The organism is Bacillus sp. RIT 809, from assembly GCF_016892495.1.
Classification (GTDB): domain Bacteria; phylum Bacillota; class Bacilli; order Bacillales; family Bacillaceae_G; genus Bacillus_A; species Bacillus_A cereus_U.
The window spans coordinates 1-57,287 of sequence record NZ_JAFEMR010000017.1 but is presented as its reverse complement, the minus strand read 5'-3'; the positions used below and the strand labels follow the sequence as shown (position 1 = coordinate 57,287).

Here is a 57,287-nt window from a genome sequence, read left to right as displayed (position 1 = left end):
GCCATCAATGTTTCCTTTTCCCATGCCCCCTCGTGTTCCCAAAAGACAACAATTGGATTTGCTTTATGATTTTTATAATCAAAGCAAATTAAATTTCCTGCTGGGTCAAATGCAAAAGGAAATAATTCTTTAGGCAATGTATCAATAAAGTCACTATATACATCAACTATATATTCATCACTATTTTCATTAAAAGATAATAAAGTACCGAAAACTCTTTCGTGATTATTCACATTAAATAATTCTGGCTCTACATTGGCACCATTATTTACAGCTACACATTTTATATAATCAATTGGAAATTTAAAACCTATTTTATTACTAATCTCTCTCACAAGATCTTCATTTACAGCTTCATCAGCAAATTGCCATTCTACTTTTCTCACCAAGTTCCATCACTCCACTGTTATTTACTCTTAAGTAATTTTACAAACTGTTCTATATGTTACTAATAATATATTGTAATTTTTTACATTAATGGACTTCCTTCTCATTTAGAGCATCAGGTAATTAGTTCTATCTCCTCTTTTGTCGGTGCAACTTTTTTTCTAATTATATTCCCTTGTTTATCCCATTCGGTATACTTTAAGCAAATGCCAAACTTAAATTCTCCTTCATATTTGAGTACTTCGCATTCATACCAAATTTTCCGTATTCCTCTTGTCTGTCCTTTTATCATGTAATCCGCAGCTTTCACTTTTCCGCTCTGATGAAACTTAACATAATTACCTTCTTTAAAACCATCCTTATAGTAACAATAATACGCTAGGTTTCCATTTTCATATAACTCATAAGCTAAACCAGTAAAAGGTTTCCCATTCTTATCTTCTGGCTTATCTAACACTTCATCACTGGATGAGGTAAACCATAGTTCCTCATCAAAATTTATTCCATGCTCTAATACATATTTTTTACTGAGTACATCCATCTTATTTTCCAACTTTATTCACCTCGAAGCAACAATCAAAGCTTTCCGTTATAGTCAAAATCACTCCTTAACAGGGTGCCATAGAATGTTTTATATTCGTCACATATATCGTTTTCTTATACAACTACATGTCCATAAAAATACTTTTTACCAATCTTCCATTCTTTCTTTGTTAGAACATCAATATATGACATCAGCTCTCTATTTTTTTCATTTGTTATTATCGTATCGTATTGAATAGGACATTTGATTCCACTCCAAATTGATAAAACGGAAGGTATAATAACAACATTATAAGTAGTTCTATCTCTTAAAGAACTCATAACTTCCGAAACTAACTCCTTTGCCAAATCTCCAGGAAAAGATAGTCTATTACGATAATAGTATTCTTGCGTATCGTTATTTTCGATAAAACTAGAATAAGCTTCATTAAATTCTTCTAACGATACTTCATAATACTCGTCCTCAATTCCAAGCATCCATGAAAGTTCATTTCTAATAGCTTTTTCAACAAAGGTATCTTCCCACTCTTCTAGTAATGCTAGAAGATATGGTACTACATGATATGAAAGAGTTTCACTAGCACTTACTACAAAATTATGAACTCCATCCTCTGAAGCACTTGAAAGGAATTTCAAATTATTCGTTTCTAATAAATCATCGTGAGTAGCTACTGAACAAAATAGTCTAGTGCATAAATGTAAAACAAGCTCATTTCGAGTACTATTCATAAGTTCAATTAGTAACCCCTTTACGGAGAAATCACCTAACTTTAACAATTCGTTAATTAAAATAAAGTATTCTTTCTCTGTTGCACTATCTCTTAGGTTAGACTTAAGATTTTCAATTGTATGATTAGAAATTTCTCCATACCAAATATCTTTTTTCAAATGCTCTAAGTCCATAATTTTCTCTCCTTTTATTGCTTCTTACATTTATACGAACCATGTTATATGGATAATATTATTAATCATGTAACTTATTTAAAAACTCCGTAAAATTATTAGCAATATAGAATACATTTTCTCTTGCTCTTTCCTCTGCTTCTTCTTCCGTAATCCCTTCACTTTCCATCAATGTTTCCTTTTCCCATGCCCCCTCATATTCCCAAAAGACAACAATTGGATCTTCTTTATGATTTTTATAATCAAAGCAAATTAAATTTCCTGCTGGGTCAAATGCGAATGGAAGTAATCCTAACGGTAATGTGTCATTGTAATCATGAAATACCTCCATAATATTTTCATCATCATCCATATCATAAGTTAGTAATGTCCCAAAAACCTTTCTCTTCCCCTCAACTTCAAATACTTCTGGGCTAACATGTGCTCCATTATTCTTCATTACACATTCTATATAATCTAAAGGGAAATGAATGCCCAACTCCTTTTCCACATTCTTTACATTTTCTCGCAATATAGGCTTATCTGGTAATCTCCATTCTACTTTACTCATCTCGCACCATCCCTCTGAATTTCCTCAATTAATTACTACACATCTAAAACAGTTATAAACAACCTTAATAATTTTCTATCAAGGTTTCTACACAATTTATAATCTCCTCAAAGTTTTTTTCTCATTATATGTGTCTCCAAATCTGCTAACCTTACAGGTATAGGTAATCGGCTTTCTTTATTAATAAACCTCATAACAATTTCCGTACATGTTTCTAAGTCAATCCAGTTACCACATGAAATAAAAATTGGCTTTACACTTTGGGTTGTTCTTAAAGCTCGACCATATATTTCATTATTAATGATAATATCTGTATACGATCCCTTTTGATCTTCAGGCATCGTAAAATCTACATTATTTATTTTTAAATAACTTTTTGCTACCCCAATTGTTGGTCTATTTAAATAGAAAGAAGCATGTGTTGCAATACCCATATGACGATAATGTAAATAACCATTTCCATCAAACATATAAATATCTGGCTGTTCACTTAATTTTTTTGCTGCTGCTTTAATTAAGGGCAACTCGCGAAAAGCAAGAAATCCTGAAATATAAGGGATTGTTATTTCCCCATAACTGTACACCTTTTCAATAACCTCATGTGTATGAAAGTCAATGACTACAATACAACATGTACCATAAGTTTCCCCACTTACTTCCCAATACGCTAAATCTACTCCTGCAACAAATCGTATTTCTTCTAACTGAAATGTATTTTTAAGTTTTACTTTTGGTAAGAGTACATTTTGCTCCTCTTTAAATTCTTCTATTAAAACGTTTAATTTGGCATTATCCATTGAAATCACATTGTGAATTTTTCACAATAAAATATACACTTCTTTTTAATTGATCTAATTTTATTATATTTGTTTGTTGGCTCCATAAACATACTGCCATATTTAGACACCTCTTCATATTTCCTATATATCTTTCCACGACTATCTCTCTTTTAAATTACAATTCATTATTTTCTTGCAATTCAACGTTTCATCTTATCTGTTTAAATCGCTACTGAATTTTCCCGCATATAATACATCAAATTCAGTTGGTTCTGCTTTTTGTTCTATAGTATTTCCTTGTTCATCATACTTTTTAAAAGTCATCTCACGTCCAGCAATAAATTCAGACTCACGCTTCTTCATTCCATTTTTAAAGAATTCAACATGGTAGCCTTCAGCCGCGCTTCTATTCATGTTGCCGATTCTTCTTATATTTCCATCCAGATAAAACTCCACATACCTTCCTTGTTTAACACCATTTTCTACATAGAAATAACATTCTATATTTCCATTCTCATAAACATCGTAAGCTAAGCCAGTAAACAATTTTTCTTTACCATCATCAGCACACTCTACTATTCCTAATCCAAAAGGTCCCCCATATTCTAAGCACTCTTCAAACTCTAGGCCATTCTGTATTATATATTCCTTCGTTAATATATCATTTAACATTTTTAATCCTCCTTGACCATTTCAGCTTAATCAGTAAGATGTGTTCTATGAGGAATCTTTGAAAACATCATTCTATTTAGTATTTTCCTTCACTTCGAAATTACATTTAAAATCTTATTTATATCTGTCATACAGTCTTTCACTAAATCATAAAAACCAACATGTACATTATCTTCATATACCCAAAAAAGGTCTGTACCATATGGTGCTTCAAATATTTCTAACATTTGAGGTGCAATTGAAACATTGATTCTGCATTAATTATGCAAAAGTTTTTTGGATTGTTTACATATTCATCATCATCCACTTCTGAAAAGATGTTCCAACCATTTAATTGAGAAATAGAACTTTCTTCTCGAAAACTATATCGAATAGGTACCCCATTAAAAACATTTCTAGATACAATAAACCCTCCATATGCATCATTTCTATTTGTCATGTTCATACTCCTTTACAATATCAATATGTCTATGAATAAAGAGCGACAGGCAATACGAATTGTATGTGAACGTAATATCATTCTCCCTCGTGCTAAACCCAGCCTTCATTCGTATACATTGACCGGATACTCCTAATAAGTAAAGTCCATTTCCATCATCGTGGAGCTTATACATAAATTTTTGAATATGTAATACGAAAAAAGATGTAGATTATTCTACATCTTTTCTTATTTATAAGACTCTTAGTTTAATATCTCTTATACCAAATGCATTGCATACTTCACATAGAAAAGGTGATAAGGAAAGAGAAGTGTACTTCAAGTCACATCGTTATCCATAAGTCTACTCCTAAATACTTTTAATTAGTTTTATTCCCTCAATAAAGAATAATACTAAGTGCATAGCGTTTATTAAAAACCATAACATGAAATTTGAGTTCTTTACAGTCTTCAACTGATTTGACTTTGTATCAGACAATTCTATCTTTAAAGACGTTAATATAATAGTGTTAGACATAAAACCTAGCAATATAAATCCAAATAAAGGTAAGTTTGTTATAGCACCTATTACCATAATTCCTATGTATACTATAGTTAACTTCTTAATATACTGTTTATCTTCTTTTAACTTCTCTATATCCTTACTCTTAAACCAGTCTCTTGCTATTCTTACAAAGACAATACTTTGAAATACCAGTACAATTATACTTACAAAGATAAGAAACAAAGTCTCAACATTATTTTCAATTAAGTTCCCTATACCGTTCATTTCATCTGTCCCCCTTTTCTTTATGTAATATTGACTTTAATAATACAATCTATTAAGCAATTCCGTAAATGTGTTACAAATTGGCTCAATTGCACTCTCATTTTGTTCTTCATGATTATAAAATATAACTGTTGGTTCATTCTTGTTCTGTCGATAATCAAAACAAATTAAATTTCCAAAAGGATCTCTACCAAAGGGAATCAATTTTTGTATGGCAAATTCAGAAAACATCTTTATATTTAAGTCTTCATCAGTTAAACTAATCAAATCATTGAAGACCGCCTCAATTCTTCCACTATCACAATCAAACGTATTTGGTTCTGGGTAACCTCCATCATTTTCCATTACACATTTTTTATAATCATCGGGAAGGGAAAATCCGAATAAACTTTCTACTTCAACTATTTTATCTTCAGCTAAAGAACCTCCTGAAAAAAGCCACTTTTTTACTCCCATAAATTCATCTCCTAAATCTTTTTTAATTCTCTATTTTTGATTAGCTATACAGCCTATTAATCTCTTTATTTTTAGTCTTATCCCTTTTACAATCTTTGTTATCTCTTATCCATCTTACGTTTTATGTATGCAGCAATTTCTGTTTGTCCGAATTCTTCAGCATATTCATAAGCATTCATATTCGTGAAGTTTTCTCCAGTGTATCTAATTGAAATATCTATTCCTTTTTCAACTAGAAACTCAACTACTTCTTTATGTCCGTCATAAATTGCTCCAAATAGTGGATTTCTTTTTGCTAAACTTACATCCAATTCGGCACCAGACTCTACTAAATATTTTACTATCTCCAAATGTCCCGCTCCTGCGGCCAAATTTAATGCAGAAGCATCAAATGTACCACCTTTTGTATTAATGCCGATTCCTTTATGAATCAAATATTCTACTATTCCAAAATGTCCTTTCTTTGCTGCAACATGTAACCACGTACCAAATGGTGTCATTAAATGTAAAAATTCTGGATTATCACCTATTACACGTTTTACTTCATTAATATCACCAAGCTTAATAGCATTTCTTATAGTTTTATTTATACGTTTATCCTCCATAACATCACCTCCTATATTTCTATTATCTTGTCTAGCTATGTCACTTAAATTTGCAAGAACACCAACTATTCAGCGGAATACCTATAATCAACCTTTACATTTTTTAATCCTTCTATTACATTATTTATTCTTCTCGATAAATCTTTTATTTCCTCTACTGTCAATTCACCTTCTGCCTCTTGAGGGTTAAACATACTTAGCCTCTTTGTTATACCTTCAATACTCCCAACAAAAACCATATGATGATCGACTGTTATTTCTCCTATGGCAGTATCAACTATAACATCTTCAATCTTTCCTAAATTATCAAATTCATCCGCTAGTTTTGCTATAGCATACCTATATCCTCTCCCTTCATCTAACAACTCTTCATACGCCTCCTGAATTGCATTAAATAATTCGTTATACTCCCAATTTTTCATACATCCTCCCTCCAAAAAAATCCCCACGCTTATGTGAAAATAATCTTTCAACACAAATATGAGGACTTCCTTATTTCATTACTATACTTTATACATTTTATGCGTTAGAATCTTCGTCTTTCACTTTATATACCCTATCTCTTTTCTCATCACTTTTGACAAAAATAAGCTTTCCTTCTTTAACAAAACCTTCTAATAGTAAGCATACTTGCCCGTATGCTTTAGGCTTATCAGTTGTGAATCTTTCATCTGATATTTTACCAGCTCGTATTAATTGTTCGCACAGCTCAAGTGCACTTATTTCTTCAGAATTAAGTAATTCTAAAATATCCTTTTGTAAGGGCGATAAAGGTACTGGTATCTCAGCTATCTCCACCTTTTCTTTTTCTTCTTCAAATAAATCTTCAAATGAAATTTGATTCATTACATCTTTTCCTTTCTAACAATTGGTTTATATAACATGAATTGAATCCTATAGGTACGAGAACTTTGAATATTAGCTATTGTTATGTAGTACTTACCTCATTACATGAATTTCAAACTCATGTACATCATTTCATATAGTATGTTTTGATTATACCAAATATACGTTCTGTCTTCTATTGTAGAATTCGTTATAATAAGAATGAAAGTAATTATGAACATTTATCTCGTTGTTATTTGCATAATTCCTGTAAAAAAATAGAAATAAAATCTGTAAATTTGTATAATAAAATTGAAAGAGTAAAATCTTAATATAGAAAGGTCTTGGTAACATGTTAGGTATTAATGTTGAAAAAACAAAAGACGAACTAATTATTTCATGGCAATTCTCTAAAATTCATATTCCATTATGTGAAATCACTGAGGTAACTGAAGATAATACATATGCTGGTGTTGAAGAAAAAAGCGCAATCCGAATTGGAACAGCATATGGTACAACTGATCGTATTTTAATTAAGACAGTAAAGCAAAATTATTTATTATTCACTACTAATAGAGTATCCATTTTAAATAAAATAAAAGCTTAATTGTTTTTCTTCCTATATTTAAACGTTAAACACCTACATTCTATTATAGGAAACGCTACAAAGGATTCGTTGATTACTCCTGCTCCTAATTCGGAAGCATATGGTGAAACTATATAACACAAACACCCTAGCTCTTCGCTAGGGTGTTCTTACTTTCAACCATAATACAACCCTTCTTAACCTTTATTAATACGATATACTTATAACATCATATTAATAGTTTTATAACGGATTGATGTCTTCATTTTTCTATTTAAATCGCGACATCCTAATAACCTATTCTTGTTATTTCTTTATTTATTAAACAAATATCTAACCCAAGAAAAGGAACAAATCCGAAACATTCATTCTATGTAAGTGTTCCATACTTTTCTATTACATCAATATGTGGCTTCCATCTCAAGTGTACATTTTTAAATATTCAGCGATTTCCACTTGTCCTCTTTCAATAGCAAATTCATAAGCTCCCATATCTTTCATAGTATCCCCTGTATACTTTACAGTTATATCAATACCGTTCTGAACAAGATACTTTACAATATTAAGATGCCCACCATAAATAGCTGCAAATAGTGGATTTCTATTTGGATCACTTACATCTAATATTGCACCATTATCAAATAAGTTCTCTACAATACTAATTTCACCTTCACTAGCTGCATGTGCAATAGGTGCTGACTTTGGTACACCTTCATTACGGTTAATATCCATACCAGATTCAACAAGAAATTTTATCATATCCAATTCACCAGCTCTAGCCGAAACATGTAGCCAAGTTCCAAACGGTGTTACAAAATCAAATAAACTTTTATCAGTGATAATTATTTCCTTCGCTTGTTCTATATCACCATCGCCAATTAAATCATAGATTTTCATCGCTTTTTCCTTACTTTCCATAGAATCCCCCTGCATTATTTTCATCTAGCTTAAGCAGTTAGACATTAACTACGATACATTTAGCTAAGTGCTGCTGAGAGAGCAGATTTAAGCATAGTATCAAAATCGCAAAAAGTTTCCATATGCTCGCCTGAAGGCTTGTCTAGTTCAACAAATTTCTTTTTGGAAACATTATAACAATACCAAGCTATATCTGAATCTCCGAAAAAAATCAGCTCCTCTTCGTCTTTAATTGATTCCCATATTTCATTAGCATCAAAAAAACTATCTACCTGATTTATTGGCTTAAAGTCTAAAAAACTTTGGTCAATCCCATATATTATTAATCCATTAAATTCAATTCCATTAACTGTTTGTAAAAATTCATAGTACTGCTGTGGCAGTACATCTTCACCAAATTTTTCTACTACAGATTTACGAAATCTTGATAACTCCTTTTCATTGATAGGTAAATTGAGTTTTCGATTTCGTTTCTCTCTTATTTTGGATATATGACTAACCTTCTCTCTCCACATAACTTCACCTTCTAATAAATATTTAATCCTTTTCTAGGCTAGAATTGCATAAAGTAATCATCAATAGTACATCTAATCACAAGGCATTGCTTTCAAATTCCCCCTTGCTTTCGGCATGCCATTCAAATATTTTTTGAAGTCCCTCTAGCTCGTATTAACCATATGATTTATCTAGATTGATATTTTAATGAAGCATATTAAAGCTATTTTTATAATCCTACACGCATACTTTAGAGTTATTTTATAATAAAATTATTAAATAACCTCTTTACAAATCAAATCAACTTTTTCAAAATATTGTTGTGGTTGTTTTTCACTTATTTCCTTCAAAATATTAATAACGTCTTCTTTATCGGTAGTTTTAATCTTCTTCAATCCATTAATAAATGGATTAATAAAATCATCTGAAGCTAGAAGACTTCTATAGAACCTTTTAGCACAATATTTAGCTTGTGGCAAAACAATACTTATCCCTTCAATAAGTTTACTTAAACCATCTTCAACTCCATTTTTTTCAATTATATAAAAAATGGATTCAATTAAATCACCAACAATGGAAGGTTCATCTATTTCATCATGAAATACACTGCATAAATCAATAATTACTTTATTATCTGCCGTTTGCAATATTTCATTTAAGATTTCTTCAAATAGCTCAATGCTATCATCCTCATGATCCAGAAAACGCATTCTTTTCAAAATAGATATTTTTTTCTAATGACATTTATTTCCCTCCATACTTTGAGTATAGTTTATTAAAGAGTTTCAAAAAAATTCATAGTTTAATAAAAGAATTAACTTTTAGAATACAAATCTATCTTTTGCTATTAATTCAAATAGGTTGGTAATTGATTTAACCATTCTTCAAAATTATCCGCTTCCTTAGTTACACCATGTTCTTCATGAAAATAAAAGTAAACTCCCGTTTGCTGGCCCTCTTTTGAATGAAGACAAAAGTAATCTCCATTACCTATACTATAAAAAGGGATTAGTTCATTTTTCCAAAAACCTTCTTTCATTTCATAATCATAAATAAATTCAATAGTATCATTTCCATTCGTTTTACCACTAGAAACATTTAAAATATCCCCTGGAAATACATATTCAGACATTAGTTCAATAAAGCATTTAAATTCTTTAGGAAATTGACAACCAAATTTTTTCTCCAGTTCCCTCCAATCATTATCTGAAGGGGAATCTAAATCCTCTAATTCTTTATCTAACATATTGTCTAATAAGTTTGCAATTTCATCTTTTCCCACAAACTATCCCCCCTTATACTAGAAAAAAGGCTGAATTCTATTTTATTTACAAGTATTCTCTCGATTAAAGTCCAATGCTACTGAATATGTGTTTTAAAATCTTCTATTGACGTTGGGCGTATCATTGGATTATTTTCTATTTCTTATTCATCATTTTTCTCATCAGATTCCCATACTAATTTAAAACGAAATCCTTTCAATCCACTATTTGTAACTCTTTCTTTAAAAGCATCTGATACAAATATTTCTACAGATGTAATAGGGAGATCTCCTAATGAATGTTGCGTGTTACTATTACGAAATATATGCTGATTTTCTACTTTTTCTGGGATAAAGATAAACTCATCATAACCACCGTATTTAGTAGAAACTGATTTTTTATGATCCACACACTCAAAAATATTCGTTACATTTACAGCATAACAACTATATGTCTCATGTAATAGCGGTAAACACTCTACTTGATCCTCTATTAAATCATTTAAAATATGTATAGCTTTTTTTGTAAAAATAGGTGGGGTAGGAAATGACTCTCCCTCAAAACTTAACAAATCAGCTTTTTCCATATGTTTATATGTTTTCATTTGAATAGGTTTCCATGTACTAAGCATAGGTATACCATTAAATCCATCTTCAAATACTTCTTGTCCATTTTTATTACACGTAGTTAATTCATCATTGCCTAATAAATTTGTTAGTTGCCATATCTTCATAATAGCTCTCCTTATTCTCAAGCATTGCAAGAATTATATTTTATTTTTTATAAACAGTTTCTCCCTTATTTTATCACTTCTTGTTTTTCCTCTATCACTATCTGTTAGTTAATTCTTTGGTGATCGTTTCAGCTTTATATAATTCTTCTAATAATGTATGTGGATAGTCATTGTGACTGTCCATATATGCACGTACACCACCCACAATGGTTATTCCCTTAATATCTTTCACATAGTCTTTCTCCAACTTATGTATCACGACTTTTACTTGTTGAATTAACTGCCTTTTCTTGTTCACTATGTCCTCCTATTTAATTAGCATAAATTTCATTTCCATTATCAACTCAGTAGTATTCTATTATTTGGATAACTCTATTTTTCACCACTCCAACAATGGCCTTTCCTCAACTATTACTTGTATCTAGTTCTATACATATATTCCTTAGTAACATTTCGTTTACCAACCAGCATGTTACTAAGAAAAGACCCTCTTTTGAAAAACCGAATCAAAAGAGAGCCTTTCTTTATGACTATATGTTCAATTTTTATAAAAAGTTTAATCCAAACACATGTAAGGTTCTGTAATTGAAAAGATAGCATCGTAACTTTATTTCATATCCATATCTTCTGCCTAAAAAACTATTTATTATGCATTTCTACGTTTAATAAATAATATGGCTCCAAGAGTTAATAACAAAAGACCGGCTCCGACTGAGAACCACGTAAAGTACATATTTCCACCTGTAGCTGGTAATGTTCCAGCTTTTGATGTTTTTCCTGTTTTAGGTTGCTCTAATTGCGGCTTTTCCTGCTGTGGTTTTCCTAATTTTTCCGCTTTGAACTTCACTGTATGGTCCGCATCTTCAATGTCAACGTTGATTGCTACTAAGATATCATCTTGATATAGTTTTTCAAATACTACTACTTCTTTACCTTGTAGTTTAGAAGCATTAAATGTGAAATCAAGTGTGATAGAACCATTCTTCTCTTTTGCAGTAAATTTAGATTCTACTGCTACTTCTTTACCATCAACTAGTAAAGGTTTCTTTGTTGCTTTATCCATTAGTTTACCTTTTGCTACATATTCTTTTCCTATGATTAAGTCTTTGTATTCCACTTTATCTTGAATCGTGACAGATTCGTTTGCATACATCTCTTTTCCACCATCAGCTTTATTTGTTGCTGTTGTTTTGATTGTTGGTTCTACGAATCGAACTGTTTGCCCTACATCGTTAATGTCAGATTGAACTGCCACTAAAACACCGTCTTGATATACCTCTTCAAACACTACTACTTCTCTTCCTTGCTGCTCTGCACCAACGAAAGGAAAGTCTAGTGTTACAAACCAGTTCTTTTCTTTTGCTGTAAACTTAGTCTCAGCTGTTACTTCCTTTCCATCTATTAATAATGGTTTGTTCATAACTTTGTTCATTAATTTCCCTTTTACAACATATTCTTTTCCTACGATCAAGTCCTTATATTCCACTTTATTTTGGATCGTGATGGAATCTTTTGCATGCATCTCTTTTCCACCGTCTGCTTTGTTTGTCGCTGTTGTCTTGATTGTTGGTTCTACAAATCGAACCGTTTGCCCCACATCGTTAATGTCAGATTGAATTGCCACTAAAACACCGTCTTGATATACCTCTTCAAACACTACCACTTCTCTTCCTTGCTGCTCTGCACCAACGAAAGGAAAGTCTAATGTTACAAAACCGTTCTTTTCTTTTGCTGTAAACTTAGTCTCAGCTGTTACTTCCTTTCCATCTATTAATAATGGTTTGTTCGTAACTTTGTTCATTAGTTTACCTTTTACAACATATTCTTTCCCTACGATTAAATCTTTGTATTCCACTTTATCTTGAATCGTGATGGAATCTTTTGCATGCATCTCTTTTCCACCATCCGCTTTATTTGTTGCTGTTGTTTTGATTGTTGGTTCTACAAATCGAACCGTTTGCCCTACGTCATTAATGTCAGCATGAGTTGCCACTAAGACACCATCTTGATACAGCTCTTCAAACACTACTACTTCTCTACCTTGCTGTTCTGCACCAACGAAAGGAAAGTCTAATGCTACAAAACCATTCTTTTCTTTTGCTGTAAACTTAGTCTCAGCTGTTACTTCTTTTCCATCAATTAATAATGGCTTATTTATAACTTTGTTCATTAGTTTACCTTTTACAGTGTACTCTTTACCAACAACTAAGTTAGTGTACTCTACTTTGTCTTGGATCGTGATAGACTTCTTTGCATGCATCTCTTTTCCGCCATCAGCTTTGTTTGTAGCTGTTGTTTTCAATGATGGAATCTTTTCAATTTCCGCGCTAGCCTTTGGTAACATTAAATTAAAGAAAAGAGATATGACAGAGAGTAAAGCTAGGATCCTAATTACATATTTCCTCCCCATATTTACAACCTCCTGTTTGATTTAGATTACAAACATTTAAAATATTCTTACCAAAACACAATTCCATTATAAAACAAATAATTACATACTTTAACATTTTATTTTAATTTTCCGAATTTTAATTATAGGAATTTGCCAATGACTTGTTATGAAATGAAGCGTATTTCCTGAAACAAACTCGGAATTACCTGCTCGATTTAATTTATACATGAAAGATAATTCGGTGAGAATCATTGAGGAAAATAGGTTGTTGGCAAGAGTAAACGATGAGTTGTGTGTAACCATAGATAATAAGTATAAAAACGTATGAGATGAGATATTCGATACAGTAAAAAATGAGTCACCTACCCTATGATAGGACAGCTATCATAGGATATCTATTTTCAAACACCTTATATCTATAACCCTAGTAAAGATCATTTTTGTGTATGAATATATTCTCTAATTAGTTTCACATCACTTTCTCTCTTTTCATCAGGAGAAACTCCTAACTTTTTATACTTCCATATAAGTAATCTCTCATAATGATTATAATTATTTTCTTCCTCTAATAAAGTATAATCAAATTCAACATCAAACTTACCAGTAGAGTATAACTCAAATGTTACATTAGTCCATGGTTCCTGCTTATTTTTTTTAAATTCTTCCCATAACTCTCTGAAGATACTGTCAAGAATATTTAATTGACGATTAGTCTCGTCTTCATCAATCCCTTCCATATCTTCAATATCTAAACTGTATATCAGTTCCTGCTTATTTTTGGGGTAATAGAAAAATACCGTCGAATCACTATATTCATCAACTTCTGAATATACCATTACTTTTTCCCATTATTCTGGAATAATACTGTTTAACTGCACAGCTACTTTTTGATAAATAATTTCCACGTTCTCTACATTCATTTACTTTCCTCCCTTACAGTAATATACTTTTGTCAAAATAATAAATCTGAAAGCCTCTTTATCTTGCCTCCAGTTTCTTCGTTCATTATTCTATTGGACCTATAAATTGAGTAATGAAATAAACATGCTCGATAAGTTTAACCTTTTGTAAGTTTTCTACTTTTTCTGATCCACCTAATGCAAGTAACGGTGTGTAACCAAAGCATTCATCAATTTCAAGGCTTCCGTACCTGTGTATTGCCTGCTTGTAAGGCATCCAATCCAATACTTTCTCTAAAAAATAGTCATCTTTCGTATTTTTAAAGAAAAACTTAAATTTTCCAACTGCTACATCTACCGTACCTTTTCGATACTTAAGTAATAATAAATAGTTATTTTCCCACACAAGAATATCTCCCATACCTGTTGTAAAAACCGGGATAGCCTCTTCATAACGGATATAACTTTCCTTTAATATATCTAAGTATTCTTCTGGATTTATCACCCTTAAATATCCGTTTAACATACTTCCAAATCCATATTGTTTCCATAAATCTATTATTTGTTCAGGAACTTTACCTGTATACTTTTCAACAATCTCTTGTGACGGCTTTTCGAAACATATAAAATCACTTATCTTTTCCATAGTATCTCCTTATCACAATTTCCCTAAGATTGAATTTACTTGTTCTAAATATAAATCTGGGTCGTCCTCTCTTATCTCAAGAAGAATTCCTTTAATTATTTGCTTTGTTGAACTATTTATATTTTCTAAAACATTCATATACGATACGACTAAACCTTTTGAATGTAAAAGTGTCCGATGAATTCTTTCCGCCCAGAATTCTGCATGAGGTAACATTTTAGGAATACTAATAGCTAATTTGTATAGCCCTTCCTCTACCCCGGAATGTTCAGCAATATAAAAAATCGTTTCAATAAGGTAGTCACCCGCTGATGGCTCAGCAATATCATCCTCAAAAATTATACAAAGATCAGAAATTATATCATTTGTCCCTTTATTCGCTAATTCATTAAGAATACTCTCAAAAACTTCAATATCATCCCCTTCATTCTCTAGAAAACGCATTTTATATAAAATGGAGATTTTCTCATTAAAATCCATTTACTTCTCCTCCTTTTTACAACATCGTTATTATAATTTATCACATATTTTCACATCATTATGTTCATAATACGTTCAATTAATCTATTATAATAAATTATTACTTTCTAATAACTGATACCAATCATCCTCTTTACTACCAACAGTTTCACTAATCCCTCTAAATTGAACAAACTTATTACCTAATTCACAATATCTTTTTCCTACATAAAAATGTTGTAAGAAATTATTAAAATCACCATATGATTCAATAATAAAATTTTGATTACTTAAATCTCCATACAAACAAGAAACTTCTCCATTCATCTTATTAATAAACAATGGATATCTTTCAATTTTCCCTATACAAATCCACTTATCAGCACCACCTGGCATGTTCTCCGTATAAAATTGAATACTTTTGCGTTTTAGATGACCATATATAGTAATTACTCCACCGTTCAACATTTCATATTTTTTTATAATAAAATTATAATCTTTCAAAGGGCCTTCTTCTAATTTTTCATCAATCTTTTTTTCTACCTCTATAATTTCACCAATAAGCAAACAAAATGGATCATTACCTAAAATATCCTTAATTAATTCTATTTTTTCTAATACTGATTTCTCCATTTTCTACTCCCACTCATTATCTATTTAACTAAAATATAACTATTACTGTACCCCTTTTAAAGGTTATTATTTTTCACTTCCTCAAACCACTCATCAGCAATATGGCTAGCTGTTTTAACTTCATCATTCGTATATACTAAATCATAATTATATTGAGCTTTAAACTTGCCACTATGAGCATCATATATCAATTTCATCTCAGTTGGCATGTCACGCTCATACCCTTTGCATAATTCTTCAATTTTCTCAATATCTTCACATATAATGCGCAATGCCATAGACTGTCTTTTGGTAGACACATCATATCTTCCGCCTTCATCTTCCAATGCATCATTTACTTTATGACATTCTACATACTTATTGTTAATGCAATAAAAGAAACTTCCCGAAATAATTCCTTCCTCACGCGAAGCATAAACGTACACTTTATCCGCTCTATCTTCAACATATTCCATGCATATAGATATCATATCAGCTTGCAATTCACTAAACTTTTCCTCAAATTCTTTCATACTACTTTTTCACTCCTTAGATTAAAATTCAAATGGCAACGTCTTGATACCCCACTTCAGTTACTTTTTCATTTAGTAGACGTATTCCTAGTCCATTCTCTGTATCCCACGTACAATCGAAAGTTATCCCAATATCTCGCTCTTCATGAATATCTCCATACGGGACTACAATTCCAACTAAAGTGATTCTCCTAAGTAATTGGTCAATAGTTTCGATATACGGATAATTTTCATTAAATCCAATATCATACCCTAATTGTTGACGCTCTTGCTTGTAATAGTCTAAAATTGCTTGTAAAAAAACTTGCTGCAGTCGTTTCCAATTTTGCAATAATGAATTATAAGCAGTATATTGTTCTTCATCAAACTTACTGTCTTTTTCACCTTTCACTATCAATGCTATTTCAACTTCTTTTCCACAAAATTCAACGGTAATGTCCTTAACCCATCCATATGTATACTCAATCTCACCAAAAACTGCATCATTTATAATCATTTTTAACTCTCCCCATTTACTCTCTTGGATCCATATCGATTTCTCTAATCGTATGAAAGTTACCCTCTAACACTAACTGTTTTTCCCAGTCATTTCTATACTCAGTATAGTACTATCAATTGCTAATTTTTCAATTAGTTTTTTCGCCTTACCGTATGGAAATCTCTCTACTAATATATAAGGAAGTTTTTTTGAACCCTTTAGCAAATCTACCGCGGCAATCTCAAGCCCTAATACGTTCTTTATTCTTATTACATCTTTCAAACCTTCACTAGGAGTTTTCACTAACACTATATTACAAATATCAGACGACTTATGTATCGTTTTCTGTTCTATTTCACTTACACAACCACTATTTACCCATTTTTTAAAATCAGTGGTAATTACAGTAGCATGGCTTGGATTCATGTCCCCAGAATCAATTACTACCACCTCTTTTTCCTCTGCATGTTGAGCCATTAAAAATACATTACCCCCACCGTCATCACCAATTGAGACATACCCCCTCGCATACTCATCTACTTCCCAAACCTCGTTCCTTTCTGCAATATGCTCCGTACCATAAATAAGTAACCCACTACCGATTGAAAAGCCATTTGTACATCTCAATAATTCCTTATATACATTAGGTAATGTAACATTCATACGATTTTCTACTGCTTGAATTTCAATATCACTCGCTGCTGACTTTTCTATCAAATCTGGAATATTAAATAGATTAATCATTTAATAATTCCTCCTAAACTATCAAGATATTTAAACGTATCGCCTGTCATCTCTCTATAATCGTTTCGCAATAGATTTCATGAAATTCATAAAGTATGTCGGTATGTAAGCCTTCATTTTTCATTTGGTAAGTAGACAATCATTTTCCCTTTCATGTACTCACCTTTCCATCCACAAGGCCATCCTCCCATTTTATACACCTTAAATACCTTTTCATAAAGTGAAACTTTAATCAGTGGGGGTTTTGTTCATCCCCCACTGATTATTAGTTGAACCAATCGGGCTTTTACGGGCAGTTGATCCCCCACCTAACTTCTTTGCTCTCGCTGAATTTTGAGGTGGCGGTCTTACTGCCCGTTAATGCGGGATAAAAATTATCCACTTTTCCATTTACTAAACGATTTAGTGCACACATCTCAAGGTCTCTTTCTACTTCTTCAAGAATATTTATATGATCAATAGAAATAAACGCCTGATAATAATTATAGTTATCAGAAAAAACTTCATATAACATCTCTTTTTTTGATTCCATATTAGGGTTATAAGTTCCTTCTAATAATTTTGCACTTTCATCCGATTTCATATCATCCCAAACGATTTGGGTAACATCCAAATCTTGAGACCAAGCCAATTCCTGTGCTTTATCAAAATCATGAATCATTTCAATGTCATGTAATAATTCATGTAACTTTATATCATTCCTATCAAATAAGCTTCTTTTTTGTATATACTCGATAACTTCCTCAACTAACTTAGTATTTTCACCATACTTCATCCCAGTAGCCACCTTTCGCGTCCTTCGTCCTTCAGTCCCATTCTCCATACTGTATTCACTTATGGATATTCATTTGAATTTCATTGGTTTTTTGTAAGTATCTTTGCTCATGCAGAGCTGCCTCGAAACCCCAATACCCTAAAGTCTAATCAAAAACAACTCTTAATCCTAGGTTTTACAATAAATAAAAAGAATCCATTTTGAAAAAAAGATTGATCAAAATGGATTCTTCTTCAGCAGATTTTTTGTTTCGGCTTTATAAAAATTCGAGCATTTTCTGCCTGTATTGCTCCATTCATCGTGCTTGATTATTCTCTTAAAAGTGAAGAGTTTCTATTAAACTTTTTTAATATACTCATACACTTCTTTAGGTTTTATATTAAGCATGTGAGCAATCTCCGTTATTTTCTTTCCTTCTTCCTTCATCTTTTTTACTTTTATCTCCATTGTTTGCTCATATTCTTCTGCAATATCAAATAATGGACTTAATAAAGAGTGCCATATTTCAAAATCAGTAAATTTATTTCTTTCCAAAAACTCATTTAGCAATATTTCCAATTCTTTAGTTTGTATCATTCTTTTACCTTCTAACACTTGTTTCTCAGTAAGAAAATCACCTATATCTTTCATAAAATTAATAAATGAGTCCATGGAATCTGCAAGAAAATCGCCACCACTCCAACTGTCCATTCCGTGCATGATGGAAGATATAGGGTATCTTTCCTCACTTAAATCAATAATAATTGGATCTCCACACATGGTTTCATATGCAATAACAATCCAATTTGCGTCCCAAGTATCTTCCTCATCGGTTACAAGGGAGTTTCCATCGGTGTCAATACTGTATCCTACTTGAAATTCATCTAATTGCTCAAAAGAACATACATCAAAATTTACATACTCTCTAATTTTTTTATGTTCTAAGTTAATAAGTTCTAAATTTCTCTTTATCTCTACTTTTTGATGATAAGAATTAAATTGTATCATTGTCATTTTTACTACATCCCTATTCATACTTTATATGTATTCTTTTGTATCTGGTTGTTTACTAACAAACTAAGCCAAGAATATTAATAATAGATATTGTTATTTTTTCTTTACCTCACATAAAGATTCAATAGTATCTTGAAAGTGAAATTGAAAATCTAAAAATGCAAGTAACCAAAAAGGAAGGCCACGAATAATTCCTGGCCTTTTTGTTTTCTAAACCTAAAAATCTCTTTAAGTTTATAGACTTTGTATCAAAATTTTAAAAACCTTTTATTCAAAACCGATAACAATCCATTCATCTACAAAATTCCAAAAGTGAACATTATATTTAGGCTGACTCTTAGCCGACCAAAAAGTAGCATTGTTATTTTTACAATTTTCATAATCTATAGCTATGTAGCTCCCCATACCATTACTAAAGAATCCAAAAGATGTTTTTAAATTAATCCTTATAGGTTCTTCCAATTCATCTATAATCCCCCACTCTAAGTCATCATCCCCAAAGTAAGTTATAGCTTCTAATGGCATCAATCCCATCGATTCACTTGTGTAATCATAAAATCCATTATGAACATTTTCGTAAAAGTTCCTAATAGATTCAGGAATTTCTCTCCATGAAGATTCTAATTCTTCATTATTAAAACTATCTTTAGGATTTCTTCCTTCATAATATAAATCTGCTCCACCTTGATTTTTTATTGTATACAAGATTGAATAGGTGTCCTCACTTACCATCAGTTCAATATCCTCAAGGTATTCTGATAAGTAAGCAATAGTATTAGATAAATTATTATCTACATATTTTTCCATATACTTAAAATTTTCTTGATTCTCTTTTCTCTATCATGTTCACTAAATACTTCCACCCATAAATCAGGAATTAAAGATGAGTTTATATTCTTAAATTCATTTGCATTAATCAATTGAATATCTTCATTATACTCTCTTAATATATCTAACTTAGAACTCATTTTTTTCCCATCCTTTTTAATATTATTCTTTGTTAAAATCATCAATTTGTTTTTGCAATATTCTTTCAAGCTGTTTTTCTCTTGTAATCATCTTGCTCCTAAAGTCAGGACTAACTTCTATCTCATCTGGTGTTCCCTTTTTATAATGTGTCCATTCTTCATACGATTTAAATTGCTTTGAAGTGTTTGCAGATTTACTTAATCCTGTAAAGTTTTCTGGGTTATTTAATACTTCTAACTGTTGTTTTTCTGTTAAATTACCAAAAACATCCATACTTGCAATTCTGTCCATAGACACAATATGATCTGCTTCTAGTGAACCTATAAAAGTTTTCCCCGGAAGAGCTTGATCTTCTTCCGTTTCTATCTTTTTATTGTGGCCTTTATTTACTTGTTTTCTTATTTTTGCTGTCGGTGTTTTTTTCTTAATGCTTCATATTCTTCATCTGTAATCTTTCTCTCACCGTACCTAGGAGGAATTCCACTTTCACCCGTACCCTTAACCCCACCACTCTCCAAATTCGAGATCCTACTCTGAATACTCGCCTTAGAGGCATCATGGGCTTCTTGGAATTTCCCGCTATAGTTCGTTCCAGTTCTAGCGACACTTCCATCTGGCAGTATTTCTACACCTTTAACGAATGGGGATACGGAGTCCACAACTTTTGCTAGTTTAATTTCAATTATATAATACTAGTAATTTTTGTTGGCTTTAATTCATAAAAATAACTTTTATAAATTTATAGTATACATTTCAATTAAAAAAGCACTTGATTGCCTTTAGTCGACAATCAAGTGCTTTAAGTTCATATGTTTTTAAGTAGCATAAATTTGTAAGTTTTGTAGTAACGGTATGACACCTTTTATACCTATAGTCGGTTTTGCTTTAAAACCTTCTACTTCAATTAAATGCTTATCATAACCAGTCTTAAAATTCACTTTAATTTTCGGATTAACTTTAGGAACTTCACCCGTCCTTTTAAATAGTTCGAGGAAAAAGAAGCGGCTTTCTCTGGGCCGTTAGACCATAAAGAAAGCCCCGTTTAAATTAAAGAGATTAACCAACTATTAACTAATTCGAATCAATAAAATCCTATCATTAGTTTTCAGGAATATATAAATTCTCCACAAATTCAGAGAAACTTTTAGAAATTAGTCGGATGTATTCCTCTCTTAACTCGTTATCTTCTTCAAAGTAATCCATATCACAATGATATACACTACCTCTATCTTTCCCATCAATTGATAAACAAATCAAACTCCCCGCTGGGTCAATTCCAATTGGAAGCAAATTACTTGGTACCACTTGCACCAAATTATAACTTCTTAATTTCTCTTCTAGATTTATTTCATTTTCTATTGATAGAGGAAAAAACATTGAAACAGACGATGTTATTACGCCTTTCTTAGTTGTATCATTAGTTTTAAATCTTCGTTGCTCAGTTTTCCCTCCATTTTTAGACAGCAAAAATTGTTTATAATCATCAGGGAACAATATACCATACTTATTCTCGAAATCTTCGATATCTTCAATGCCAATAGGAGTAAAAGTATATTCAAAATCTAAATTCCTCATACAATTAACCTTCTTTCCTGTTCATTTTGTTTTTCTCAATCAGAGTATAATCTCTCAATCAATTCAGAAAAAGATTCGCATATTAATTTAACTTTATCCTCATTCACTGATTCCTGATCATAGAAAACTACTGACGGAGAATCTTTAGTATCACAGTAATTAAAACAAATCAGTCCCCCAAATGGGTCTCTTGCAAATGGAATAATACCTTCCGGAAGTGAAGTTAATTCATAAACAACTTCTATATTTGCATCTTTGCTTGTAAAACTTAATAGACAATCAAAAACTGCTCCACCCTCATCATCATTAATATCATAAATATTAGGCTCAGGATAACCACCGTTATTTTTTTTAATGCATTCACGGTAATCATCTGGAAATCTGACACCAAATGAATTCTCCACAGCAATAATTACTTGCTCATCTATCGCTCCATCCGTAAATAGCCATGTTACTCGGCTCATTTTATCATCTCCAAAATAATTTTCTTCAGTTTACCTGTTCTACCGTCATCTCCACCACACCAAATTGCTCTACCACCTGTATGACCCGCAACCTGATATTCATAGTAATCAACAAGTTGCATTTTACCAGTCTCTTGATGATGATGCCATGTGACTGATTTTGGCTTCTTACCTAATTTGAATAGCTCAATATCTGTTTGGCTGAATTGTTTTGCTAAGTTTGGATTTTTCATTATATCGTCATATAATTTTTGTGAGAGATATTTAAACTGCACTGAGTCAGGCTCTATATGATATGACTCTGATAAAGATGTTTCATATTTTGAATTAAAAATTGGGTAACCACCTTTATCATATTTAACTTTATAAGTTTCCCCATTTTTCTTAGATGTAAATGTATAAGTAGTAATTCCTGTAGAATCATCTACTACTTTTTCTTCAAAATCTCTTGGTTTATTAGGTTTTCTACTATAAGGAGGTAAATCTCTAGCTGCTTTTGTCATAGCTTCTTCATATTCTGCAGTTCTTTCATTAGTCGGTTTAATTTTTTTAGTTTGAGTATACCTTCACCCGTACCCTTACTAGCAAGAGAAGCCTCCACACCCTTAATCTCATCATCTATAATCTTATTACTTGCTGTATGATGCTTATTCACCCAGCTTTGTTTAGACGTTATTAAACCTTAGTCGTCACTTTCAAAACTTTTCGATTTGGCTGTCATATCATCTATGCTTTTTGCTGTTTTTTTCCAAGCTTATCCCCTTATGAATTCTGGATTTCTCTATACTTAGCAAATTTGCAATAGCATAGGTAGTAGTTTGTTGAACCTCTCTGTTAAATAACCGTTCTATTCTAAAATAAAAAGGGGTATCTCATAAGCAAGTGAAACCCGCCACTTATAAGATACCCCTTTAATTTTAACGCTCTATTAATCATGTAATTTACTTAAGAACTCTGTGAACGTATTAGCAACAAAAAATACATTTTCTCTTGCAATTTTCTCTGCTTCTTCTGCCGTAATCCCTTCACTTTCCATCAGCGCTTCCTTTTCCCATGCATCTTCATGTTCCCAAAAAACAACAATTGGATTTTCTTCATGATTTTTATAATCAAAGCAAATTAAATTTCCTGCTGGATCAATTCCAAAAGGAATTACATCTCTAGGTAAGGTAGCACGGTAGTTATTATAATCTCTTACAATATAATCACTACTCTCCTCATCAAAAGAAAGTAATGCACCAAAAACTCTTTCTATTCCTTCAACATCAAAACAATATGGTATTACATTAGCCCCATGATTTACCTTTGCACACTCGATATAATCTTTTGGAAACTCAACTCCCAGTGATTGACCTATTTTCTCCACAAATTCTTCCGTAACCGAATCATCCGCATACTTCCATTCTAAATTCTTCATCTAATTCCGCCTCCCCATAATCTATTTCCACCTAAATGATTCACACTATGAACTTCTTTTATTACTAATTGCATTTTCCCTGGTATTTGATGATGATGCCATATTAATCCATCTATTCTAGGCAAACCATCATTTATTTGAGCTAACTGCTTTTTAGTGAATAATTTTTTTGAGATTTCGCCTTTCTCAATTGCTTCTTTTACCAATTTAGTACATTCCCTAAATTGATCTGTATCTTTCATAACATAGAAATCTTTCTCTAACTTTAAAGAAAACTTAACATCATCCCCTTTAAATATTGGAAATCCTAAAATATCAAAATCTACTCCTTTTTTCACATGTGTTCCTCCTGCTAAAGGCTTATTTAATATATTATTTTTCTTTTTAGTATTCAAATATGTTTCTGTTAGTTCTACAACTTCTTTAAACTCTTCAACACTATCATATCCAAACTCTTTAATAGTAGTATCATCTACTTTTGTTAAAAAGTCTTCAACACTATCATAACCTTTAGGCACAATTGACCTATTAACCAAATTCCCGTCTATATCGTAGTCGTTTTTAATTACTTCGTCAATTTCTGATCTATGAACAGTATCACCCGTACCCTTAACCCCACCACTCTCCAAATTCGAGATCCTACTCTGAATACTCGCCTTTGAGGCATCATGGGCTTCTTGGAATTTCCCGCTATAGTTCGTTCCAGTTCTAGCGACACTTCCATCTGGCATTATTTCTACACCTTTAAAGATTGGGGATACGGAGTCCACACCTTTTGCTAATGTAGTTCTAGTTATATAATACTAGTAATTTGTGTTAGCTTTAATTTATAAAAATAATTTCTTTAAATTTATAGTATACCTTTCAATTAAAAAAGCACTTATTGCCTCAAATAGACAACCAAGTGCTTTAAGTTCATATGTTTTTAAGTAGCATAAATTTGTAAGTTTTGTAGTAACAGTATGACACCTTTTATATGTCGTGACAACGACTACGTTAAAACTTGCGAGTTCGTTAGTTTCATGCCCATTGCATTTTTATATTCATCGCCCAATAAAATGCTATCTCGCCTAAGCTTGTACTTTATTTTCTATTCTATCATTGCACGTAATACTCTATGATGGTACAACCATCATAGAGTATATACTTTTTAACAGCCTATTCTTTTTCTGTCAACTTCAAAAATAAGTACTTTTTCGTTTGCTTGTCTTATGTGCCAGTGTATATTTAACTTTAGCATCACGAACTTTGTCATTCTCTTGTGTAAAGTATACATTGAGTAGTATGTGACTATAATACTTATAAAGCTACTATAACCAATCTCGTTTGTTTACTTATTACTGAAGACTTTTAATCTATACTATAGAGTATTAATCAACCATATCCACAAAGTATTCAGTATCCTGATTAATTTTTCGTATAAATTCCTCCAATGAATCAGCTATTTGAGTCTCAAAAAAATATACAGGAGTTTGTTGAGGAGTATTCAAATCCAGTGTTAAATATACACCCTCGTTTACTTCATAAAAAACCAATTTATCTTCTTCCTCGTATATTCCCTCTAAATCTGGATCAAACTCGTAAATACCTTCTCTCAATGTAATATCCGCTATAGTATCTGGATCCATTATTCTATTTATTGCATCCACATTATTTCCTTTTATAAAACCATAGCCAACTTCTAAGTAAAAATTTCTAAGTTCATTAGAAAATGCAAATCCAAGTCTCTCTTCTGCCACTATAAGTTCATTTTCTTGTAATTTAAAAAACTTATGATGACTATTTTTTATAAAATCAAATGTAGCCATAAAAACTACCTCCTTGGAAATAATTGATTTGATGGTGACCCTTTACCATGAATTCCTGCCTGATGTACATCAGGAAACTTAGCTCGATGTATATTCCACCATTCATGAGGCCCACCAAAATCATTCTCTATAATATGATGCGCATCATAGGGTTGCCCAATATCCCTTGCTACTCTACCTTTTTTATCATAAACTTCCTCAGTATATCTTGGCCATGTTTGTCCTGTTTTTTCTTCCCATTCACTTATTAATTTGTTTTTCACACTGTTAAATTTATTTCTGTATTTTAACGTTTCCAATGGCGTCATTTTTCATACTTATGTTCCCTTAGAGCAGCCTTTAATTGTTCTATTTGGCTTTTATGAAGCTTCAATCCTGTTTTTGACTCTACATCTCTAATATAATCTTTAGCTAAATCGTAATCGATTTTAACCGTACCCTTCCCCCCCCCAAGATCCTACTCTGAATACTCGCCTTAGGGGCATCATGAGCTTCTTTTTATCCTTCCATTAAGTATTACTTCTTCACCTTTAATGAAGAGGAATAGTTCACATCTTTTGCTAATGTATTTTCAATTATATAATACTAGTAATTTCTGTTAGCCCTAATTCATAAAAATAATTTTTATACACTCAAAGCATACCTATCTATTAAAAAACACTTGTTGCCTTTAGTCGACAATCAAGTGCTTTAAGTTCATATGTTTTTAAGTAGCATAAATTTGTAAGATTTATAAGATCTGTAAGTTTTGTATTAACAGTACGACACCTTTTTCATGCCATGACAACTACTAAGTTAAAATTGACGAGCTTGTACGAGTTCTTAGTTTAATATATTTTCCATGTGATTATATTCATCACCCAGTAAAATGTCATCTCGCCTAAGCTCGTACTTCGTTTTCTATTCTATCATTGCATGTAGTACTCTATGATGGTATAACCATCATAGAGTACTTATTTTTTAACAGCCTATTCCTTTTTCTGTCTTTTTCTATAATCTTACCTCTTTGTATCTGGTCAACTGAGTATTCATATCCTGCTCTATTTAACCAAGTCACATTATTGGGATACTCATCTAAATACTTGGCAATTAAATCTTTACTTTTACTATTATCTAGTTCTGTTCCTAAATATTTATATTCCAAAATAACTAACTGGCCATTAAAGATATAATCAGTATTGAACCAATTGGTATAATCATAATGTACCTTCAGCTTTCCATCGCTATCAAGAGATAGTGTAAAAAAGCACCAAAGTTCTTGCTCATTCTCTTTAAAAATCTTTCTAAGCTCATCACTCAATTTATAAAAACATCTTCTTTTCTATCGAGCGATTGATAAAGATGGACATACATTGTATATTCAGCTCCACAAAAAACAAGAGCGTCAAGCGGCTTATGCCTTTATGAAAAGACTAGTAAAAACATTTGGAGAAGCAACGGTTCTCACAACAGACAAGGCTCCCGCGTTACTTTGCTCATTCAATAAATTGAGAGAACAAGGTCATAAGCATACCATCCATTGCACAATCAAGCATTTGAATTACCTCATCGAACAGGATCATAGACATATCAAGTGACGTTTTTCCAAATCCGCAGGATTTCAAAGGCTTCGCCATGCTTTACGTACCTTAAAAGGCAACTAAACTATTCATGCCCTATATAAATAAAAACGAAGTTTACAACAACCAAACTTAGTTTTTTCGACGTACAATGAATTAGAGAACCTATTCAAAGTTGTATAAACTCTACCTACTAAATGAGGATTTTTTTGTTTATATAAAAACTTTGCAACAGAACCTTTAAACTAAACTTCAAATCCAATTACTATCCATTCATCAACTATGTCCCAAAAATTCATATTATATCTAGGCTCTTTATTCGTCCACCATAAAGTCGCATTATCATTATTAGAATTCTTATAATCTACTGCAACATAACCACCCATACCACTTTTAAAGAAACCAAAAGTAGTTTGTAAATCAATTTGTAAAGGCTCTTCTAACTCCTCAATAATACCCCATTCATCATCATCAAAAAAAGTTACATTTTCTAAAGGAACTAAACCCATAGATTGGCTCGCATAAAAATAGAAACCATTATGAACAGTTCGATAAAAATTTCGTATTGTTGAAGGAATCTTATCCCAAGATTTTTCTAATGCTTCATTATTAAACTCATCTTTGGGATTTCCCCCCTCATAATATAGAATTTCACCATTATCTGTTTTAATAGTGTATAAAATTGAATATCTACCATTTATGTCCATAAGCTCTACTTCTTCAAGGTGCCTAGACAAATAAGAAATAGTGTTTCTTATTTCCACTCCTACTTGCTCTTTCCATATCGATAAAATACTCTCAACTCTCTTGTCTACGTTTTCTTCTTGAAACAATTCATACCATGAATTTGGTATTTTCTCACAATCAAGTTTATTAATCTCATGGCATGATATAAGTTGTGCATTTCTTTTATATTTTCTTAAAAACCCAAGTTTTTGTTCCATAATGCTATGTCATCTCCTTTATTTATCTATATCCTTTTTTATTTCCTTTCAACAAAATCATCAATTTGTTTTTGTAATTTCATTTCTAATTCTTTTTCCTTCTTTATCATCTCTTCTCTAAACTTAGGATCAACTTCAATTTTTTCTTTCTTATAAATTGTCCAATCAGAATAAGATTTAGACCCCTTAGATTTATTGGCTGCTTCACTTAATCCTAAAAAATTCTCTTCATTATTTAAAACCTTAAGTTGTTGTTCTTTTGTTAGTTTATCAAAATTTTCCATCTTAGCTATATTTTTCATTGATACAATATGATCAGCTTGAAGTCTATCTGTAATATACTTACCAGGTAAAGCAGGGTCAGGCGTTCCTATTTTATCCTCAATGCCCTCATTAACTTTTTCCCGTAGCTTTGCAGTAGGCGTTCCATCTCTTAATTCATCATATAATTCCTTTGAGATTCTTCTTTCCCCGTATCGAGGCGGTGTTCCAATATCACCCGTACCCTTAACCCCACCACTCTCCAAATTCGTAATCCTACTCTGAATACTCGCCTTCGAGGCATCGTGGGCTTCTTTTGCTTTTCCGCTGAAGTTCGTTCCGGATCTAATGACACTTCCATCTGGCGATATTTCTACACCTTTAACGAATGGGGATACGGTGTCCATACCTTTTGTTATTAGACCTTTTATGAAGTAGTCCGCATCATTAATCTTATCTACGGTTTTCCAGCCTTGTATTTTTAAGTTTTTTAATAGATTATTTTCTTTAAGCGATTGTAACACATTATTTCTACGCTAAAACACAAAAAAGCACTCGTTGCCTTTAGTCGACAATCAAGTGCTTTAAGTTCATCTGTTTTTAAGTAGCTTTAATCTATAAGTTTTATAATAATAGTATGACACCTTATATATATCGTGACAAATATTACTTTAAAACTAACGAGCTTGTACGAGTTCGTTAGTTTTATGTCTCTTCCATGCGTTTATATTCATCTTCTGGTAAAATGTCATCTCGCCTAAGCTCGCACCTCATTTTCTGTTCTATCATTGTACGTAATACTCTATGATGGTACAACCATCATGAGTCTCTACTTTTAAACCACTTATTGTTTTTCTTTCCACTGCAAATATACTTTATTTTTTATCTGGTGAATATACAATTATTCTCCCTTCTGGATATTCACCTTCCCATCCACATGGCCATCCCCCAAGCTTATAAACCTCAAAGATTCTTTCATAAAAATTATCAACTTTTCCATTTACTAAACGATTTAGTGCACACATATGTAAATCTCCAATTATTTCTTCAAAAATATCAATATATTGTAATAAAAAATCACCTGGATAGTTCTCGGATGATTGAATAATCTCCCTTATAGGACGCTCCATAGAGTTTAAATCATGCTCATATAATTGTCCTATTATTTCCCCACCTTCTGAGGATTTAATATCTTCCCAAACGTTTTCAACCTCATCCAAATCTTGAGACCATGCTAATTCTTGTGCTCTTTCATACTCATTAACCATAACAACATCACGATTTAGAAGATTTTCATTATGAAAAAGTTGTAAATTTGTAATAAAATTAATAACCTCTTCGACTAATTGAGTGTTTTTTCCGTACTTCATTTATTTATCCACCTTTCCCAAAGTTCTTCAGTAGCACCGCCACCTCTTTGCCAAATCTTTATTTCTTCATTTAATTTTGTTTTGTAAAACTTCTCAATACCAATTTCTAATACCTTTGATTTGTATAATGGCAAGCCACTTTCTGTACCTTTTTTTAATTTTTGTTGCAATTCAAATACTTGTTGTTCCAACTCCTTAATACTTTGATTGATATTTAATTTATCTAACTGATCTTTAACCACATTATTATATACACTATGAAATCCTCTATGCCTAGACAAAGCACTTGGATCTTTTGCTGGTATCGGTAAAAATATCCCGTTATAAGCATGATCCATATCCATTCCAATTTTCTTTAATACCGGATGATTTCTTAAGTTTTTAGGTATTATATGTTGCGCCTGATATCCTTTCCGTGATGCAGAACGTGGAAGCCCCATGGATTCCAATAAATTTTGCCCTAATTTTGTAGAACTACCTCCTGTAACCTTTCCAGGGGTACCTGGAATAAGTCTAGTAGCTTCACCCGTACCCTTACCAGATGGATTTACAAATTCAATATCTTTAGTAAAAGACCCCAATGGTATGTACGATAGGAATAACCTTCAAGATTAATTTTTCCATTTGCATAAAAAAACAGCAGAGATTTCTAGTACCTATCTCTACTGTTTTTTGCTATTAACTTCCAAAAAAAACTAATTTTTCATACTCTGTTATGTGTATTTCTAACAAATAGTAATGCTTAAATTGCAACATCTTGGTATCCTACCCTAGCTACCTCTTCATTTATTAGACGAATACCTACCCCATTTTCCATGTCCCATGTACAGTCAAATGTTAGTCCAATATATCTGCCTTCAAAGCGTCTAGCAGATGGGACATAAATCCCCACTAGCCTGATCCTTTCAAGAAGCTGATCAATCGTTTCAATTAAAGGATAATTTTCATTATATGAAACATCATACCCAAGCTCATATCGTTTTTGCTTGTAATAATCTAAAATTGGTTGCAAAATACTTTGTTGAAGATGCCCCCAATTTTGTATTAAAGAATTATACGAAGCATACTGTTTTTCACTAAATTCACCATCTTCTTCACCATCTATCATCAAAGCAATATCGGCTTCTTTTCCGCAAAACTCAATGGTAGTATCTCTACTCCAGACATAATCATATTCAAGCTCACCAAAAACTGCATCATTTATTTTCATTTTAAATTTCCCCCTTTCTATTTATTGGCAAATTCCCCTGGCTTAAACGCTCCTGCATTTATCTCTCCTACGCCGCCAAGATGCCCAAATTTGCCATTTATTTCTGATGGTACAAGTTGGATAGTCTTCACATCATTTAATTCGTGCCACGTTAACTTGTATTCTTCTCGATAATCCGCAATGTCTCCCGCTTTAATTTTCCCAGGAGTCATTCCAAACTTGCTTGCCAACTCTGGTGAATTGTTAAGTTGTTCAGCCAACTTTTGATCTGCTTGTTTAAAATTAATAGTTCTAGCTTTTGTTCCGTGCTTGCCGGTCCCGCCTAACATGTATTCAATTTCAAATTGCGCTTTTGCTACAGGTGAAAAATCAGGAACTCCATTTTTATACTCAATTCCATTAATACCAGCTTCATTTAAGATTTTCTGTAACGTAGGATCTGGTGGTGGTTTTAGGGTACATAAAGATTCACCTCTAACCCCTTCAAAAACGACATTTGAATTCGTTTCTGCGGGTGTTTGCTTGAATCTTGATTCATATGTACTGGCAAATTCCTCTTGCTTGAAGGCTGGTGGAATATCAGCATCTCTACTACCCGTACCCTTAACCCCACCACTCTCCAAATTCGAGATCCTACTCTGAATACTCGCCTTAGAGGCATCATGGGCTTCTTGGAATTTCCCGCTATAGTTCGTTCCAGATCTAACGACACTTCCATCTGGCAGTATTTCTACACCTTTAAAGATTGGGGATACGGAGTCCACACCTTTTGCTAGTTTAATTTCAATTATATAATATTCACGACTTAATCTATCTAACAATCCTTAAAAATAATCTATATTGATTTTCACTTATTTATCAATCTCTAATATCTCTAAGAAAAAAGCACTCGCTACCAATCATAGGTTTTCGAGTGCTTAAATGTATATACTTCCCATCATATTTAAATCATTTTTAAGATTTGTTCCTTCACATTTTCGTCAAACTTGGCTCCTTCTACCTTTGCTCCCTTCCAGTCTACATTGTCAAGTTTAGCACCGGTAAAATTCGCATCCGTGAAATTCCCATTTAAAAGGATTGCTCCTGTTAAATCTGCGTTTGTAAAATCTACATTTCTAGCATCGACTTCTGATAAATTAGCATCTTCTAAATATGCTTTTTCAAAGTTACCTTCTGTAAGATTCGCGTTACTGAAATTCGTTCCCGTACAGTCAGCCTGTTCCGCATTGATTCCTGACAAATTTGCATGGCGAAAAGTAGCATGATTTAATATTGTTCCAACTAATTCTCCATATGAAAAATCAACTTCGTCAAAACATGTTTCAAAACAACTACTTATATTCAATTTTGCATATTTCATATTCGCTTTAGAGAAATCCGCTTCACCAAACCTACAATCTGCAATGTGTATTTCCTCTAAATTACAACTTCTGAAATCAGCAAACTCAAAATCACAATCAAAAAACGATGCCCTCATTAATGAAGAAGCTCTTAACAGAACTCGTTTTGCCATGATACGCTCTGCCATTACCTCTGACAGGTCTGAAAAAGTAAGGTCTAAATCACTCATATCTAACTGATCTATAACCTCATCATTGTATTGAGATCTATTTAATATTTCCATGACTCTTATTTTATCATTACCATTTTCATTCACTATTACGATCTCCTTTCATTTAGCTTTTCAGATAGTCCTTCCAAGCAACATTTGGAGAATAAGTTATACCCATCTGATCTTCATCAAAACTTGGTATAGCCATTACTTGTGCTGGTTCCAAATACTTCATTACTTGTAGCCAATTATCAAGTAATGTATCACTGTCACTCTCTAATGGATTATTTAAAATATCAATACAAAGGCCACCCCAATCTAGCTCAGATACCACAGCTGGACTACTTTGTAATAATTCCTTATCAAACATTTCTAAAATATGACCACTAAAGTATGTTCTAGCCCCTATCCCTAAGGGACCGTTAGGAAGAAACCTAACTGGTATTGGTTGGGAAGATATTTCCATCCACATTTGTAAGCGTTCATGTTCGGTATTCCACGGATATGATAAAGGCCAAAAAATTTGAGTTACTCCATAACTTGGTTTCGCAATTTCTGCGATTTGGTCAGATAACTCAAAAAAAGCAGCCCATAATTTTTTAGGTATTGATTTATGAAACTCAAACTCTAAAAATGAACGATGGCTCCAGTTAACTTGAAAACGTCCTGTGTAGTTCACAGACTTATCACGATACAGGTAAACTTCTGATACTCTACGCTCTGAAACTACTTTTTCCAGAATTTCCTGACGGTTATATTCTACCCGTACCGTTTCACAGTTGCCCCAATGAGTAGGAGCAAATTTTTCATTTGACTCAAACACATCCAAAAGACGACCTAATAATTCTTCTTCGTTAAAAGATACTGTAGGATACATTGTAATTGTGAAAAAATCAGGTTTCATGTATATCCCCCTTAATATTAAAAAATATAGTCACATAATAATTTTTATTCACAGCTTTTTCCACCTACCTCCACCAGGTAAACGTGTATTGTTCTCCCATTTATGAGTCACTTTACCGCTATTTGGATCAGTGTAGTAAACATCACTATCCTTACCCAAAGGTCCACTTGGTCTTGGTTTAGGAGGAATCCCATTCAAATCAGGTTTGTCACTTGATATTGTCACAACATGACTCCCATTTTTATCTTCGAGCATTTCTCTTTCAGCTCGCATTTGCCTGTCGTTATGAATAGTTTGCTCTTTTTCACCCATTTTGTGTTTGTGATCATGAACTAAATCAATTTCACCCTTATCATTACGCCCAATACTATCTGGACGCGTAAGATGCCCTTCACTAGATGTATATGTAACAACCTCACCAGCGTTATTGTCCTCTAATTGGCGATCAAGATGTTCTCCCAAAGCTTTTCTCCCTTTTATTTCTTCTTCTCTTCCACGCTCTTGGCTCTTTCTTAAATTTTCAGTCCTAGCATCCCAATCTTTACGCTCTAAAGGTTGTTTCGTTTCTTCACAATGACGATCATATCTAATATCATCTGCTGCTTTATAATCTCCTCGCGCTTTAGCTTCATCTATTTTCTTTCGATAGTATTTTTCTCTTTCCTGAGTTAGCTTAATTTTGTTTGGGTTTACGTTACTACTATTACCCGTACCCTATGTTGTAATCTTAAACCCTCACAATAAAAAAACAAACCACGTAAACCTTATTAAACTTCTTCTTTTTCTTCCACTACCGGCAACTCATAAGCTGTTTTATATTTCATCATGCCATATACAATGTTTACAAGCCTTCTCATAATACATACCAATGCTTGTCCTTTTGTTTTTCCCTCTTTAAGTTTCTTTTGATAATATGCATGAAACACTGGGTTTCTAGGTAACTTACTTCCTTTCGCTACTTGCACTTGCTGTACAGCTAAATTATAAAATAAAGCGTGTAACGCCCTGTTTCCTTGTTTGCTTTTGTGTGTCTTACCTTTCCCACCAGAACCAAAGTAAACAGGCGCAATCCCCGCAAATCGTGCTAATTTATTGGCATTTGGAAATCGCCTTGCATCTCCTATCTCAGCTATTAATGCTGATGCCGTCACAAGTTCTATTCCCGGCATCGTCTCTAATTGATAATCTAGTAGATTTACTAGCTGTTTTAATTCTCTTTCGATGTATTTCATTTCCTTCTTTTTAAACTCAATCTCCCGTACAATACTTCTTACTAAAAAGTTTCGCATTTCTTGATACTCTTTCATTGTTTGTCCATCTTCTTTCACAAGCCTTAATATTTCACTTGCTTTCCTTACTGAACATGTATTGTTACTAACATCTAATAAAAAAGCTGTTAATCGCTTTATATTCATCCCCTCTAAACAAGAGGGTGACGGATATTGCTCCCAAAATGCTAATGCTGTTTTTCCATCTAACTCTGAGAAAAACTTTTTATAACTTGGATAATGGTGGTTTAATTGAATATGTAATTGGTTCTTTAACGCACTTTGTGCTTTTACTAATGCATTCCTTCTTGACACTAGTTGTTGTATCGACCAAAATAAATCGTTTGGCTTTGCATCTGGTAATTGATTTAACTTATTTATTAGTATACGGGCTACGCATTCCGCATCCCAACTATCATTTTTTTGTATCATCACTTGGCTCTTTCGTTCTAAAAATGATAAAGCTGGATTTACTTCTTTCACTACTTGTTCATGATCTACTAAATATTTCGCTAATGCTCTTCCATAACCGCCAACATCCTCTAAACCAAATACAACTGATAAACCATCACTCACATATGTCTCTACTTCTAATAAAAACTTCGAAAATGCAGATGGTTTATTCTCAAATTGTATTTCTCCTAATTTCTCTTGCCAACAATTAATAATAACAGCCGTATGATGCTCCTTATGTAAATCTACTCCTACATACAAATAGTTCTGTCTATTATGCATAACTCATCCCTCTATTCAATGATTTAGTCATATACAAAAATGTCGGCAACCTTAGTTCGAGCGTTCATCTTTCGATGCGCATAGGTACGCAAGCCTATCCATTTTTCATAACTCTAGTAGTATGTATAGTAAAATGAGCTAATTTTTTAAGTGAGTTTATAAAATAATTGCTGGATGTTTCCCATTTGCTTGTATTTGTCCATATGTATATATCCCTCGATAAAAGCTCTCTCGGTCTAACATGCGTTTCACTTGTACTTTCGTAAACAGCTTTCCTTTCTCTGTACGATAACCATCCCTATTCAGTCTTGCTGCCAATTGAGTTAGCGACCAATGTTTAAAAAAGTGTCGTAATTCAAATAGTCTCCGTACAACTACTGCTTTTTCCGCATCTACTTCTAACACTTTTTGTCCTTTCTTGACTGTGTAACCAAACATCACACCGCCACCTGCATAGCCACCTTGTTCCGCTTTTTTCTTTCTACCTCGACTTAGCTTTAATGCAATCTCGAGACGTTGGTATTGGTCTAATAGCTCTAACATGCCATTTACTAAAAAATCATTTGGGTCATGTGTGTATATACTGTAATTTGATTGTTCAATTGCTTTTACATCAACCTCATGTTTCTTTAGTTCTCGTTGTATTAACACTTTTGCCATATCAGAGCGCCATAACCGAGATGTATTTAGTACAATCACGTGGCTCACTTGTTGATACGCCAAATCTGACAATAGCTCTTGCAATCCTTCACGTTCAACTGCTAATCCATCTTCATCTACTGTCGCTCCGCTAATTCCTTTATCTTCGTATATGTGAAGCAGTTGTAATTCATTCTCGTTACAGTACCGTTCAATTTCTTCTACTTGATACGCCAAGCTGTACCCTTCACGTACTTGTCCTTCTGTTGAAACTCGTACATAACCAACTACTTTCTCTTCCATATTGAGTCCCTTCCCGTTACAGCAATTACAATCCCTGTAACGTTTACCCGTTTTTTGCGGATAACGTGTACATAACGTCCATCCGTTAAAACGTACTTTACGATGACTTCAAAAAGTAACACAACCCTTTATTTTTTCCTCTACTATCGTCGTATACTGTACATAGCCACTACAGTCTATAAAACAACAATAAAAATTTAACACTTAATGCACTTATAAAATTATATTGCTCTGTTAAATTTCTACGCTAAAACGCAAAAAAGCACTTGTTGCCTTTAATTGACAATCAAGTGCTTTAAGTTCATCTGTTTTTAAGTAGCATTAAATTTGTAAGTTTTATGGCAACAGTATGACACCTTTTATATATCGTGACAACTACTACATTAAAAATTACGAGCTTGTACGAGTTCGTTAGTTTTATGTCCATTCCATGTCTTTGTATTCGTCGCACAGTAAAATGTCATATCGCCTAAGCTCGTACTTCGTTTTCTATTCTATCATTGCACATATTACTCTATGATGGTACAACCATCATGGAGTATATATTTTCAAACACCCTATTATTTTTTCTATCCATTTCACATAAACTTTATTTTTCATTCATCATTATATTTTTTAATCGTGTAATTTACTTAAAAAATCAGTAAATGTATCTGCAATATAAAATACATTTTCTCTTGCCAGTTCTTCTACTTGTGCTTCTGTTAAACCTTCTTGACGCATTAACATTTCTTTTTCGCCAGCATTCTCATGCTCCCAAAAAACTACAATTGGGTTTTCTGTATTATTTTTATAATCTAAACATATTAAATTTCCAGCTGGATCAATTGCAATAGGGAAAATCTTTTGCGGAAGCGTAGGTTTATATATTTCATACTTTTTAATAATGTACTCACTACTTTCCTCATCAAAACTAAATAAACTACCAAAGCAACGCTCTACATTGCCTACATTAAATTCTTCTGGTAATACACTCGCACCTCCATTTATTTTTACACAATCAATATAATCTTGAGGTAACTGGAAGCCTAATTGTAATCCAATTTCTTTAATCTTAGTTTCTGATACTTCTGCATCAGCATATTCCCACTCTAAATCTTTTCTCATCTAATACCCTCTCCCCATAATTTATTTCCACCAAGATGGTTAACCCCATGAATATCTGTTAATACTAATTGCATCTTTCCAGGAACCTGATGATGGTGCCAAGTAAGCCCCTTTATTCTTGCTCTCCCCTTTTCAATCTGATTAAGCTGTTGTGGAGTAAAAAGTTCCCTTGATACTTTACCTTCTTCAATTGCCTTTTTTAATATCCTTGTACACTCTTTAAACTGATCTGTATCTTTCATAACATAATATTCTTCCTTTAATTTTAACGTAAATTTTAAGTTATCTCCTTTAAAAATAGGAAAACCTAACACATCATAGTCTACACCCTGCACATGTGTTCCTCCTGCCAATCCTTTATTAATTATATTATTTTTAGGTGAAGCGTTTAAAAAGTCATCAACATATCCTACTACTGATTTAAACTCTTCAACACTATCATACCCAAATTCTTTGATAGTAGTATCATCTACTTGTTTTAAGAAATCTTCAACACTATCATATCCCTTAGGCACAATTGATCTATTAATCAAATTTCCGTCTTTATCGTAATTATTTTTAATTACTTCGTCAATTTCAGATCTATGAACAGCGTTACCCGTACCCTTAGCAAGTTGATAAGCGTCATCCTTAGCTGCCGTACTTGCCTTTGAAAACTTTCCAGCTACTTCTCCAACAGTTGAAGATTCTATATAAGGAAGCTTCACTCCTATTCCAGTATCCACCATCCTAACTGCTACTGGAATAGGAGTATTTTTCATAGCATCTAGTGCATTCTTTAAAGTCTTATTTTCCTTAAGCGATTGTACCACATTTTTACCCAAATTTGGATTGAAACCAGGGATTCCTTCTTTGAATTTTAATAATTTCGCTAAATCAGCTAATTCATTCGTGCCTTTGAATGCTTTTACTCCTTTTCCTACCGCTCCAACAACTGGGATTGCATCTAATCCGCCAAAAATGATGTTTCCTACCCGCTCTTCTTGGCTCAATTTCCTGTGTGTTCCCCAGTCTTCTCCGTCAATACCGCTTTTTATTTGTACAGCGCCGTATACTACTGCGGCAGCGGCCCCGAGTGGTGGGCAAAGGATTGTTGCGATGATGATTCCTCCGCCTATTGCTATGTCACGTATCATTTCTAGTTTTTTCTGTTCATCTTCTATCGATTTGTATTCAAATCCTCGTGTGGATGGGACTACTTTCTTGTATTCTTCATAATCTAGCTTTGCATCTGGATTTTGTTTTTTTAGTTCTTTGTATTCCCCTCTCAGTACGTTATCAAATGCAGGTGAATCTTTAAAAATATCTTCTACTGTTATTTTATCTTTTTTCGTCTGTATTGTTTGTGGTATACTTCCGTACCCTGCGTGCGCATCTGGTAATACTGTCGTTGTTGTAGAGCCAATTCGGTTATTTGTTTCGAAACTGAGAATAGATGTATCTCTCATTTTTTGAGCGAATTTATCCATTTCTACTAAAAAAGGTTTATCTATATGTTCAGAGACTACTCGCCCTGCTTCTCCGCAATATTTTTGTAATGTCGAATAGCTATCAAGTAATTCTCCGATTTTTTGCGATTGATCTTTTGGGTTAAAATGTATACTACCATCCGAATCTGAATCTCGTATTCTTCCATCAATTCTTTTTAATAATTCATTTGCGTCCCGTAATTTCATGAGAGCATCTTTTGTAATTCGATTCATACCATCTCCCATGTCTTGCCATGGTTCAGGTCTATATTTCACATCCATTTCGTTTTCATCCCCCAGCCGTATGGTGATTTCTACAACTTACTTAATCTTTCACGTAATTGTTCGTCCTTTTCAAGCATTTCCACGCATACATTTCCTACAACTTTCGCCGATCTAGAATAGTGTTCAGCCAATTCAAGTGTTTTATGTAATATATCAGGATATTTTTCAATTACTCTCATCGCTTCACCTTTTTGATAAAAATCACAGCTTAGTAAACTCTCAATATTCGTTCCAATGACGTCTACATGGATTGTATATATGTTTTCTAACTTCATTACTATATCAAGTAGTTCTTGAAAATTAACTAATACTTCTTCTCCACCACTAGAACCGCCATCTCCCATTGATACTTGCATTATTCAATACCTCCTAACGAGAATTGTCTCGGGTCAATTAATTTTTTATACGGCATTTTTAACACGTCATACAATTTCTTATTAACCGCATAGAGGCTCACCCAGTCATATCGATTACGATCTACATCTATTTGAACGAAATCTTCTCCTTCAGTGAAATATAAGAAACATTCCCATTTTCCTCCTCTATTACTCCGAGGCCTCGTATACGTTTCCATCGCTATAACGTCTTTATTTGATAAATCTTTTTCCTCAAATGTTTGTTGTTCTGTTTCTGTCATTCTCTTTGAGAAAAATGTATCTTCTATTTCCCTCGGTTCTCTCAACAAGAAAGGGATGCGTGTTAATAATGAAAAATATACGTCTGGCTTTGGTATGTAGTCGATCTCGTATTTTTTATTTAGCTCTACTTCTGTTAATACAGCCACTCGATCTTTATCATGTTTCAAAAAACCAATTAATACATTATTAATTCTCGTGTATTCATGACAATTTTCATATTCCTTTAATAGCTCAATAATTTGAAAAGCTGCAGGGGTAATTCCATTTTCGCTTGTAAGTAAGCCTTTTTCTTTTAAACTCGTAGTTGCTTTTGTGACACATTCTTCATCAAGTAAAATAATTACGTCACGGTTTGGCAATCCAAATATATCCGTAACCCCAGCTGCACCTGCGAGAACATATAATTCAGCAGGTGCAAAACTCATTTCTTTCCCCATTCTTTTATCCCTCGTTTCTCCATCACAATTGTTTTATCGCCCTTACTTCCGGTCTATCTCCGTACGTTTGAATACTTTTATCTAACTCTTTCAAAGCTTTCGTATGTCCTTCAAATGCCTCTACCATTTCTGAGTTATATTGAATGATTAAATCAAGATAACTTAAAAATGCATCCCTCGTTTTTCCATTCCAGTTCGCACATGTAACGTATGCTTTTAAGTTTTTCGCTTGATTTAAAGAATCCTTCATACCATTTTCAATATTTTGCGCGTAAGAAATGGCACTTGCAGTGTTACTTCCTATAATTTCAACCTCTTTACCACTCATGTTGATTCCCCCATTCTTTGTATGCTTAATGGATAAGTTTTTCAATTTCCTTTTTCTTTTCTTCAAAAGCCTTGGTCGCTGCAGCATATGCTGACGCTTTCTCCGCTTCTGCTTTCGCTTTATATTCCAAATACTTTGCATAAGCTGTACCTATCGCAGATCCAACATCGCTTAATGCACTCTTAAAATAGGATAGTACTGTATTTAATTCTTCATCCTTTTCATGACGTTTTTGTTCAAATTCAACTGCCGGAATTTTATTAGCTTCTAAGCCATTACTTTTACTCTCATAATCTCTCTTCGCTGATTCAGCATCTTGAATGAATCGTTTTAACTCTCTTTCTTGATCTTTTAAATAATCATGTAATTTATCATACTGATCTCGTTTCCTCGCGCTTTCTGTAAAACCCGATGCATTTAATAAAGCATTGTACAATTCATCTAACATCTTTCTCCCCCTTTATTACAATAACCATGTAGTTAAATTCGTATATTTAAACATAAATATTCATTACATTGAGAATTTATAAATAACTATTTTTACATATTGCTATTTTATCAAAGGGATTTTAACATTTCCATATTTTATAAAAAGCTTTCGCATTTTTCTTCAATTAAATAGCAATGAATATTTATCATCTACAAATTATAGTTTTATATAGATTATTGGAATTTAATCCACATTAAGTAAATTAATAACAAATAATCATCATTTACATGTTATAATTACGATGTGTACATTTAGATGTATATGTGTAATACGTATATTTAATAAAGTTAAATTAAACTGGGGAGGCTTTCTCAAATGGGCAAGAAAACAAGCAAAGCTAAAAAAATTTTGGGATTCGTAATCACCACAGCACTAGCAACTACAATGATGGTAGGCACAGCAAACGCACAAACAACTACGAATAACTATAAAGTAGCTGGCAATGCGAACACTGTATTTACAGATGTACCAAAGGACCACTGGTCAAAAGATGCTATTGATTACTTAGCGTCAGCAGGACTTTTTAACGGATATGGAAATGGGAAATTTGGTTTTGGGGATAATATTACTAGAGGCCAGGTAACTTCTTTAATCGCTCGTCATTTAGGTTTAACAGCAAACAATGAACAGAGCAATATGTTTAACGATATTAAAAATCATATGTTTGAAAAGGATATTAAAGCTATTGTACAGGCTGGAATTATGACAGGTGATGGAACAGGTGCTTTTCGTCCAGATGATGCATTAACTCGGTATGAAATGGCAGTAGTATTACAAAAAGCATTTCAATTACAATCAAAAGGACAAAGTAACTTTAAAGATGTACCTCAAGATCATTGGGCCTATGAATTTGTAAATACGCTACGTAGTAACCGAATATCCCACGGTGATGAGGCAGGTAATTACAATGGCAACATGCTTGTGAAACGTGAGGAGTATGCACAATTTTTATATAATACATTAGCAAAAAACAGAGATTATAATTTCAACATCAATACAAAAGAAGAAATGAAACAAATGTTAACAACAGCTTTACAGGATGGGACGTTTGGTCCATTTAAATTAAATGCATTGGGTAAAGATATATCTGAGGTAAAAAAAGAATTTGGAGTACCTGATGTTTGGAAGCAAGCACCATGTACAGAATGTGATGCACCTAATACAGCAGTATACGGAGATTATAATATTGACATGTACCCTTCGGACGCTAGATATATATGGGTAAAAATGGGTATCTCTATCAATGAATTAAAAGAGTGGTTTGGTGAACCAGATGGAATTGGAGAGGATATGACTAGTGTAGGTTATATATATAATCGAGGAAGCTATTCTCTTTATTTCAGCTTCTCTGACGGTTTTATTCAACGCGCTGAGATATCTAAAAGTGAATATAATTAATACGTTACAAACAATATAAAATATATAAAGCATAAAAAAATCCTTCAAGAACGTGCCTTTTCTTGAGGGATTTTATTTTGTTCCTATCTATTTAACATAATACAAAGCTGTAAAACTCCTACTGATTAAAGTTTCACTTTATTTTTCTTAGTGCTCCGCATTCCATTCACTTAAATACGTTGCATATTCTAATTCATCTGGATCATCATATAACATAGAAATAAACTCTAATTTATTTCCATCACAATCCAGAAAATATACGCTTGCAGCTGGCATCCACCTTTGGACAATTGGCTCTTGATTTCCTTTACCCTGACTTCCTACCACCTCTATTTCACGATTCTCTAACCACAATTTAGAAATCTTTAAAAACTCTAAATCTACACGAAAAGCGAAGTGTTTCGTCTCAAAATCTTCATTCGTATGTACTTCCCATAATCCGAGCATTTGTTTTTTATTTTCTCCTATCCAAAAGAACACAACTCGTCTTTTCGATAGTTTTTTTGCTAATACTAAACCTAACTTATTTTGATAGAAATCTATCGCCTTTTCTAAATTTCTAACATGTAAATGCGTTTCGTATATGCTCTGTATCATTCTACTTGTTCCTTTCTTTGTTGGCTGAGTAGTTACTGTAATTCTATATTTGAAGTATGTATAACCGTTGTAATGTATCTCCATTTCCAATATACCTATTTACTATTCTATCGAAATTGAAATATGATATATCCAACTGAGGTAGTAAATTCAAATAAAATTTCTACTACTTTTGTAGGTGGCATCTCCAATACATTCAGATGAAATCATGTTAAATAATAAAAAAACGCTATTCTTTTAGTAAGAATAGCGTTTTTTACTCTTGGGGATAGTTAATATTTTTAAACGCCCCCTATACAACAAACCATCCAACTCAAACGAATTGGATGGCTCTATACCATAAAGAAAATCTGTTATTTGATTACTTCAATTTCCCCTCAAAAACAATTTTTCTACCACACGGTTCAACTTCTGTTTTCCCGTCTTTCTTCACTTCATGAAAGATTGGCTCTTCCATGCGACGAGACGGTGCATATCCTTCTTGTTCCATACGTGCTAAACAGTCTGTAATTGTTTCGTTTTCTAGTACTTCAAATTTCTTTTTATTAGGTTGTTTTGTCATGCCCTAACCTACTTTCTATTTTTCTTGATGCGAATTGATTCTTCATGTAAATAATATATAACATTGCGAGAATACCCATTATAATCATAACCGCAATAAAAAAGCTTGTATACTGTATTTTTTCTATAAATACGCCTCCTAATACAGGGCCCATAATACTTCCTATACTAAAGGCGATTCCGGATAATATATTACCTGCTGGTAGTAAGTGCCTCGGTAATAAATCTGTCATAAATCCAAGACCTAATGAGAAGCACGAGCCAATGACCATACCAGCTAAAAGCATACAGGCAAAGACGATCCAGTAATATTGATCAAATACTGCTGCAAGTAGGAAAATGCCAGTACTTACGCTGAACATCCACGTTAAAATACGATCTCTTCCGTATTTATCACTTAACATACCGAGCGGGATTTGTGTAATAATACCTCCAACTGCGAATGCTGGTAATAAGAAGGAAACTTCCGCTACAGACCATCCTTTGCGAAGTGCGTATACTGGCAAATTACTATTTAACATCGCTTCAAGTACACCGTATGCAAGCGGACCAATTAACGCAATCCACGCTAATCCAACGACTTGTTTATAACGAGAAAAGGATGATTCACTTTCAGTTTTCGCCTCATCTTGTGCTGGAAATGCATTTTTCGTTGGTAGTAGTAAAAGCCAACCTATTAAGCAAAGTATAGTAGATACGATAAATGGTGTTGCAAGACCGTACTGAACAGTGCTTGCTAAATACGGACCAACTGCGAAACCAATTCCGAAGAATACACCGTATATCGATACTTGTCTACCTATTTTACTAGGATCTGACGTTGTCGTAATCCATGTTTGCGTTCCGACATGGAGCATATGATCTCCAACACCAACTAGGAACCTAAGAATAAACCATACCCAAAATGAAAAAGTTTGTGTAAAAAAGAATAATGAAATAATAACGAGAAACCCACCAATTACGATAATTGGTTTCATTCCAAACTTTTGCATCGGTTTTTCAAGAAACGGTGAAATAAATAATATCCCGATGTATAATGCCGTTGCATGAATACCGTTAATACTTGAACTAACCCCTTCTTGTTCAAAAATCATTGCAATGGCAGGTAAGAGCATACCTTGTGATAAACCTGAGATTGCCACAATCCCAACCATAATCCAAAAAGTAAAACGCATCGACATCCTTTTCCCTCTCTTTCTCACGCTTTCCACTTTTCATTATAAACGGTTTCTTTACATGCGTGTACGAATATCGGCAATAAAAAAGAAGCTAAAAGAATCAACCTTTTAGCTTCTTATCCTTCCCAAACTTGTGCTTTCACATGGTAATGAAAATGTTTAAAATATGGATTTTCATAAAATGATGGTCCATATAAGTAGTAATGTGCATGGGCGATTGGTACTTGCTGCACTTGCATATACATCGGATCAATAATAATTTTTATATATTGATGATCATTATATGGCGAATGATACATTAAAAATGGATTATGCATTGACTCTCTCCCCTTATACATACAAATGCTATAGTATATGCAAGTTTTATATTTTGGGAATTATTTATTGTCTAACCAATCCTCTACATGCTGTATAAACACATCTAAACAATCAATAAACGGTGAATGCCCGCAGTCTTCTAACACCTTCAACTCCGCATTTGGCAAATGTTTCGCTAATTCCTCACCAACTACTTGTGGTACGACGTAGTCGCGGTCACCTTGTATGACGAGTGTTGGGGCTTGAATACGGTGAATATGTCCATTTCCTCGTACAACACCATTATGTTCATCTGAAATATTAAATGTAACTAATGAATAGTTCACATCAACGAAATTGCGCTGCGTTAACATATCATCTAAATACTTTTCATAACGATCCGGTTCAGGTTGATTATGTGTATATATTAATAGATTCCATACTGTACGGTAATATACTTTATTCATATTTTTTATTGCATCTAGTACAGGGGCAATTTGCACTGGATCTTGCCCAATTTCTTCTTTCGTTTTTAATAAACTCGATACGATTGGTTGCCCGTTAATATCTTTTTTAAATATCGGGTATCCTTTCATCCCTACCGATTCTACTAATATTAGTTTTTCTACAAAAGTTGGATGGCTCGCTGTAAACTCCATCGCAACACCGCCGCCCATTGACCATCCCATTAATGAAAATTTCTTTACATTTAATTTATCTATAAAAAGTTTCACATCTTCCGTAAAGTCTTGCAAAGAATCTATCGGCTTATTATACGTTGATTGTCCAAATCCTCTTAAATCAATTGCGTAAATATGATATTGCTTTTGTAGTTTCTCAATAACTAAATCAAAGTGTTGTGACGATGTCATATTTCCATGAATGAGCACGAGTATTTCTTCATTTTGCCTTCCAACTTCTTGATATGCAATCGTTTCTCCGTTCGATAGTGAAACATACTCCATTGTTGCAGGCTTAATCATCGCAAGTTCCCCCATTCTTTTAATAGAAAGAAAATTCTTTACCTAATTAAAGAATACCATACAGAATGTACGTTCGCAATATAAAATCTATACGAAATTTCCACATAAAACTGCATGTCTATTACTAGACAGTTATTATAAAAAAGTATATAGTTAGCTAGGTAACTAATTTGAAAGGATCCAAATACATGGACGAAAAACAACATTTTTTCCACATTGTCAGTCAAACTTCTCGTAAGTTTACGAAGAAATTTAATGAACGTGTATCTCCAACAGGATTATTTAGTGCGCAATGGGCTGTTATTTTCCGCATTAATCAAACTGGATCTTGTACTCAAACAGAATTATGTCAGTATTTAAATGTTGAATCACCAACGATGACCCGCACGTTAACACGTATGGAAACGATGGGCTGGATTATTCGTACGGAAGGAAAAGATCGCCGTGAGAAGCTCATTTCCTTATCGGAAACAGCAATAGAAATGATTCCAGTATGGCAAGAAGAAGTTGATTCCTTTGAAGAAAAGACGCTAGAAGGTATTAAAGAAGAAGACTTACATGAAGCTTTTCAATTGTTACAACAAATTATCAAAAATTTAGATCATTAATATGGAGGGATGACGATGCAAAGTGAAAAACTTTGGACGAAGGATTTCCTCGGAACTTGTTTTAGTAGTCTGTTTCTCTTTTTAACATTTTACATGCTTATGACTACTCTGCCTGTCTATGTTATAGACAGCCTAAAAGGAAAACCTGAGGAAATTGGTTTAGTTGCAACTGTTTTTCTTATTTCATCTGTTTTATGTAGACCATTCACAGGAAAATGGCTCGATGATTTAGGAAGAAAGAAAATATTATTTATTTCACTTTCACTATTTTTAGCCGCTACTGTTATGTATTTCGGTACGCAAAGTTTATTTTTATTACTTGCCCTTCGCTTCTTACATGGTATTGGATTCGGAATGGCAACGACAGCAACTGGAACAATTGTAACTGATGTAGCACCAGCTCATAGACGCGGTGAAGCACTTGCTTATTACGGCGTATTTATGAGTCTACCGATGGTAATTGGTCCTTTTTTAGGTTTAACAATTATTTCTCATTTTTCATTTACTATACTATTTATCGTTTGTTCCGTATTTTCATTACTCGCATTTTTATTAGGATTACTAGTCGATATTCCGCATGAAGCACCAGTAAACAAACAAAAACGAGAAAAAATGAAATGGAAAGACTTAATTGAACCATCTTCTATTCCAATCGCTCTGACAGGATTTGTTTTAGCCTTTTCTTATAGTGGCATTTTATCCTTTATTCCTATTTATGCGAAAGAACTCGGTTTAAGTGAAATTGCAAGTTACTTCTTTATTTTATACGCACTTGTTGTGGTCATTTCTCGTCCATTTACAGGAAAAATATTTGATCGTTTCGGTGAAAATGTACTTATTTATCCAGCTATCATTATTTTCACAATTGGGATGTTCATTTTAAGCCAAGCGCAAACTTCATTTTGGTTCCTTGGCTCAGGTATGTTAATCGGTTTAGGATACGGAACATTAATTCCAAGTTTCCAAACGATTGCAATTTCTGCCGCTCCAAACCATCGACGTGGTTCTGCGACAGCTACTTACTTCTCGTTCTTTGATAGCGGCATTGGCTTTGGTTCTTTCATTTTAGGTATAGTCGCTGCCAAATCAAGTTATCATAATATGTATTTTATCGCAGCTATTATCGTTGCGTTCACTTTACTTCTTTATTATGGATTACACGGACGAAAACAAAAATTCAAGAAACAAAGTACAGATGGACAAATCTCTGCTTAACGTTCATAAGGAAAGTAAACTTACCCGTTTACTTTCCTTATTTTGTATTTCTTTTAAGACGAGCGTATACTTATAATAGAAACTAAAGGAGGTACATACATGAATGTAAAGAAATCTCCCCTGCTATTACTGTTACTAGTATTACTATTCGTAGTTACAGGGCTTGGATTTACTTTTTTTAAACATAATAAAACGACCCCCACTAAAGATACTGTCACAAAAGAAAACTGGTTAGACGATCCTTACTTACGCTGGTCGTATACACATATGAAAGAATTTACTTTAATTAATGAAGTAAAAAACAATCCTGGCCAAGTTGCTCCCTTCCCTACCGCGTTACAAAACTTAGACGATTTTGCTGTGGAGCGTAGATTTGGAAATACAACTCCTCTAAAAAAACTTTTAGACGAAAACAAAACAGACGCTTTTGTCGTTGTACATAATGGCCAACTTGTTTATGAGCGATATTTCAATGGATATAACGGGAGTGATCCTCATGGAATGGCATCATTAGCAAAGGTGTTTACTGGTGCAATCATACAATCTCTCGCTGAAGAAAATCTTATTGATGTAGAGAAAACAGCTGACACTTACATAAAAGAATTAAAAAATACACCGTTTGGTAAAGCAACACTTCAGCAATTACTGGACATGCAAGTTTCTGCTGAATACCCTACTCACGGATATATGCAGCTAGGACTAGAAAATCAAGATGCACAACTATATTTAGCTAGTAATATTTTACCCCGAGGTAAAAATTACGAGGGGCCTATGAAAATTTATGATATGTTACTAGAGGCAGAAGAAACTGCACCGCCTGGCTCCGCTTTTTCTTACAATAACGGCTCAAGTGAAACACTCGCTTGGATTATCCGAACAATCACTGACAAATCATTAGCGGAAAATGTAAGCGAGCAAATTTGGTCTCAAATTGGTATGGAAGAAGACGCTTATTACGTTACAGATGAAACAAAAGTAGAACAAGCAAGCGCTGGTTTAAATGCAACTGCTAGAGATATGGCGAAGTTCGGGCAATTACTTTTAAATAATGGTCAATATAACGGAAAACAAATCGTCCCTTCTTCTATTACAGAAGGTGTAAAAAATGTAAAAGAAGGCGAACTCGCAATTGGCAGCGGCGCTTCAATTTCTTATCATAATCAATGGTGGATTCCGCATAATGAACAAGATGCTTTCGAAGTGTTAGGCAGTTACGGACAAACTCTTTACATCGATCCGACAGCAAATATGGTAATCGTCCACTTCTCTTCTAACGCTGCGCCTAGTAATGAAATCCATTCGGTTTATTCCGATATGTATGTTGATATTGCACATCATTTGGAGAAGCTTCCGCGGTAGTGGAGGCTTTTTCATTTACACAAATCCTATTCCAGTTAGTAGGAGTTTCCGAAAGGATTACTATTTGAACCACGCCTAAACCACATTTATATTGATAATATTTTAGTAATTTGAAAACACTAGTGCTTAGGAAAGGAGGGATTGTGAATGTCTGTGAAAAAGCTATTAACTGGATTAATCATTTCACTCGCGATGATTGTAGTGATGACTACTTTAGGTTCACTCCGTGTATTTGCCGAATCCGACGCTGTGAGACAGCCTATTGAGGTTGAATTGAATGATGATTACTTTAATCCGAGTATCATTACTGTTCCGGTTGGGAAAACGACAACGTTGCTATTGAAAAACAAAGGAAATAGAGAACATACCTTTACCGTGAAAAAACTCGGAATTGATGCCGAAGTTCCGTCAGGAAAAGAAATAACAATTACCGTAAAACCTGAAACTCCCGGTACATATGAACTTATATGTCGGTTCCACTACTTGAAAGGAATGGATGGGAAAGTAATAGTCAAATGACATGCAGTACCAACCCTTACTTTTTTATGAAGTGAAACTTAAATTCGCGGGGGGTGTCTATCCCCCCGCAAATTATGAGCTCTCACCAATCAGTTTTTACATACAGCATAAAGTCATTACATTTTCGTAGCGTACGCAATTTGTGTTTTGTTGGTACTACCCTATTCCAGGGAATGTATCATTATTTATTCCAAAACAAGATGGAGTATATTTAATTGAGGCAAGTATAGGGGTTACAGTTGACACAACTGAACCAACCTTTACAATAGGATTAATTATTTTTCTTAACAGTAGTCCTATTCAAGCAAAAAATAACCTTATAAATAGTAATGCCATAAATATTGACTTTATCTAAATCAACCTATTACTCTCAAAATTATATAGAAAAGTATACATTGAAAACACCATATATAAAAAGATTTAAAGACTCCAAAATATAAAACTCAGGTCTTTCTTTCTATAAATCTTATTAGTATAAAATATCATTTGTTAATTTACATATACAATATATAAAGGGAATATACCTTATAAAAACATCTCCTATTAATAAAATACTGATAATTATAGATTATTGTCTGTAGTACATTAACAAACCTCAATAAATAAATTTCAAAAACTAGTATACATGCTCATACATAAATGAAAAAAACGAATATATTGACATTGAATGGTTTTAAAAATCTAAAGTAATTTCAAAAAGGAGATTAGATAATATGAGCGAACAATGTCCAATTAATGTACCTTGTCAGGTAAATGGACAAACTCAAACACCATTAAGTGATGCAGCTGCAACACCAATTACTACTCCAGGAGCACCGATTGTAAAGGTACCAGTTGTATTAGCAGAAAGAACGATTCAAATTGTTGTAGAATCTGATATTTCATTAGATCCTCCAGCAGTTGAAATTAAACGTATCTTAAAAAATGCATTTTTAACACAATGTAAGTTAGTTCCTGTAGCATTTACTCCAGTACCAGGTACAAATTATCGCCGAGTTACAAGAGCAAAATTATTTGTACAAGGATATATTCGTAAAAATATTGAATATGCAAATGATGAGTGTAATGGAGTGCTATATGACCGTATTGCAAATGTTCCATTTTCTGGTTTTGCTGATTTAACGGCTGGTGATTTTCTATCACAAGCTTTAGTAGCTGCTTCTTCAGATACTACTTCTCACTTTATTAATCCTAATAACGGTGATTTACCACGTTTAGACAAATACTTCTTCGAAAATACAGTTTTTTATAACGAACAACCATATTGCGAATTAGTCAGCGCTCAATTTTTCGAATTAGACTTTTCCCCTTGTCCAACAGAATTAAACGAGCCATTTGAGACTCTTCGTGAAAAAATTGTACTAGATCTTACTTTAAAAGTTTTACAAGTACAACAAGTACGAGTAGACCCAGTGAATTAAATGAGCCATTTGAAACTTTTCGTGAAAAAATTGTACTAGATCTTACTTTAAAAGTTTTACAAGTACAACAAGTACGAGTATAAACCAAAGAGGCACTCATTTTGAGTGCTTCTTTATTTTATAAATTTGTAAATAAGAGAACTTCTTATTGTTCAAAATTAATCTACTGAAAGAGAACACCAATGCCCGTTTTGGTGTTCTTGAACAAGAAAATTATAAAGTAAAGTAAAGTAAAATGAAATAAGTGAGCGAAACCTATTCCAATGCTACAATATATGCCTGACTAACATTTATAGTGCTAAAAATTAAATATCATCATTAATAAAAGATAAAAAGCAAAATTCTCTTTACCATTTGTAAAAAAGAAAATTTTGATGTATTGTCGTAAAAAAAGACACCCAAAGGTGCCTCCCTCCGACTTGAACCACTTTAATTTTAATAATATGTATTGGACTCCCATCCGAATATTATTTTACCATGTTAAGTAATATTTTGGTACCGCCAGCATTTTTGAAAAAAAACACGCTAAGCAAAAAAATACAATAAGCCGCCCATATGGACAGCTCATTTACATAATTCTCGTTCTCGGAAGTTCTACACTTTATGTTCGGGATGGAAATCTAATGAGTTAGTTCAGATTACGAAGGTCAGGCGTAGTGTTTTAATATAGAGTTGGAGTCGGAGGAGAACAATGGAAGGAAACAATATCGTTTATAGCAACCGAATAATGATTCCATCTTCCGCCGAAAAACCTATAGCCATAAACTCTTTCGTGTCCAACAGTCGTCAAAAAAAACCAGAAATTGTCTCCGTTTCTAAGCGACAGATACGTGAACCGAAATAAACAATTTTGAAGACCCCAAGGACTCTGGGCATAGAGTGGCATTTGTCGTATATATACCATGATTCGAGGTTCACTCCTTATTGAAATTAGACTTATAACTAATTTTATGCTCAGGGTCAAAGCTTAGATTGGATGTATGCCTAGTAGCCTACTTAAATTCAATTTTGAATGTATATAGTATACATGTCAGGTTTACATAACGTAACATTATAGGTAGTCAATAATGAATAGAATTTTCGTTATTGGGGATTTTGATTCTTTAGGTTGATAGCGATGGGGTAGTACCACATGCCCATCAAGCTAAAATTTTATAGTACCCCCAGAACGAAATTTTGTACTAACTAGTAACAAAAAAGCTCATTTTTTCGTTTTGGGTTATTTGCTTTTCTTAACTTGACGGCGATGTGGTACTACCCCACATCCATCAACTTAAGGATTTAGACTATTCTTAAACTTAAAAGCACGTTACTATTCTCTTATGTTAATGAGAAAGGGTGACGTGCTTTTTATGAATATGCATCAAAAACAAGAGCTGTCTTTATTTGCCGAAGAGTTATATCGATATATGTCTCCCGCTACACTTAATCAATTAGCTATAGAAGCAGGTGGAATGAAACGAAAACGTAAGTGCCATGGGCACCATTTTTTATCTTTGTGTGTATGGTTAAATCAACAAATCGCTACAACCTCTCTTACTCAACTTTGTAGTCAATTAGAAACTTCAACAGGAATTTTATTAAGTCCTGAGGGACTGAATCGACGATTTAACTCGGCTTCTGTAGCCTTCTTTCGAAATGTATTTACTACACTTCTACAAGCTAAAATTGGAGGATCATCTACAATTTCTCATTCTCTTTCTGCTTACTTTGAGCGGATTCGCATCCTTGATTCTACAACCTTTCAAGTTCCAGATCGATTCGCAGCTACTTATCCTGGTGCCGGAGGCTGTAGTCATACAGCTGGTGTGAAAATTCAATTAGAGTATGACTTGTTGAGTGGAGAGTTTTCTGATGTGAAAATTGAACCAGGAAAACGAAGTGATCAGGCATATGGGGCGACTCGAATGGACATGACACAAAAGAATGAACTATATATTCGTGACTTAGGGTATTTTCGTTTACAAGACTTTAAATCGATCCAAGATAAGGAAGGGTATTATTTATCGCGTCTTAAATTACCAACTAAAATATATAGAAAAGAATTCGAAACAGTGGTATTTAAAACAAAACCTGCTCAATTGAGACCGGTATATATACAAATTCATTTGGAAGACATCATGAACCAATTACAACCTGGCCAAGTGTATGAATTACATGATGTATATGTAGGGAGCAAAGACAAACTACCCACTCGCATTGTGGTTTATAGATGTACAGAGGAGCAAAAACAGAAACGTCTACATGATCGAGCTATTCGTGAAAAGAAAAAAGGGATTACATATACAGAGCGTACGAAACTTTTACAAGGAATTACGGTATATATGACAAACATTCCTACGGAATGGGTACCGAAAGAGAAAATCTATGATTTATATTCACTGCGTTGGCAAATTGAGCTGTTATTTAAAATATGGAAATCTTGGTTTCGAATTCATCGTTGTAAATCTATTAAACAAGAGCGATTAGAATGCCACCTTTATGGACAACTCATTAGTATCCTATTATGTTCTTCTACTATGTTTAAAATGAGAGAACTCCTGTTACGTAAGAAACAGAAAGAACTAAGTGAATATAAAGCGATGTACATAATTAAAGATTATTTCTTACTTTTTCATCAAGCACTACATAAAAACACCCAAGAATTATCAAAGATTCTCCTTCGTCTGTTTAACCTCCTACAGCGAAACGGAAGAAAATCTCACAGATATGAGAAAAAAACAGTCTTTGATATTTTAGGTGTTGTGTATGAGTATACCACTTCTGCCCATCAGGTAGCATAGCGAAAAATTTGAAACCCGTCAGGGTTTATTTGATGTGCCTACTTTTATAACATCTATAAAAGATAATAAAAAACTACGTGGAAAGACCGCATTTTGTATAAAAATATACGTTAAGTTGATGGATGTGTGGTACTACCCCATTATGCAAAAGGTAAAAATCGAAATCTAATATATGAAAAATAATAATTCCTTATTCAACTAACGCATGCATTAGTTGAACAACCTAAGGCTGCTTCGGTAGCCATTTTTTTGTACCAACTGGCAGTTTAGTTTTCAATATGTGAAAAGGGATTTCTAAGTGATTAATTGAATATATATTTATTGTTTACTAATTTTTAGGAGGTCCCTTTATGGGAGATAGGCTTTACTGTATTGCTACATATCAAGTTCTTAATGAAGAAAGACTAGGAGCTTCGCACGGTTCTATAATAACTTATAGTGATGCTGTGACAGGATCTCCTGTTAGTGAGCTAGGGTATTTTTTAATTTATTTATTATAGTAACGTAACCGAAGAGGTTGATATGGTGACATATCAACAAACTGAGGTGGTACACTCTCGTCCTCAAGAATTATTTCCTTGGGGTGAAAGTTTTTTTATTACGTCATAATTTAAAGTTTTTGAGAGGAGAAATTATATGAATCCTATTTTATTAGATGTTCCGTTACAAATAGAAACAGACAGACTAATTCTTCGAGCGCCACTTCAAGCGGATGACGGGAATGTCGTATACCAAGCTATTAAGGATTCAATTAATGAGTTAAAACAATGGTTGCTTTTATTCCAGTCAATTCCTACTGTTGAAGAAACGGAAATTATCCTAAGAAATGCCCATATAGATTTTTTGAAAAGAGAAAGCTTTCGCTATCTTATCTATCATAAGGATACTAATGATTTTATTGGAACTGCTAGCCTTCACGGAATTAATTGGAAGATTTCTAAATGTGAAATTGGATACTGGATTAACACGCAATTTAGTGGCAATGGATATATGACAGAAGCAGTAAGTGAGTTAACAAACCTTGGATTTCAGTTACTCAAATTTAGAAGGATTGAAATACGATGTGAATCTAATAACACTAAAAGTCGTACGATCCCTGAAAAATTAGGTTTTGAGCTTGAAGGGATATTACGTAATGAAGATCTTTCAGCTGACAGTAAAAAACTAACTGATACCTGCATCTATGCAAAGGTAAATTAGATTAAAATTTTAATACTCAATTGAGTCTGTGTACATAGTTTATTCCCCTTCTAATCCGTTATTGTGATTTGTTTAGAACTATAGTACATCAATATGTTTAAAATGAAATGTACTGAAATGGTATATTCTATTAAAACAAGAAGATTTACTTCTCATAATAATAATGTCAGTATTATATACAAATGTTACAATCATTTTATAAATAAATTACTTTATGAAGTTATAAAATTAGGACCGTACATATTAGACATATCTAAAATGTACGGTCCTTTTGTTTACTAGTGGTTCACTTATCTAACCTAAAGATAAGTATGTGGTCCTTTTACAATTTGAATTTCTTTTTAAGCTTCTTATATTTTCTATATGAACGTCTAACAATGTTTAACATGAAATACGGTATTTTAACAGGGAAAGGCAATTTATAAATGAACGGCAAGTAAAATGTAAAATATGCCTTTTCTAGGTCTCTCCACTTACTATCTTCTTTTGTTTTTAAGAAATCAGATACATCGACTACATATCCCCTTCCGTTTTCCATCATCACATTTTTCCCGTGAACATCACAAGGAGTTAATCCTTGCTCCCTTGCATACTCTATAGCTTCATTGATATCCAGGATTACCTGCTTCGGAATTTTAATCCCCTTATGAATAGCATCGTATAAGGTAATTTCTTTTAAACGTTTCAATACTATGAAATTTCCCCCTTTATATATAAGCTTCGAATAAGAAGGATGATTTCCGATTCTTCGGTATACTTCTGACTCTTTTTCAATTCCTTCTCCTTCTCGCGCGTAAACTTTCACTACCCAATCTTTGTATTCTTTGTGCATAAATACTGCGGCATAATTACCTGTCCCTAAACACTTCCAAAGTCTAGGAATATCTTTAACTACTACAGGCTCGAATTCATCCTCACTTCTTATGCTTACCTCTTTTAATAATTCGTCCTTTATCAATCCCACAAAACTATTTATACTCATCATTCCCACTCCGGTTTTGCTAAAAGGGGTACTACCCCATACCCATCAAGTTAAAAAGTACCTTCTTCCCTAATACGAAAAAATGAGCAGACTTCACTAAGTAACTAACTTTAGAGAAATAAATTTTTCATTTAGGGGGGTACTTCAAAACCTTAAAATGGATATTCTACGCAAATATATACTATTGATACAATAAGTTATGTTAACTTCACATGATTATATTATACAAAAACTCAGCAAATACCGTTACAAAAAGTGTACAATCCATATCTACTCTCTCTAAATAGTTTATTGCGAATCTATTTTAAGGAGATCAGTAAATGGCATATTATGTAGGCTTAAATATATTTGTTGCCCCAAGTGCTAATAGTAGTAATGATAGACTTGCTCAAATGTTTATAGGAGCTCAAGACTATTGATTTGCCTATACCAATGAAGAGTATTCCGCAGATAAAATTGACTGTTTTAATCCAGATACTCAAGGAGTTAACGAATGGATTGGATTATTTTTTGTCGGAGGAAATAGATTAGCAGATGGAGAAAGCTCTGGATGCACTTCGTATGTACCGATTGTTCAGAATGGTGAAATAACTGATTTTCAAGCTAATATTGTTGTCACTGATGAAGCAGATCATTTGTTACTTGCTCATGAAATCGGACATGCATTATTTGCTAGAATGGTAGGAAACAATATAGAAAGCACAGCACCTTGTTGTCCAAATGATCCTACAGGTCATAGTAACGAAGAAAATGATCTAATGCTTCCGATAGTACCAGCAATTCCTAATCCTATTCTCACACAAGAAGAGGTAGAAAAAGCTCTGCAAAGTCCTAAAGCTTTTTATGTTCAATAATTAATAGAAAAAAGAGGACAAGAAAATTCTTACATCACAATTCCCCCCCATTTCTCTACTTATCAAGTAACATTAATAAATGAGGTGCCGTCACATTTTCATAAATCTAAGGTTACACACTATTCATTAAACAAAAAAGACCGTATC

At 33.1% G+C, this 57,287-nt stretch carries 67 protein-coding genes and 10 pseudogenes (1 of these 77 running past the window's edge); 13 read left to right on the top strand and 64 right to left on the bottom strand.

Annotated features, from left to right (window positions below):
• From JTF23_RS18620 to JTF23_RS18565, 12 genes and pseudogenes are all read right to left on the bottom strand, one after another.
• Positions 1-386, bottom strand: the 5' portion of a protein-coding gene (locus JTF23_RS18620) for an SMI1/KNR4 family protein (protein ID WP_078174944.1). Its footprint begins 103 nt before the window's first position; only the first 386 of its 489 coding nucleotides appear in the window; it begins with the start codon at positions 384-386; its stop codon lies beyond the left edge, outside the window.
• A gap of 116 nt (positions 387-502) precedes the next feature.
• Positions 503-928, bottom strand: a complete 426-nt coding sequence (locus tag JTF23_RS18615; RefSeq protein WP_078174945.1) for a toxin-antitoxin system YwqK family antitoxin — start codon at positions 926-928, stop codon at positions 503-505.
• 116 nt (positions 929-1,044) lie between these two features.
• Positions 1,045-1,833: an Imm47 family immunity protein gene (gene imm47, locus JTF23_RS18610; RefSeq protein WP_078174940.1), complete on the bottom strand. Its 789-nt coding sequence runs from the start codon at positions 1,831-1,833 to the stop codon at positions 1,045-1,047.
• 61 nt (positions 1,834-1,894) lie between these two features.
• A complete protein-coding gene (locus JTF23_RS18605; RefSeq protein WP_002110767.1) occupies positions 1,895-2,383 on the bottom strand; it encodes an SMI1/KNR4 family protein in 489 nt (162 codons plus the stop codon).
• Positions 2,384-2,490: 107 nt separating this feature from the next.
• Positions 2,491-3,180, bottom strand: coding sequence for an endonuclease V (locus tag JTF23_RS18600; protein WP_002110768.1), 690 nt, complete (start codon positions 3,178-3,180; stop codon positions 2,491-2,493).
• A 195-nt stretch (positions 3,181-3,375) separates the two neighbouring features.
• Entirely contained in the window at positions 3,376-3,834 is a 459-nt protein-coding gene (locus tag JTF23_RS18595) for a toxin-antitoxin system YwqK family antitoxin (RefSeq protein WP_016105405.1), read from the bottom strand.
• A gap of 89 nt (positions 3,835-3,923) precedes the next feature.
• Positions 3,924-4,273: pseudogene (locus JTF23_RS18590) on the bottom strand (DUF2185 domain-containing protein).
• 349 nt (positions 4,274-4,622) lie between these two features.
• Entirely contained in the window at positions 4,623-5,042 is a 420-nt protein-coding gene (locus tag JTF23_RS18585) for a hypothetical protein (RefSeq protein ID WP_016105407.1), read from the bottom strand.
• Between the two features lie 36 nt (positions 5,043-5,078).
• Positions 5,079-5,498 carry an SMI1/KNR4 family protein gene (locus tag JTF23_RS18580; RefSeq protein ID WP_016105408.1) on the bottom strand — a complete coding sequence of 140 codons (420 nt, stop codon included), beginning with the start codon at positions 5,496-5,498 and terminating at the stop codon, positions 5,079-5,081.
• Between the two features lie 98 nt (positions 5,499-5,596).
• The gene (locus tag JTF23_RS18575) at positions 5,597-6,103 is read right to left on the bottom strand and encodes an ankyrin repeat domain-containing protein (RefSeq protein WP_016105409.1); all 507 of its coding nucleotides are present in this window, start codon (positions 6,101-6,103) and stop codon (positions 5,597-5,599) included.
• 65 nt (positions 6,104-6,168) lie between these two features.
• Positions 6,169-6,525 carry an Imm3 family immunity protein gene (locus JTF23_RS18570; RefSeq protein WP_016105410.1) on the bottom strand — a complete coding sequence of 119 codons (357 nt, stop codon included), beginning with the start codon at positions 6,523-6,525 and terminating at the stop codon, positions 6,169-6,171.
• Positions 6,526-6,622: 97 nt separating this feature from the next.
• The gene (locus JTF23_RS18565; RefSeq protein WP_002199919.1) at positions 6,623-6,949 is read right to left on the bottom strand and encodes a DUF3895 domain-containing protein; all 327 of its coding nucleotides are present in this window, start codon (positions 6,947-6,949) and stop codon (positions 6,623-6,625) included.
• Between the two features lie 331 nt (positions 6,950-7,280).
• Between JTF23_RS18565 and JTF23_RS18560 the strand changes: the two genes are divergently transcribed.
• Entirely contained in the window at positions 7,281-7,535 is a 255-nt protein-coding gene (locus JTF23_RS18560; RefSeq protein ID WP_002066160.1) for a SunI/YnzG family protein, read from the top strand.
• Between the two features lie 399 nt (positions 7,536-7,934).
• On the opposite strand, the gene JTF23_RS18555 is transcribed toward JTF23_RS18560, so the two are convergent.
• The 29 genes and pseudogenes from JTF23_RS18555 to JTF23_RS18430 form a co-directional block, all read right to left on the bottom strand.
• Entirely contained in the window at positions 7,935-8,432 is a 498-nt protein-coding gene (locus JTF23_RS18555) for an ankyrin repeat domain-containing protein (protein WP_016105411.1), read from the bottom strand.
• A gap of 59 nt (positions 8,433-8,491) precedes the next feature.
• Positions 8,492-8,947: a YrhA family protein gene (locus tag JTF23_RS18550; protein ID WP_016105412.1), complete on the bottom strand. Its 456-nt coding sequence runs from the start codon at positions 8,945-8,947 to the stop codon at positions 8,492-8,494.
• Positions 8,948-9,202: 255 nt separating this feature from the next.
• On the bottom strand, positions 9,203-9,637 hold the full coding sequence (locus JTF23_RS18545) for an Imm30 family immunity protein (protein WP_016105413.1): 435 nt from the start codon (positions 9,635-9,637) through the stop codon (positions 9,203-9,205).
• Between the two features lie 137 nt (positions 9,638-9,774).
• Positions 9,775-10,209 carry an SMI1/KNR4 family protein gene (locus JTF23_RS18540; RefSeq protein ID WP_016105414.1) on the bottom strand — a complete coding sequence of 145 codons (435 nt, stop codon included), beginning with the start codon at positions 10,207-10,209 and terminating at the stop codon, positions 9,775-9,777.
• Positions 10,210-10,352: 143 nt separating this feature from the next.
• Positions 10,353-10,922 (bottom strand): imm11 family protein, encoded by a 570-nt coding sequence (locus tag JTF23_RS18535; RefSeq protein ID WP_002110786.1) that lies wholly within the window; start codon positions 10,920-10,922, stop codon positions 10,353-10,355.
• Between the two features lie 97 nt (positions 10,923-11,019).
• Complete coding sequence (locus JTF23_RS18530; protein ID WP_016105415.1) at positions 11,020-11,220, bottom strand: hypothetical protein; 201 nt, start codon at positions 11,218-11,220, stop codon at positions 11,020-11,022.
• A 348-nt stretch (positions 11,221-11,568) separates the two neighbouring features.
• Entirely contained in the window at positions 11,569-13,332 is a 1,764-nt protein-coding gene (locus tag JTF23_RS18525; protein ID WP_016105416.1) for a VaFE repeat-containing surface-anchored protein, read from the bottom strand.
• Between the two features lie 416 nt (positions 13,333-13,748).
• Positions 13,749-14,234: pseudogene (locus JTF23_RS18520) on the bottom strand (immunity protein YezG family protein).
• An 85-nt stretch (positions 14,235-14,319) separates the two neighbouring features.
• A complete protein-coding gene (locus JTF23_RS18515) occupies positions 14,320-14,859 on the bottom strand; it encodes a T6SS immunity protein Tdi1 domain-containing protein (protein ID WP_016105418.1) in 540 nt (179 codons plus the stop codon).
• 12 nt (positions 14,860-14,871) lie between these two features.
• The gene (locus JTF23_RS18510; protein WP_016105419.1) at positions 14,872-15,339 is read right to left on the bottom strand and encodes an Imm30 family immunity protein; all 468 of its coding nucleotides are present in this window, start codon (positions 15,337-15,339) and stop codon (positions 14,872-14,874) included.
• A gap of 87 nt (positions 15,340-15,426) precedes the next feature.
• The gene (locus JTF23_RS18505) at positions 15,427-15,951 is read right to left on the bottom strand and encodes a hypothetical protein (RefSeq protein WP_016105420.1); all 525 of its coding nucleotides are present in this window, start codon (positions 15,949-15,951) and stop codon (positions 15,427-15,429) included.
• Between the two features lie 56 nt (positions 15,952-16,007).
• Positions 16,008-16,463, bottom strand: a complete 456-nt coding sequence (locus tag JTF23_RS18500) for an immunity protein YezG family protein (RefSeq protein WP_016105421.1) — start codon at positions 16,461-16,463, stop codon at positions 16,008-16,010.
• 28 nt (positions 16,464-16,491) lie between these two features.
• On the bottom strand, positions 16,492-16,959 hold the full coding sequence (locus tag JTF23_RS18495) for a DUF2004 domain-containing protein (RefSeq protein WP_016105422.1): 468 nt from the start codon (positions 16,957-16,959) through the stop codon (positions 16,492-16,494).
• 72 nt (positions 16,960-17,031) lie between these two features.
• The gene (locus JTF23_RS18490; protein WP_016105423.1) at positions 17,032-17,685 is read right to left on the bottom strand and encodes an SMI1/KNR4 family protein; all 654 of its coding nucleotides are present in this window, start codon (positions 17,683-17,685) and stop codon (positions 17,032-17,034) included.
• A 113-nt stretch (positions 17,686-17,798) separates the two neighbouring features.
• Positions 17,799-18,460 (bottom strand): annotated as a pseudogene (locus JTF23_RS18485) (cytoplasmic protein).
• 336 nt (positions 18,461-18,796) lie between these two features.
• Positions 18,797-19,453: an SMI1/KNR4 family protein gene (locus JTF23_RS18480; RefSeq protein ID WP_000177836.1), complete on the bottom strand. Its 657-nt coding sequence runs from the start codon at positions 19,451-19,453 to the stop codon at positions 18,797-18,799.
• Positions 19,454-19,720: 267 nt separating this feature from the next.
• Positions 19,721-20,421: pseudogene (locus JTF23_RS18475) on the bottom strand (SMI1/KNR4 family protein).
• A gap of 22 nt (positions 20,422-20,443) precedes the next feature.
• On the bottom strand, positions 20,444-20,713 hold the full coding sequence (locus tag JTF23_RS27920; protein WP_016105426.1) for a hypothetical protein: 270 nt from the start codon (positions 20,711-20,713) through the stop codon (positions 20,444-20,446).
• Positions 20,714-20,820: 107 nt separating this feature from the next.
• The gene (locus JTF23_RS27915; RefSeq protein ID WP_070170398.1) at positions 20,821-21,081 is read right to left on the bottom strand and encodes a hypothetical protein; all 261 of its coding nucleotides are present in this window, start codon (positions 21,079-21,081) and stop codon (positions 20,821-20,823) included.
• 439 nt (positions 21,082-21,520) lie between these two features.
• Positions 21,521-21,997 (bottom strand): SMI1/KNR4 family protein, encoded by a 477-nt coding sequence (locus JTF23_RS18465; RefSeq protein WP_016105428.1) that lies wholly within the window; start codon positions 21,995-21,997, stop codon positions 21,521-21,523.
• A 35-nt stretch (positions 21,998-22,032) separates the two neighbouring features.
• Positions 22,033-22,461, bottom strand: coding sequence for an SMI1/KNR4 family protein (locus JTF23_RS18460; RefSeq protein ID WP_016105429.1), 429 nt, complete (start codon positions 22,459-22,461; stop codon positions 22,033-22,035).
• On the bottom strand, positions 22,458-22,964 hold the full coding sequence (locus tag JTF23_RS18455; RefSeq protein ID WP_016105430.1) for an HNH endonuclease: 507 nt from the start codon (positions 22,962-22,964) through the stop codon (positions 22,458-22,460). Before JTF23_RS18455 ends, JTF23_RS18460 begins: the two co-directional genes overlap by 4 nt.
• 62 nt (positions 22,965-23,026) lie before the next feature.
• A pseudogene (locus JTF23_RS28505) lies at positions 23,027-23,209 on the bottom strand (hypothetical protein); the annotation flags it as partial.
• 180 nt (positions 23,210-23,389) lie between these two features.
• Positions 23,390-23,878: an SMI1/KNR4 family protein gene (locus tag JTF23_RS18450; protein ID WP_000792753.1), complete on the bottom strand. Its 489-nt coding sequence runs from the start codon at positions 23,876-23,878 to the stop codon at positions 23,390-23,392.
• On the bottom strand, positions 23,875-24,609 hold the full coding sequence (locus JTF23_RS18445; RefSeq protein ID WP_016105431.1) for an HNH endonuclease: 735 nt from the start codon (positions 24,607-24,609) through the stop codon (positions 23,875-23,877). The genes JTF23_RS18450 and JTF23_RS18445 overlap by 4 nt, the downstream gene beginning before the upstream one ends.
• Before the next feature lie 96 nt (positions 24,610-24,705).
• Positions 24,706-24,891, bottom strand: a pseudogene (locus JTF23_RS28240) (hypothetical protein); the annotation flags it as partial.
• A 357-nt stretch (positions 24,892-25,248) separates the two neighbouring features.
• Positions 25,249-25,686, bottom strand: coding sequence for an SMI1/KNR4 family protein (locus JTF23_RS18440; RefSeq protein ID WP_016105432.1), 438 nt, complete (start codon positions 25,684-25,686; stop codon positions 25,249-25,251).
• 5 nt (positions 25,687-25,691) lie between these two features.
• A pseudogene (locus JTF23_RS18435) lies at positions 25,692-26,128 on the bottom strand (WXG100 family type VII secretion target); the annotation flags it as partial.
• A 483-nt stretch (positions 26,129-26,611) separates the two neighbouring features.
• Entirely contained in the window at positions 26,612-26,986 is a 375-nt protein-coding gene (locus JTF23_RS18430; RefSeq protein ID WP_002110814.1) for an immunity protein YezG family protein, read from the bottom strand.
• A gap of 22 nt (positions 26,987-27,008) precedes the next feature.
• Between JTF23_RS18430 and JTF23_RS18425 the strand changes: the two are divergent.
• Positions 27,009-27,428, top strand: a pseudogene (locus JTF23_RS18425) (DDE-type integrase/transposase/recombinase); the annotation flags it as partial.
• A gap of 62 nt (positions 27,429-27,490) precedes the next feature.
• Here the strand turns inward: JTF23_RS18425 and JTF23_RS18420 are convergent.
• From JTF23_RS18420 to JTF23_RS18340, 17 genes and pseudogenes are all read right to left on the bottom strand, one after another.
• A complete protein-coding gene (locus tag JTF23_RS18420; protein ID WP_002110815.1) occupies positions 27,491-28,189 on the bottom strand; it encodes an SMI1/KNR4 family protein in 699 nt (232 codons plus the stop codon).
• A gap of 18 nt (positions 28,190-28,207) precedes the next feature.
• Positions 28,208-28,977: pseudogene (locus tag JTF23_RS18415) on the bottom strand (hypothetical protein); the annotation flags it as partial.
• Positions 28,978-29,325: 348 nt separating this feature from the next.
• Positions 29,326-29,820, bottom strand: a complete 495-nt coding sequence (locus tag JTF23_RS18410; protein ID WP_204209363.1) for a cytoplasmic protein — start codon at positions 29,818-29,820, stop codon at positions 29,326-29,328.
• Positions 29,817-30,401: an AHH domain-containing protein gene (locus JTF23_RS18405; RefSeq protein WP_204209362.1), complete on the bottom strand. Its 585-nt coding sequence runs from the start codon at positions 30,399-30,401 to the stop codon at positions 29,817-29,819. Before JTF23_RS18405 ends, JTF23_RS18410 begins: the two co-directional genes overlap by 4 nt.
• Positions 30,402-30,562: 161 nt before the next feature.
• Positions 30,563-31,030, bottom strand: a complete 468-nt coding sequence (locus JTF23_RS18400; protein WP_002110821.1) for a DUF6985 domain-containing protein — start codon at positions 31,028-31,030, stop codon at positions 30,563-30,565.
• 17 nt (positions 31,031-31,047) lie between these two features.
• Positions 31,048-31,851, bottom strand: coding sequence for an HNH endonuclease (locus tag JTF23_RS18395; RefSeq protein WP_002110822.1), 804 nt, complete (start codon positions 31,849-31,851; stop codon positions 31,048-31,050).
• A 122-nt stretch (positions 31,852-31,973) separates the two neighbouring features.
• Positions 31,974-32,687: a pentapeptide repeat-containing protein gene (locus JTF23_RS18390; protein ID WP_002110824.1), complete on the bottom strand. Its 714-nt coding sequence runs from the start codon at positions 32,685-32,687 to the stop codon at positions 31,974-31,976.
• Between the two features lie 19 nt (positions 32,688-32,706).
• Positions 32,707-33,486: a hypothetical protein gene (locus tag JTF23_RS18385; RefSeq protein ID WP_016105440.1), complete on the bottom strand. Its 780-nt coding sequence runs from the start codon at positions 33,484-33,486 to the stop codon at positions 32,707-32,709.
• 48 nt (positions 33,487-33,534) lie between these two features.
• Positions 33,535-34,164, bottom strand: a complete 630-nt coding sequence (locus tag JTF23_RS27905) for an ADP-ribosyltransferase (RefSeq protein ID WP_204209382.1) — start codon at positions 34,162-34,164, stop codon at positions 33,535-33,537.
• Between the two features lie 89 nt (positions 34,165-34,253).
• The gene (locus JTF23_RS18375) at positions 34,254-35,489 is read right to left on the bottom strand and encodes an IS110 family RNA-guided transposase (protein ID WP_204209361.1); all 1,236 of its coding nucleotides are present in this window, start codon (positions 35,487-35,489) and stop codon (positions 34,254-34,256) included.
• A 156-nt stretch (positions 35,490-35,645) separates the two neighbouring features.
• On the bottom strand, positions 35,646-36,431 hold the full coding sequence (locus JTF23_RS18370) for a recombinase family protein (RefSeq protein ID WP_078179042.1): 786 nt from the start codon (positions 36,429-36,431) through the stop codon (positions 35,646-35,648).
• A gap of 615 nt (positions 36,432-37,046) precedes the next feature.
• Positions 37,047-37,538 (bottom strand): SMI1/KNR4 family protein, encoded by a 492-nt coding sequence (locus JTF23_RS18365; RefSeq protein ID WP_002110829.1) that lies wholly within the window; start codon positions 37,536-37,538, stop codon positions 37,047-37,049.
• A complete protein-coding gene (locus JTF23_RS18360; protein ID WP_204209360.1) occupies positions 37,535-39,289 on the bottom strand; it encodes an HNH endonuclease in 1,755 nt (584 codons plus the stop codon). The genes JTF23_RS18365 and JTF23_RS18360 overlap by 4 nt, the downstream gene beginning before the upstream one ends.
• A 32-nt stretch (positions 39,290-39,321) precedes the next feature.
• A complete protein-coding gene (locus tag JTF23_RS18355; protein ID WP_002013799.1) occupies positions 39,322-39,648 on the bottom strand; it encodes a hypothetical protein in 327 nt (108 codons plus the stop codon).
• Positions 39,648-40,367, bottom strand: coding sequence for a DUF5081 family protein (locus JTF23_RS18350; protein ID WP_204209359.1), 720 nt, complete (start codon positions 40,365-40,367; stop codon positions 39,648-39,650). Before JTF23_RS18350 ends, JTF23_RS18355 begins: the two co-directional genes overlap by 1 nt.
• Positions 40,368-40,389: 22 nt before the next feature.
• Positions 40,390-40,695, bottom strand: coding sequence for a WXG100 family type VII secretion target (locus JTF23_RS18345; RefSeq protein WP_002110836.1), 306 nt, complete (start codon positions 40,693-40,695; stop codon positions 40,390-40,392).
• A 25-nt stretch (positions 40,696-40,720) separates the two neighbouring features.
• On the bottom strand, positions 40,721-41,143 hold the full coding sequence (locus JTF23_RS18340) for a hypothetical protein (protein ID WP_078174458.1): 423 nt from the start codon (positions 41,141-41,143) through the stop codon (positions 40,721-40,723).
• Between the two features lie 357 nt (positions 41,144-41,500).
• Here JTF23_RS18340 and JTF23_RS18335 point away from each other — a divergent pair, with 357 nt between their 5' ends.
• Complete coding sequence (locus tag JTF23_RS18335) at positions 41,501-42,583, top strand: S-layer homology domain-containing protein (protein WP_016105445.1); 1,083 nt, start codon at positions 41,501-41,503, stop codon at positions 42,581-42,583.
• A gap of 147 nt (positions 42,584-42,730) precedes the next feature.
• On the opposite strand, the gene JTF23_RS18330 is transcribed toward JTF23_RS18335, so the two are convergent.
• The 5 genes from JTF23_RS18330 to phaZ form a co-directional block, all read right to left on the bottom strand.
• Entirely contained in the window at positions 42,731-43,180 is a 450-nt protein-coding gene (locus JTF23_RS18330) for a VOC family protein (protein WP_088099284.1), read from the bottom strand.
• A 361-nt stretch (positions 43,181-43,541) separates the two neighbouring features.
• Positions 43,542-43,742: an NETI motif-containing protein gene (locus JTF23_RS18325; protein ID WP_000166302.1), complete on the bottom strand. Its 201-nt coding sequence runs from the start codon at positions 43,740-43,742 to the stop codon at positions 43,542-43,544.
• A complete protein-coding gene (locus JTF23_RS18320; protein WP_002161146.1) occupies positions 43,726-44,922 on the bottom strand; it encodes an MFS transporter in 1,197 nt (398 codons plus the stop codon). Before JTF23_RS18320 ends, JTF23_RS18325 begins: the two co-directional genes overlap by 17 nt.
• A 113-nt stretch (positions 44,923-45,035) precedes the next feature.
• Positions 45,036-45,236 carry a hypothetical protein gene (locus JTF23_RS18315; RefSeq protein WP_133059509.1) on the bottom strand — a complete coding sequence of 67 codons (201 nt, stop codon included), beginning with the start codon at positions 45,234-45,236 and terminating at the stop codon, positions 45,036-45,038.
• A 60-nt stretch (positions 45,237-45,296) separates the two neighbouring features.
• Positions 45,297-46,199 (bottom strand): intracellular short-chain-length polyhydroxyalkanoate depolymerase, encoded by a 903-nt coding sequence (gene phaZ / locus JTF23_RS18310; protein ID WP_204209358.1) that lies wholly within the window; start codon positions 46,197-46,199, stop codon positions 45,297-45,299.
• Between the two features lie 188 nt (positions 46,200-46,387).
• Between phaZ and JTF23_RS18305 the strand changes: the two genes are divergently transcribed.
• From JTF23_RS18305 to JTF23_RS18270, 9 genes and pseudogenes are all read left to right on the top strand, one after another.
• Entirely contained in the window at positions 46,388-46,807 is a 420-nt protein-coding gene (locus JTF23_RS18305) for a MarR family winged helix-turn-helix transcriptional regulator (RefSeq protein ID WP_002013810.1), read from the top strand.
• Positions 46,808-46,822: 15 nt separating this feature from the next.
• Complete coding sequence (locus JTF23_RS18300) at positions 46,823-48,022, top strand: MFS transporter (RefSeq protein ID WP_204209357.1); 1,200 nt, start codon at positions 46,823-46,825, stop codon at positions 48,020-48,022.
• A 99-nt stretch (positions 48,023-48,121) separates the two neighbouring features.
• Complete coding sequence (locus JTF23_RS18295; RefSeq protein WP_204209356.1) at positions 48,122-49,381, top strand: serine hydrolase domain-containing protein; 1,260 nt, start codon at positions 48,122-48,124, stop codon at positions 49,379-49,381.
• A 147-nt stretch (positions 49,382-49,528) separates the two neighbouring features.
• Entirely contained in the window at positions 49,529-49,900 is a 372-nt protein-coding gene (locus JTF23_RS18290) for a cupredoxin domain-containing protein (protein WP_204209355.1), read from the top strand.
• Positions 49,901-50,613: 713 nt separating this feature from the next.
• Complete coding sequence (locus tag JTF23_RS18285; protein WP_204209354.1) at positions 50,614-51,321, top strand: CsxC family protein; 708 nt, start codon at positions 50,614-50,616, stop codon at positions 51,319-51,321.
• Positions 51,309-51,404: pseudogene (locus tag JTF23_RS28500) on the top strand (CsxC family protein); the annotation flags it as partial. The gene JTF23_RS18285 and the pseudogene JTF23_RS28500, both read left to right, overlap by 13 nt.
• Positions 51,405-52,673: 1,269 nt before the next feature.
• The gene (locus tag JTF23_RS18280; protein WP_080019313.1) at positions 52,674-54,104 is read left to right on the top strand and encodes an IS4-like element ISBce2 family transposase; all 1,431 of its coding nucleotides are present in this window, start codon (positions 52,674-52,676) and stop codon (positions 54,102-54,104) included.
• Positions 54,105-54,454: 350 nt separating this feature from the next.
• Positions 54,455-54,604, top strand: a complete 150-nt coding sequence (locus tag JTF23_RS18275) for a hypothetical protein (RefSeq protein ID WP_204209353.1) — start codon at positions 54,455-54,457, stop codon at positions 54,602-54,604.
• A 136-nt stretch (positions 54,605-54,740) separates the two neighbouring features.
• Complete coding sequence (locus JTF23_RS18270; protein ID WP_204209352.1) at positions 54,741-55,304, top strand: GNAT family N-acetyltransferase; 564 nt, start codon at positions 54,741-54,743, stop codon at positions 55,302-55,304.
• A 322-nt stretch (positions 55,305-55,626) separates the two neighbouring features.
• Here JTF23_RS18270 and JTF23_RS18265 read toward each other — a convergent pair whose 3' ends face one another.
• The gene (locus JTF23_RS18265; protein ID WP_033716704.1) at positions 55,627-56,286 is read right to left on the bottom strand and encodes a protein kinase family protein; all 660 of its coding nucleotides are present in this window, start codon (positions 56,284-56,286) and stop codon (positions 55,627-55,629) included.
• A 635-nt stretch (positions 56,287-56,921) separates the two neighbouring features.
• Here JTF23_RS18265 and JTF23_RS18260 point away from each other — a divergent pair.
• Positions 56,922-57,140: a zinc metalloprotease gene (locus tag JTF23_RS18260; RefSeq protein ID WP_016105459.1), complete on the top strand. Its 219-nt coding sequence runs from the start codon at positions 56,922-56,924 to the stop codon at positions 57,138-57,140.
• The last annotated feature ends 147 nt before the right edge of the window (positions 57,141-57,287 follow it).

What these genes read in the sequence shown, in the direction of transcription:
- JTF23_RS18615 (WP_078174945.1), bottom strand. Translation starts at nt 928, where the DNA reads ATGGATGTACTCAGTAAAAAATATGTATTAGAGCATGGAATAAATTTT.
- imm47 (WP_078174940.1), bottom strand. Translation starts at nt 1,833, where the DNA reads ATGGACTTAGAGCATTTGAAAAAAGATATTTGGTATGGAGAAATTTCT.
- JTF23_RS18605 (WP_002110767.1), bottom strand. Translation starts at nt 2,383, where the DNA reads ATGAGTAAAGTAGAATGGAGATTACCAGATAAGCCTATATTGCGAGAA.
- JTF23_RS18600 (WP_002110768.1), bottom strand. Translation starts at nt 3,180, where the DNA reads ATGGATAATGCCAAATTAAACGTTTTAATAGAAGAATTTAAAGAGGAG.
- JTF23_RS18595 (WP_016105405.1), bottom strand. Translation starts at nt 3,834, where the DNA reads ATGTTAAATGATATATTAACGAAGGAATATATAATACAGAATGGCCTA.
- JTF23_RS18585 (WP_016105407.1), bottom strand. Translation starts at nt 5,042, where the DNA reads ATGAACGGTATAGGGAACTTAATTGAAAATAATGTTGAGACTTTGTTT.
- JTF23_RS18580 (WP_016105408.1), bottom strand. Translation starts at nt 5,498, where the DNA reads ATGGGAGTAAAAAAGTGGCTTTTTTCAGGAGGTTCTTTAGCTGAAGAT.
- JTF23_RS18575 (WP_016105409.1), bottom strand. Translation starts at nt 6,103, where the DNA reads ATGGAGGATAAACGTATAAATAAAACTATAAGAAATGCTATTAAGCTT.
- JTF23_RS18570 (WP_016105410.1), bottom strand. Translation starts at nt 6,525, where the DNA reads ATGAAAAATTGGGAGTATAACGAATTATTTAATGCAATTCAGGAGGCG.
- JTF23_RS18565 (WP_002199919.1), bottom strand. Translation starts at nt 6,949, where the DNA reads ATGAATCAAATTTCATTTGAAGATTTATTTGAAGAAGAAAAAGAAAAG.
- JTF23_RS18560 (WP_002066160.1), top strand. Translation starts at nt 7,281, where the DNA reads ATGTTAGGTATTAATGTTGAAAAAACAAAAGACGAACTAATTATTTCA.
- JTF23_RS18555 (WP_016105411.1), bottom strand. Translation starts at nt 8,432, where the DNA reads ATGGAAAGTAAGGAAAAAGCGATGAAAATCTATGATTTAATTGGCGAT.
- JTF23_RS18550 (WP_016105412.1), bottom strand. Translation starts at nt 8,947, where the DNA reads ATGTGGAGAGAGAAGGTTAGTCATATATCCAAAATAAGAGAGAAACGA.
- JTF23_RS18545 (WP_016105413.1), bottom strand. Translation starts at nt 9,637, where the DNA reads ATGCGTTTTCTGGATCATGAGGATGATAGCATTGAGCTATTTGAAGAA.
- JTF23_RS18535 (WP_002110786.1), bottom strand. Translation starts at nt 10,922, where the DNA reads ATGAAGATATGGCAACTAACAAATTTATTAGGCAATGATGAATTAACT.
- JTF23_RS18525 (WP_016105416.1), bottom strand. Translation starts at nt 13,332, where the DNA reads ATGGGGAGGAAATATGTAATTAGGATCCTAGCTTTACTCTCTGTCATA.
- JTF23_RS18515 (WP_016105418.1), bottom strand. Translation starts at nt 14,859, where the DNA reads ATGGAAAAGATAAGTGATTTTATATGTTTCGAAAAGCCGTCACAAGAG.
- JTF23_RS18510 (WP_016105419.1), bottom strand. Translation starts at nt 15,339, where the DNA reads ATGGATTTTAATGAGAAAATCTCCATTTTATATAAAATGCGTTTTCTA.
- JTF23_RS18505 (WP_016105420.1), bottom strand. Translation starts at nt 15,951, where the DNA reads ATGGAGAAATCAGTATTAGAAAAAATAGAATTAATTAAGGATATTTTA.
- JTF23_RS18500 (WP_016105421.1), bottom strand. Translation starts at nt 16,463, where the DNA reads ATGAAAGAATTTGAGGAAAAGTTTAGTGAATTGCAAGCTGATATGATA.
- JTF23_RS18495 (WP_016105422.1), bottom strand. Translation starts at nt 16,959, where the DNA reads ATGATTATAAATGATGCAGTTTTTGGTGAGATTGAGTATACATATGGA.
- JTF23_RS18490 (WP_016105423.1), bottom strand. Translation starts at nt 17,685, where the DNA reads ATGATTAATCTATTTAATATTCCAGATTTGATAGAAAAGTCAGCAGCG.
- JTF23_RS18480 (WP_000177836.1), bottom strand. Translation starts at nt 19,453, where the DNA reads ATGACAATGATACAATTTAATTCTTATCATCAAAAAGTAGAGATAAAG.
- JTF23_RS27920 (WP_016105426.1), bottom strand. Translation starts at nt 20,713, where the DNA reads ATGGACAGAATTGCAAGTATGGATGTTTTTGGTAATTTAACAGAAAAA.
- JTF23_RS18465 (WP_016105428.1), bottom strand. Translation starts at nt 21,997, where the DNA reads ATGAGGAATTTAGATTTTGAATATACTTTTACTCCTATTGGCATTGAA.
- JTF23_RS18460 (WP_016105429.1), bottom strand. Translation starts at nt 22,461, where the DNA reads ATGAGCCGAGTAACATGGCTATTTACGGATGGAGCGATAGATGAGCAA.
- JTF23_RS18455 (WP_016105430.1), bottom strand. Translation starts at nt 22,964, where the DNA reads ATGACAAAAGCAGCTAGAGATTTACCTCCTTATAGTAGAAAACCTAAT.
- JTF23_RS18450 (WP_000792753.1), bottom strand. Translation starts at nt 23,878, where the DNA reads ATGAAGAATTTAGAATGGAAGTATGCGGATGATTCGGTTACGGAAGAA.
- JTF23_RS18445 (WP_016105431.1), bottom strand. Translation starts at nt 24,609, where the DNA reads ATGCCAGATGGAAGTGTCGCTAGAACTGGAACGAACTATAGCGGGAAA.
- JTF23_RS18440 (WP_016105432.1), bottom strand. Translation starts at nt 25,686, where the DNA reads ATGGCTACATTTGATTTTATAAAAAATAGTCATCATAAGTTTTTTAAA.
- JTF23_RS18420 (WP_002110815.1), bottom strand. Translation starts at nt 28,189, where the DNA reads ATGGAACAAAAACTTGGGTTTTTAAGAAAATATAAAAGAAATGCACAA.
- JTF23_RS18410 (WP_204209363.1), bottom strand. Translation starts at nt 29,820, where the DNA reads ATGAAGTACGGAAAAAACACTCAATTAGTCGAAGAGGTTATTAATTTT.
- JTF23_RS18400 (WP_002110821.1), bottom strand. Translation starts at nt 31,030, where the DNA reads ATGAAAATAAATGATGCAGTTTTTGGTGAGCTTGAATATGATTATGTC.
- JTF23_RS18385 (WP_016105440.1), bottom strand. Translation starts at nt 33,486, where the DNA reads ATGAAACCTGATTTTTTCACAATTACAATGTATCCTACAGTATCTTTT.
- JTF23_RS18375 (WP_204209361.1), bottom strand. Translation starts at nt 35,489, where the DNA reads ATGCATAATAGACAGAACTATTTGTATGTAGGAGTAGATTTACATAAG.
- JTF23_RS18370 (WP_078179042.1), bottom strand. Translation starts at nt 36,431, where the DNA reads ATGGAAGAGAAAGTAGTTGGTTATGTACGAGTTTCAACAGAAGGACAA.
- JTF23_RS18365 (WP_002110829.1), bottom strand. Translation starts at nt 37,538, where the DNA reads ATGAGAAAAGATTTAGAGTGGGAATATGCTGATGCAGAAGTATCAGAA.
- JTF23_RS18360 (WP_204209360.1), bottom strand. Translation starts at nt 39,289, where the DNA reads ATGGATGTGAAATATAGACCTGAACCATGGCAAGACATGGGAGATGGT.
- JTF23_RS18355 (WP_002013799.1), bottom strand. Translation starts at nt 39,648, where the DNA reads ATGCAAGTATCAATGGGAGATGGCGGTTCTAGTGGTGGAGAAGAAGTA.
- JTF23_RS18350 (WP_204209359.1), bottom strand. Translation starts at nt 40,367, where the DNA reads ATGGGGAAAGAAATGAGTTTTGCACCTGCTGAATTATATGTTCTCGCA.
- JTF23_RS18345 (WP_002110836.1), bottom strand. Translation starts at nt 40,695, where the DNA reads ATGAGTGGTAAAGAGGTTGAAATTATAGGAAGTAACACTGCAAGTGCC.
- JTF23_RS18340 (WP_078174458.1), bottom strand. Translation starts at nt 41,143, where the DNA reads ATGTTAGATGAATTGTACAATGCTTTATTAAATGCATCGGGTTTTACA.
- JTF23_RS18335 (WP_016105445.1), top strand. Translation starts at nt 41,501, where the DNA reads ATGGGCAAGAAAACAAGCAAAGCTAAAAAAATTTTGGGATTCGTAATC.
- JTF23_RS18330 (WP_088099284.1), bottom strand. Translation starts at nt 43,180, where the DNA reads ATGATACAGAGCATATACGAAACGCATTTACATGTTAGAAATTTAGAA.
- JTF23_RS18325 (WP_000166302.1), bottom strand. Translation starts at nt 43,742, where the DNA reads ATGACAAAACAACCTAATAAAAAGAAATTTGAAGTACTAGAAAACGAA.
- JTF23_RS18320 (WP_002161146.1), bottom strand. Translation starts at nt 44,922, where the DNA reads ATGTCGATGCGTTTTACTTTTTGGATTATGGTTGGGATTGTGGCAATC.
- JTF23_RS18315 (WP_133059509.1), bottom strand. Translation starts at nt 45,236, where the DNA reads ATGCATAATCCATTTTTAATGTATCATTCGCCATATAATGATCATCAA.
- phaZ (WP_204209358.1), bottom strand. Translation starts at nt 46,199, where the DNA reads ATGATTAAGCCTGCAACAATGGAGTATGTTTCACTATCGAACGGAGAA.
- JTF23_RS18305 (WP_002013810.1), top strand. Translation starts at nt 46,388, where the DNA reads ATGGACGAAAAACAACATTTTTTCCACATTGTCAGTCAAACTTCTCGT.
- JTF23_RS18300 (WP_204209357.1), top strand. Translation starts at nt 46,823, where the DNA reads ATGCAAAGTGAAAAACTTTGGACGAAGGATTTCCTCGGAACTTGTTTT.
- JTF23_RS18295 (WP_204209356.1), top strand. Translation starts at nt 48,122, where the DNA reads ATGAATGTAAAGAAATCTCCCCTGCTATTACTGTTACTAGTATTACTA.
- JTF23_RS18290 (WP_204209355.1), top strand. Translation starts at nt 49,529, where the DNA reads ATGTCTGTGAAAAAGCTATTAACTGGATTAATCATTTCACTCGCGATG.
- JTF23_RS18285 (WP_204209354.1), top strand. Translation starts at nt 50,614, where the DNA reads ATGAGCGAACAATGTCCAATTAATGTACCTTGTCAGGTAAATGGACAA.
- JTF23_RS18280 (WP_080019313.1), top strand. Translation starts at nt 52,674, where the DNA reads ATGAATATGCATCAAAAACAAGAGCTGTCTTTATTTGCCGAAGAGTTA.
- JTF23_RS18275 (WP_204209353.1), top strand. Translation starts at nt 54,455, where the DNA reads ATGGGAGATAGGCTTTACTGTATTGCTACATATCAAGTTCTTAATGAA.
- JTF23_RS18270 (WP_204209352.1), top strand. Translation starts at nt 54,741, where the DNA reads ATGAATCCTATTTTATTAGATGTTCCGTTACAAATAGAAACAGACAGA.
- JTF23_RS18265 (WP_033716704.1), bottom strand. Translation starts at nt 56,286, where the DNA reads ATGAGTATAAATAGTTTTGTGGGATTGATAAAGGACGAATTATTAAAA.